The organism is Phaeovulum sp., assembly GCF_047638075.1.
In the GTDB taxonomy this organism is placed as follows: domain Bacteria; phylum Pseudomonadota; class Alphaproteobacteria; order Rhodobacterales; family Rhodobacteraceae; genus UBA6197.
Map to the genome: position 1 here is coordinate 1 of NZ_JBLJBV010000066.1, position 56849 is coordinate 56849.

General features: G+C 60.0%; 56 protein-coding genes (1 of these 56 running past the window's edge). 35 read left to right on the forward strand and 21 right to left on the reverse strand.

Annotated elements, in window-relative coordinates:
* Window positions 1-148: 148 nt before the first annotated feature.
* The 4 genes from ACM62R_RS10155 to ACM62R_RS10170 are packed head-to-tail and all read left to right on the forward strand — an operon-like array spanning window position 149 to window position 3823.
* Window positions 149-1261 (forward strand): DNA polymerase III subunit delta', encoded by a 1113-nt coding sequence (locus ACM62R_RS10155; RefSeq protein ID WP_415183939.1) that lies wholly within the window; start codon window positions 149-151, stop codon window positions 1259-1261.
* Window positions 1262-1287: 26 nt separating this feature from the next.
* Window positions 1288-2091 (forward strand): TatD family hydrolase, encoded by an 804-nt coding sequence (locus tag ACM62R_RS10160; protein ID WP_415183940.1) that lies wholly within the window; start codon window positions 1288-1290, stop codon window positions 2089-2091.
* The gene (locus ACM62R_RS10165) at window positions 2088-2888 is read left to right on the forward strand and encodes an MBL fold metallo-hydrolase (RefSeq protein ID WP_415183941.1); all 801 of its coding nucleotides are present in this window, start codon (window positions 2088-2090) and stop codon (window positions 2886-2888) included. Before ACM62R_RS10160 ends, ACM62R_RS10165 begins: the two co-directional genes overlap by 4 nt.
* Window positions 2885-3823, forward strand: coding sequence for an AEC family transporter (locus ACM62R_RS10170; protein ID WP_415183942.1), 939 nt, complete (start codon window positions 2885-2887; stop codon window positions 3821-3823). Before ACM62R_RS10165 ends, ACM62R_RS10170 begins: the two co-directional genes overlap by 4 nt.
* Window positions 3824-3880: 57 nt before the next feature.
* Here the strand turns inward: ACM62R_RS10170 and ACM62R_RS10175 are convergent, their stop codons facing one another.
* A complete protein-coding gene (locus tag ACM62R_RS10175; RefSeq protein WP_415183943.1) occupies window positions 3881-4336 on the reverse strand; it encodes an Lrp/AsnC family transcriptional regulator in 456 nt (151 codons plus the stop codon).
* Window positions 4333-4791, reverse strand: a complete 459-nt coding sequence (locus ACM62R_RS10180) for an Lrp/AsnC family transcriptional regulator (RefSeq protein WP_415183944.1) — start codon at window positions 4789-4791, stop codon at window positions 4333-4335. Before ACM62R_RS10180 ends, ACM62R_RS10175 begins: the two co-directional genes overlap by 4 nt.
* Window positions 4792-4884: 93 nt before the next feature.
* Here ACM62R_RS10180 and ilvC point away from each other — a divergent pair, with 93 nt between their 5' ends.
* Window positions 4885-5943: a ketol-acid reductoisomerase gene (gene ilvC, locus ACM62R_RS10185; RefSeq protein ID WP_415183945.1), complete on the forward strand. Its 1059-nt coding sequence runs from the start codon at window positions 4885-4887 to the stop codon at window positions 5941-5943.
* 140 nt (window positions 5944-6083) lie between these two features.
* Here the strand turns inward: ilvC and ACM62R_RS10190 are convergent, their stop codons facing one another.
* Window positions 6084-6719: a CatB-related O-acetyltransferase gene (locus ACM62R_RS10190; protein WP_415183946.1), complete on the reverse strand. Its 636-nt coding sequence runs from the start codon at window positions 6717-6719 to the stop codon at window positions 6084-6086.
* Between the two features lie 347 nt (window positions 6720-7066).
* On the opposite strand from ACM62R_RS10190, the gene ACM62R_RS10195 reads away from it, so the two are divergent.
* Together ACM62R_RS10195 and ACM62R_RS10200 are read left to right on the forward strand one after the other, a co-directional pair.
* Window positions 7067-8137, forward strand: a complete 1071-nt coding sequence (locus ACM62R_RS10195) for a glycosyltransferase family 2 protein (RefSeq protein WP_415183947.1) — start codon at window positions 7067-7069, stop codon at window positions 8135-8137.
* 129 nt (window positions 8138-8266) lie between these two features.
* Window positions 8267-9268, forward strand: coding sequence for a phosphoadenosine phosphosulfate reductase (locus ACM62R_RS10200; protein ID WP_415183948.1), 1002 nt, complete (start codon window positions 8267-8269; stop codon window positions 9266-9268).
* Between the two features lie 51 nt (window positions 9269-9319).
* Here the strand turns inward: ACM62R_RS10200 and ACM62R_RS10205 are convergent, their stop codons facing one another.
* Window positions 9320-9625, reverse strand: a complete 306-nt coding sequence (locus ACM62R_RS10205) for a hypothetical protein (RefSeq protein ID WP_415183949.1) — start codon at window positions 9623-9625, stop codon at window positions 9320-9322.
* A 153-nt stretch (window positions 9626-9778) separates the two neighbouring features.
* On the opposite strand from ACM62R_RS10205, the gene pyrC reads away from it, so the two are divergent.
* The 10 genes from pyrC (at window position 9779) to purF (ending at window position 20210) form a co-directional block, all read left to right on the forward strand.
* The gene (pyrC, locus tag ACM62R_RS10210) at window positions 9779-10822 is read left to right on the forward strand and encodes a dihydroorotase (protein WP_415183950.1); all 1044 of its coding nucleotides are present in this window, start codon (window positions 9779-9781) and stop codon (window positions 10820-10822) included.
* A 102-nt stretch (window positions 10823-10924) separates the two neighbouring features.
* The gene (locus tag ACM62R_RS10215) at window positions 10925-11605 is read left to right on the forward strand and encodes an orotate phosphoribosyltransferase (RefSeq protein ID WP_415183951.1); all 681 of its coding nucleotides are present in this window, start codon (window positions 10925-10927) and stop codon (window positions 11603-11605) included.
* Window positions 11606-11863: 258 nt separating this feature from the next.
* A complete protein-coding gene (locus ACM62R_RS10220) occupies window positions 11864-13360 on the forward strand; it encodes a replicative DNA helicase (RefSeq protein ID WP_415183952.1) in 1497 nt (498 codons plus the stop codon).
* A 134-nt stretch (window positions 13361-13494) separates the two neighbouring features.
* Window positions 13495-14544, forward strand: a complete 1050-nt coding sequence (alr, locus tag ACM62R_RS10225) for an alanine racemase (RefSeq protein ID WP_415183953.1) — start codon at window positions 13495-13497, stop codon at window positions 14542-14544.
* Window positions 14541-15323 carry an MlaE family ABC transporter permease gene (locus ACM62R_RS10230; RefSeq protein ID WP_415183954.1) on the forward strand — a complete coding sequence of 261 codons (783 nt, stop codon included), beginning with the start codon at window positions 14541-14543 and terminating at the stop codon, window positions 15321-15323. The genes alr and ACM62R_RS10230 overlap by 4 nt, the downstream gene beginning before the upstream one ends.
* Entirely contained in the window at window positions 15320-16066 is a 747-nt protein-coding gene (locus ACM62R_RS10235; RefSeq protein ID WP_415183955.1) for an ABC transporter ATP-binding protein, read from the forward strand. The genes ACM62R_RS10230 and ACM62R_RS10235 overlap by 4 nt, the downstream gene beginning before the upstream one ends.
* Window positions 16067-16151: 85 nt before the next feature.
* Entirely contained in the window at window positions 16152-16580 is a 429-nt protein-coding gene (locus tag ACM62R_RS10240) for a paraquat-inducible protein A (RefSeq protein ID WP_415184056.1), read from the forward strand.
* 54 nt (window positions 16581-16634) lie between these two features.
* Window positions 16635-18002 carry a DNA repair protein RadA gene (radA, locus tag ACM62R_RS10245; protein WP_415183956.1) on the forward strand — a complete coding sequence of 456 codons (1368 nt, stop codon included), beginning with the start codon at window positions 16635-16637 and terminating at the stop codon, window positions 18000-18002.
* A 24-nt stretch (window positions 18003-18026) separates the two neighbouring features.
* Window positions 18027-18614: a CvpA family protein gene (locus ACM62R_RS10250; RefSeq protein WP_415183957.1), complete on the forward strand. Its 588-nt coding sequence runs from the start codon at window positions 18027-18029 to the stop codon at window positions 18612-18614.
* 117 nt (window positions 18615-18731) lie between these two features.
* Window positions 18732-20210 (forward strand): amidophosphoribosyltransferase, encoded by a 1479-nt coding sequence (purF, locus tag ACM62R_RS10255; RefSeq protein WP_415183958.1) that lies wholly within the window; start codon window positions 18732-18734, stop codon window positions 20208-20210.
* Window positions 20211-20291: 81 nt separating this feature from the next.
* Here the strand turns inward: purF and ACM62R_RS10260 are convergent, their stop codons facing one another.
* Window positions 20292-20669, reverse strand: a complete 378-nt coding sequence (locus ACM62R_RS10260) for a cell division protein ZapA (RefSeq protein WP_415183959.1) — start codon at window positions 20667-20669, stop codon at window positions 20292-20294.
* Window positions 20662-21240, reverse strand: a complete 579-nt coding sequence (locus ACM62R_RS10265; RefSeq protein WP_415183960.1) for a hypothetical protein — start codon at window positions 21238-21240, stop codon at window positions 20662-20664. Before ACM62R_RS10265 ends, ACM62R_RS10260 begins: the two co-directional genes overlap by 8 nt.
* 198 nt (window positions 21241-21438) lie before the next feature.
* On the opposite strand from ACM62R_RS10265, the gene tkt reads away from it, so the two are divergent.
* The 3 genes from tkt to ACM62R_RS10280 are packed head-to-tail and all read left to right on the forward strand — an operon-like array spanning window position 21439 to window position 25272.
* Window positions 21439-23457: a transketolase gene (gene tkt / locus ACM62R_RS10270; RefSeq protein ID WP_415183961.1), complete on the forward strand. Its 2019-nt coding sequence runs from the start codon at window positions 21439-21441 to the stop codon at window positions 23455-23457.
* 23 nt (window positions 23458-23480) lie between these two features.
* The gene (locus ACM62R_RS10275; protein WP_415183962.1) at window positions 23481-24374 is read left to right on the forward strand and encodes a DMT family transporter; all 894 of its coding nucleotides are present in this window, start codon (window positions 23481-23483) and stop codon (window positions 24372-24374) included.
* Between the two features lie 7 nt (window positions 24375-24381).
* The gene (locus tag ACM62R_RS10280) at window positions 24382-25272 is read left to right on the forward strand and encodes a lysophospholipid acyltransferase family protein (protein ID WP_415184057.1); all 891 of its coding nucleotides are present in this window, start codon (window positions 24382-24384) and stop codon (window positions 25270-25272) included.
* Window positions 25273-25320: 48 nt separating this feature from the next.
* On the opposite strand, the gene ACM62R_RS10285 is transcribed toward ACM62R_RS10280, so the two are convergent.
* Window positions 25321-26166, reverse strand: coding sequence for a DUF1223 domain-containing protein (locus ACM62R_RS10285; RefSeq protein ID WP_415183963.1), 846 nt, complete (start codon window positions 26164-26166; stop codon window positions 25321-25323).
* Between the two features lie 210 nt (window positions 26167-26376).
* On the opposite strand from ACM62R_RS10285, the gene acnA reads away from it, so the two are divergent.
* Complete coding sequence (gene acnA / locus ACM62R_RS10290; RefSeq protein ID WP_415183964.1) at window positions 26377-29133, forward strand: aconitate hydratase AcnA; 2757 nt, start codon at window positions 26377-26379, stop codon at window positions 29131-29133.
* A 433-nt stretch (window positions 29134-29566) separates the two neighbouring features.
* Here acnA and lipA read toward each other — a convergent pair whose 3' ends face one another.
* A complete protein-coding gene (lipA, locus tag ACM62R_RS10295; protein ID WP_415183965.1) occupies window positions 29567-30517 on the reverse strand; it encodes a lipoyl synthase in 951 nt (316 codons plus the stop codon).
* Between the two features lie 263 nt (window positions 30518-30780).
* Window positions 30781-31899: a DUF6456 domain-containing protein gene (locus ACM62R_RS10300; protein ID WP_415183966.1), complete on the reverse strand. Its 1119-nt coding sequence runs from the start codon at window positions 31897-31899 to the stop codon at window positions 30781-30783.
* Window positions 31900-32119: 220 nt separating this feature from the next.
* Here ACM62R_RS10300 and ACM62R_RS10305 point away from each other — a divergent pair, with 220 nt between their 5' ends.
* Window positions 32120-32413 carry a DUF6477 family protein gene (locus ACM62R_RS10305; protein WP_415183967.1) on the forward strand — a complete coding sequence of 98 codons (294 nt, stop codon included), beginning with the start codon at window positions 32120-32122 and terminating at the stop codon, window positions 32411-32413.
* Here the strand turns inward: ACM62R_RS10305 and ACM62R_RS10310 are convergent.
* Window positions 32400-33938 carry a helicase HerA-like domain-containing protein gene (locus ACM62R_RS10310; RefSeq protein WP_415183968.1) on the reverse strand — a complete coding sequence of 513 codons (1539 nt, stop codon included), beginning with the start codon at window positions 33936-33938 and terminating at the stop codon, window positions 32400-32402. The genes ACM62R_RS10305 and ACM62R_RS10310 overlap by 14 nt on opposite strands.
* Before the next feature lie 413 nt (window positions 33939-34351).
* Between ACM62R_RS10310 and ACM62R_RS10315 the strand changes: the two genes are divergently transcribed.
* On the forward strand, window positions 34352-35020 hold the full coding sequence (locus ACM62R_RS10315; protein WP_415183969.1) for an invasion associated locus B family protein: 669 nt from the start codon (window positions 34352-34354) through the stop codon (window positions 35018-35020).
* 56 nt (window positions 35021-35076) lie between these two features.
* Here ACM62R_RS10315 and ACM62R_RS10320 read toward each other — a convergent pair whose 3' ends face one another.
* Genes ACM62R_RS10320 through ACM62R_RS10340 form a run of 5 tightly spaced genes read right to left on the reverse strand, consistent with a single transcriptional unit; the run spans window position 35077 to window position 39543 of the window.
* Window positions 35077-36285, reverse strand: coding sequence for a beta-ketoacyl-[acyl-carrier-protein] synthase family protein (locus ACM62R_RS10320; RefSeq protein ID WP_415183970.1), 1209 nt, complete (start codon window positions 36283-36285; stop codon window positions 35077-35079).
* A gap of 9 nt (window positions 36286-36294) precedes the next feature.
* A complete protein-coding gene (locus ACM62R_RS10325) occupies window positions 36295-36558 on the reverse strand; it encodes an acyl carrier protein (RefSeq protein WP_415183971.1) in 264 nt (87 codons plus the stop codon).
* Window positions 36559-36570: 12 nt separating this feature from the next.
* Entirely contained in the window at window positions 36571-37662 is a 1092-nt protein-coding gene (locus ACM62R_RS10330; RefSeq protein ID WP_415183972.1) for a UDP-3-O-(3-hydroxymyristoyl)glucosamine N-acyltransferase, read from the reverse strand.
* 44 nt (window positions 37663-37706) lie between these two features.
* Complete coding sequence (locus ACM62R_RS10335; protein WP_415183973.1) at window positions 37707-39308, reverse strand: L,D-transpeptidase family protein; 1602 nt, start codon at window positions 39306-39308, stop codon at window positions 37707-37709.
* Between the two features lie 25 nt (window positions 39309-39333).
* Window positions 39334-39543, reverse strand: coding sequence for a hypothetical protein (locus tag ACM62R_RS10340; RefSeq protein WP_415183974.1), 210 nt, complete (start codon window positions 39541-39543; stop codon window positions 39334-39336).
* A gap of 70 nt (window positions 39544-39613) precedes the next feature.
* Here ACM62R_RS10340 and ACM62R_RS10345 point away from each other — a divergent pair, with 70 nt between their 5' ends.
* The gene (locus ACM62R_RS10345) at window positions 39614-40174 is read left to right on the forward strand and encodes a YcbK family protein (RefSeq protein ID WP_415183975.1); all 561 of its coding nucleotides are present in this window, start codon (window positions 39614-39616) and stop codon (window positions 40172-40174) included.
* A 47-nt stretch (window positions 40175-40221) separates the two neighbouring features.
* On the opposite strand, the gene ACM62R_RS10350 is transcribed toward ACM62R_RS10345, so the two are convergent.
* Entirely contained in the window at window positions 40222-41481 is a 1260-nt protein-coding gene (locus ACM62R_RS10350; RefSeq protein WP_415183976.1) for an Hsp70 family protein, read from the reverse strand.
* Between the two features lie 196 nt (window positions 41482-41677).
* Between ACM62R_RS10350 and modA the strand changes: the two genes are divergently transcribed.
* The 4 genes from modA (at window position 41678) to ACM62R_RS10370 (ending at window position 46149) form a co-directional block, all read left to right on the forward strand.
* Window positions 41678-42469 (forward strand): molybdate ABC transporter substrate-binding protein, encoded by a 792-nt coding sequence (gene modA / locus ACM62R_RS10355; RefSeq protein ID WP_415183977.1) that lies wholly within the window; start codon window positions 41678-41680, stop codon window positions 42467-42469.
* On the forward strand, window positions 42470-43171 hold the full coding sequence (gene modB, locus ACM62R_RS10360) for a molybdate ABC transporter permease subunit (protein ID WP_415183978.1): 702 nt from the start codon (window positions 42470-42472) through the stop codon (window positions 43169-43171).
* Between the two features lie 2 nt (window positions 43172-43173).
* On the forward strand, window positions 43174-44265 hold the full coding sequence (modC, locus tag ACM62R_RS10365) for a molybdenum ABC transporter ATP-binding protein (protein ID WP_415183979.1): 1092 nt from the start codon (window positions 43174-43176) through the stop codon (window positions 44263-44265).
* A 333-nt stretch (window positions 44266-44598) separates the two neighbouring features.
* On the forward strand, window positions 44599-46149 hold the full coding sequence (locus tag ACM62R_RS10370) for a lipopolysaccharide biosynthesis protein (protein WP_415183980.1): 1551 nt from the start codon (window positions 44599-44601) through the stop codon (window positions 46147-46149).
* Between the two features lie 113 nt (window positions 46150-46262).
* Here the strand turns inward: ACM62R_RS10370 and ACM62R_RS10375 are convergent, their stop codons facing one another.
* The 4 genes from ACM62R_RS10375 to ACM62R_RS10390 form a co-directional block, all read right to left on the reverse strand.
* Complete coding sequence (locus ACM62R_RS10375; RefSeq protein WP_415183981.1) at window positions 46263-46934, reverse strand: HAD family hydrolase; 672 nt, start codon at window positions 46932-46934, stop codon at window positions 46263-46265.
* A gap of 294 nt (window positions 46935-47228) precedes the next feature.
* Window positions 47229-47747, reverse strand: a complete 519-nt coding sequence (locus ACM62R_RS10380) for a gamma carbonic anhydrase family protein (RefSeq protein ID WP_415183982.1) — start codon at window positions 47745-47747, stop codon at window positions 47229-47231.
* A complete protein-coding gene (gene gmk / locus ACM62R_RS10385) occupies window positions 47744-48379 on the reverse strand; it encodes a guanylate kinase (RefSeq protein WP_415183983.1) in 636 nt (211 codons plus the stop codon). The genes ACM62R_RS10380 and gmk overlap by 4 nt, the downstream gene beginning before the upstream one ends.
* Before the next feature lie 3 nt (window positions 48380-48382).
* Window positions 48383-49300, reverse strand: coding sequence for a YicC/YloC family endoribonuclease (locus ACM62R_RS10390; RefSeq protein WP_415183984.1), 918 nt, complete (start codon window positions 49298-49300; stop codon window positions 48383-48385).
* Between the two features lie 200 nt (window positions 49301-49500).
* Between ACM62R_RS10390 and ACM62R_RS10395 the strand changes: the two genes are divergently transcribed.
* The gene (locus ACM62R_RS10395; RefSeq protein WP_415183985.1) at window positions 49501-50169 is read left to right on the forward strand and encodes a PAS domain-containing protein; all 669 of its coding nucleotides are present in this window, start codon (window positions 49501-49503) and stop codon (window positions 50167-50169) included.
* Window positions 50170-50235: 66 nt separating this feature from the next.
* Here ACM62R_RS10395 and ACM62R_RS10400 read toward each other — a convergent pair whose 3' ends face one another.
* Window positions 50236-51606: a class II 3-deoxy-7-phosphoheptulonate synthase gene (locus tag ACM62R_RS10400; protein ID WP_415183986.1), complete on the reverse strand. Its 1371-nt coding sequence runs from the start codon at window positions 51604-51606 to the stop codon at window positions 50236-50238.
* Window positions 51607-51888: 282 nt separating this feature from the next.
* On the opposite strand from ACM62R_RS10400, the gene ACM62R_RS10405 reads away from it, so the two are divergent.
* The 6 genes from ACM62R_RS10405 to ACM62R_RS10430 all read left to right on the forward strand — a co-directional run.
* Window positions 51889-52806, forward strand: coding sequence for a GlxA family transcriptional regulator (locus tag ACM62R_RS10405; protein WP_415184058.1), 918 nt, complete (start codon window positions 51889-51891; stop codon window positions 52804-52806).
* 187 nt (window positions 52807-52993) lie between these two features.
* On the forward strand, window positions 52994-54178 hold the full coding sequence (locus ACM62R_RS10410) for an ABC transporter substrate-binding protein (RefSeq protein WP_415183987.1): 1185 nt from the start codon (window positions 52994-52996) through the stop codon (window positions 54176-54178).
* 105 nt (window positions 54179-54283) lie between these two features.
* Entirely contained in the window at window positions 54284-55099 is an 816-nt protein-coding gene (locus tag ACM62R_RS10415; RefSeq protein ID WP_415183988.1) for an ABC transporter ATP-binding protein, read from the forward strand.
* Window positions 55096-55800: an ABC transporter ATP-binding protein gene (locus tag ACM62R_RS10420; RefSeq protein ID WP_415183989.1), complete on the forward strand. Its 705-nt coding sequence runs from the start codon at window positions 55096-55098 to the stop codon at window positions 55798-55800. The genes ACM62R_RS10415 and ACM62R_RS10420 overlap by 4 nt, the downstream gene beginning before the upstream one ends.
* A gap of 3 nt (window positions 55801-55803) precedes the next feature.
* Window positions 55804-56814 carry a branched-chain amino acid ABC transporter permease gene (locus ACM62R_RS10425; protein ID WP_415183990.1) on the forward strand — a complete coding sequence of 337 codons (1011 nt, stop codon included), beginning with the start codon at window positions 55804-55806 and terminating at the stop codon, window positions 56812-56814.
* Window positions 56811-56849, forward strand: partial view of a branched-chain amino acid ABC transporter permease gene (locus ACM62R_RS10430; protein WP_415183991.1) — the beginning only. It continues 1296 nt past the right edge of the window; the window shows 39 of its 1335 coding nt (coding positions 1-39); the start codon lies at window positions 56811-56813; the stop codon falls past the right edge of the window. Before ACM62R_RS10425 ends, ACM62R_RS10430 begins: the two co-directional genes overlap by 4 nt.

Below are 56849 nucleotides of genomic sequence, written 5' to 3' on the forward strand. Positions count from 1 at the left end.
TGCAGGTCAGGATGCGCGCCGGTTTTCTGGCGCTGGCAGATGAATTTCCCGCCCGCTTTCAGGTGATTGACGGTGCCCGCCCCCCCGAGGCAGTGGCTGCCGATGTGGCCGCAATTACCCAAGCCACCCTTTCCAGGCGGCCCCGCACATGAGCGCGGCCGACCTGCCAGACCCCAATCAGGTCGACGGCGCGCCGCACCCGCGCGACACCCCCCGACTGATCGGCCAAAGCCGCGCCGAGGTGGTATTTCTAGAGGCATTCACCACCGGGCGGTTGCATCACGGCTGGCTTTTGACCGGCCCTCGCGGCATTGGCAAAGCGACGCTGGCCTGGCGCATCGCGCGGTTTTTGCTGGCCACGCCGCAAGATGACGGCGGGATGTTCGGCGCCCCGCCCGCTCCTGATACGCTGGACATCGCACCCGATCACCCCATTGCACGGCGCATCACGGCGCAATCCGAACCGGGGGTGTTTTTGCTCAAACGCGGCCCGAATGACCGCGAATCCGCGCTATCCGCCGATATCCGTGTGGGTGAAGTGCGCAAACTGAAAAGCTTTTTGCACCTCTCTGCGGCTGAGGGTGGGCGGCGGGTGGTCATCGTTGATGCCGCCGATGACATGAACCCCAACGCGGCCAACGCCTTGTTGAAATTGTTGGAAGAACCACCCAGCGGCGTCACCTTTCTTTTGATCGCGCATCAACCGGCGGGGCTATTACCCACCATCCGGTCGCGTTGCCGCGAACTGCGGCTGAACACGCTTGGGGCTGACGATATGGCCGCGGCACTGGCGCAGGCCGGGGCCGAAACCGACAATCCCGCCGCGCTGGCGGCTCTTGCCGGCGGCTCTGTCGGAGAGGCAATTCGGCTGACCAACCTTGACGGGTTGGCGCAATACGCGCGGCTTGTAACACTTATGGACAGCCTGCCCCGGCTGGACCGGCCGCGTGCATTGGCGCTGGCCGATCAAACCACCGGCAAGGGCAATGAGGCGAAGTTTGATCTGACATTGGGCCTGATCGAGCTGTTTTTGGCCCGGCTTGCCCGCGCCGGGGCCGCCGGCCCGACCCTGCCCGAGGCTGCCCCCGGCGAGGCCGCGTTGCTGGCGCGGCTTGCCCCCGGCCCCGGCCACGCCCGGCACTGGGCCAATCTGCACCAACGTCTCGGCGCGCGCGCACGCCATGGCCGGGCCGTCAACCTTGACCCTGCCGCGCTGGTCATGGATATGGTGCTGGAGATAAACGAGGCGGCCAGCGCATAGTGCTACCCCCAAGGAAAGCCCGGCAGATGACACATCCCCCCGAAATCGTAGACAGCCACTGCCACCTCGACTTTCCCGATTTTGCCGATGATCTGCCCGGTGTGATTGCGCGCGCGCGTGCCGCCGGGGTCAGCCGGATGGTGACCATCTGCACCAAACTACACCAAGAGCCGCAGGTACGCGCCATTGCCGAGGCCTATGACGGCGTCTTCTATGCCGCCGGCACCCATCCGATGAGCGCCGCCGACGAACCATTGGCAACACCTGACCAGTTGATTGCACTGGCCGGCCACCCGAAATTCGTCGGCATCGGTGAAACCGGGCTTGATTACCACTACACCGCCGAAAGCGCCGCGCGCCAGCAAACCAGCCTGCGCACCCATATCGCCGCCGCCCAGACCACCGGCCTGCCGCTGATCATCCACGCGCGCGCCGCAGATGATGACATGGCCCGTATTCTGGCCGAAGAATACCGCAACGGCGCCTATGGTTGTGTGATGCACTGTTTTTCATCCTCGCCTGCGCTGGCGCGCGCGGCGCTGGATCTGGGGTTCTATCTGTCGATGTCGGGCATTGCCGCCTTTCCCAAAAGTCAGGAAATCCGCGATATCTTTGCCGCCGCCCCGCTGGACCGGGTGCTGGTTGAAACCGATGCGCCCTACCTTGCGCCGCCGCCGCATCGCGGCAAACGCAATGAGCCGGCCTATAGCGCCCATACCGCCCGCGTCGGGGCCACGCTTTACGGGCTTGATTATGCCGAATTCGCTGCGGCCACCTCGGCCAATTTTGACCGCCTGTTCAGCAAGGCAGCACAGAGGGCACCTGCATGACCCGGCTGCGGTTTACCATTCTGGGCTGCGGATCGTCTGGCGGCGTACCGCGGATTGGCGGCGATTGGGGGGATTGCGACCCGACCAACCCGAAAAATCGCCGCTCGCGCTGCTCGATGCTGATTGAGCGCACGTCCCCCGGCGGCACCACACGGGTGCTGATCGATACCTCGCCTGACATGCGCGAACAATTGCTGCGCACCGAGGTCAGCACGCTGGATGCGGTGGCTTACACCCATAGCCACGCAGATCACGTCCACGGGCTGGATGATCTGCGTCAGGTCACCTTCAACATGCGCGCCCGCCTGCCGGTCTGGGCCGATGGCGAGACGCAAAATGCGCTTGTGTCGCGCTTTGGCTATGCGTTCGTGCAGCCCGAAGGCAGCAGCTACCCCCCGATCTGCGATCTTAAAACCATCACCGGCCCCTTTACGATTACCGGCGCAGGCGGGCCGATCACGCTCGACCCGATCAAGGTTGTGCATGGCAATATCGATGCGCTGGGGTTTCGGATTGGCGGGCTGGCCTATCTTCCTGACGTTTCAGAAATCCCTGAACGGGCCTGGGGGCAGCTGCAAGGGCTGGATGTCTGGGTGCTAGATGCCTTGCGCCGCAAACCACACCCGACGCATGCACATCTGGCCAAAGCGCTTGAATGGATCGTGCGGGCCGGGCCGGTTTCGGGCGTTTTGACCAATATGCACAACGACCTAGATCATGATACGGTGCTGGGCGAAACCCCCACCAATGTTCGCCCCGCCTATGACGGCATGGTGATCGAACTGGATGGGGAATGAACGGGCTGATTGACGTCGTTTTACCGGTGTTTCTGGTAATCGGCTTTGGCTATGCTGCGGCATGGCGCGGGCTGATGCCTGAAAGCGCGGTCGAGGGCGTGATGCGTTTTGCCCAGAATTTCGCGGTGCCGGTGCTGTTGTTTCGATCAATCGCAAAGATGGATCTGGGCGTCAACTACGATCCGGGGCTGATGATTTCTTTCTATGCGGGGGCGTTTGCGGCCTTTGCGCTGGGGCTTTTGGGGGCGAAATACATCTTTCACCGCCCCGGTCCCGACTGTGTGGCGATCGGGTTTTGCTGCCTCTTTTCCAACTCGCTTCTGTTGGGTGTGCCGATCACGCAGCGCGCCTATGGCACAGAGGCGTTGGCGGGAAATTTCGCCATTATTTCAATTCATTCACCGCTGCTTTACACCTTTGGCATCACCCTGATGGAGGGGGTGCGCAGTCACGGCACCGGTGCCACATTGGGCCGCGTGGCACTGAACGCGCTGTCGGGTATTTTGCGCACGCCGCTGGTGATTGGGATTTTACTGGGCTTTGTCGTCAACCTGTCGGGTTTGTCGCTTCATGCCTCAATCTGGGCCGCAACCGATATGATTGCCACCGCCGCCCTGCCCTCGGCGCTTTTTGGGCTTGGTGGCGTTCTGGTGCGCTACCGTCCCGAGGGGGATATGAAGGCGATTGCGATGGTCAGTGGCCTGTCATTACTGCTTCATCCTGCGATGGCCTATGGTTTGGGGCGCTATGTCTTTGCGCTTGAGACCCCGGCGCTGCGGTCTGCGGTTCTGACTGCCGCGATGGCACCGGGGGTCAACGCCTATATCTTTGCCAATATCTACGGCACAGCGCGCCGCGTTGCGGCCTCTTCGGTGCTGATTGCCACCGCAGGTTCGATCCTGACGATATGGTTTTGGCTGGCGGTATTGCCGTGAAGGTCAGCTAGCTCCGGGCTGGTGGGGGCAGGTTTTTATCTGCACGACCCTGCGGCATCATAACGGGCCGGGGCGACGTTCTTCTGATAAAAGCACATTAGCCTCGACCTGCCCCACGCCAGGCAAGGTCATGACACGACGGCGCAATATCCGCTCAAAATCGGCAATATCACGGGCAGTGATGCGCAAACGATAATCAAACATGCCCAGAACATGCTGCACCGTCTGAACCTCGGGGATGGCCGTTGCGGCACGTTCAAAATCTTCTAGCGAAACCAGGCCCTTGGTTGCCAGCTTGATGCCCAGAAACACGGTGACACCAAAACCCAGTGCCGCTGCATCCAGAACCAGACGCCGCCCACGGATGACGCCGGTATCCTCCAGCCGGCGAATGCGGCGCCAGCAGGCCGGTTGGCTAAGCCCCAGATCGCGCGCCAGTGCGCCCGCACTTTGTGTGGCATCGCGGCCGAGGGCGGCTAAAATTGCGCGGTCGGTTTCATCAAGGTCGATCACAACGCGACCCCTGCCGTATCTTTGATGGTTGCGATCAGCATCAGCGCATCTGTGTCCGCAATATGGGGCAATGTCAGGATGCGGCTACGGTAAATATCCTGATAATGCGGCATATCACGGGCGACAACGTTCAAACGCACATCGGTTCGCCCCAGAAATGTCTGAATTTCCAGCACTTCCGGGACCGCCCGGGCCGCTTCCAGAAATTCATCAAAGGCACGCGGGTTTGTTTTATCCAGCGTGAAGCGCAAAGATACCTCCACCTCCCAGCCCAGTTTGCGCCAGTCGATTACGGCCTCTTCGCCCCGTATGACCCCATCCTCGCGCAACGCAGCGATCCGGCGCCAACAGGTCGCGGCAGTCACGCCCGCGCGTTCAGCCAGGGTTGCGGTTGGCAAACCCGGCTCGGCCAACATCTGGCGCAGTATTCTGCGGTCGGTATCATCAATAAGCATGATTATTTCACAAAACTGTAGAATCTGGAATGATGTTTTGACGATATTTGATATTTTGTCAAACTTTGAACGCAAATTTGCGGATCGCGCCGTATGATCTGCGCATCAACTTCTGCAAAGGAACGCCCCATGCGCGTCTATTATGATCGTGACTGCGACATCAACCTGATCAAGGATAAAAAGGTCGCCATCCTTGGCTACGGCTCTCAGGGCCACGCCCATGCCTTGAACCTGCGCGATTCGGGCGCAAAAAATCTGGTCGTTGCGCTGCGCGAAGGTAGCCCGTCTGCGAAAAAGGCCGAGGGCGAAGGGCTCAAGGTCATGGGCATTGCCGAAGCGGCCGCCTGGTGCGATCTGATCATGTTCACCATGCCTGATGAGCTTCAGGCAGAGACCTACAAGAAATATGTGCATGACAACCTGAAAGAAGGTGCCGCCATTGCCTTTGCGCATGGCCTGAACGTGCATTTCGGCCTGATCGAGCCAAAACCCGGCGTTGACGTCATCATGATGGCCCCCAAAGGCCCGGGCCACACCGTGCGCGGCGAATATTCCAAAGGCGGCGGCGTGCCCTGCCTTGTGGCGGTGCATCAGGACGCGACCGGCAAGGCGATGGAAATTGGCCTGTCCTATTGTTCGGGCATCGGCGGTGGGCGTTCGGGCATCATTGAAACCAACTTCCGTCAGGAATGCGAAACCGACCTGTTTGGTGAACAAGCCGTTTTGTGCGGTGGCCTGGTTGAGCTGATCCGCATGGGCTTTGAGACCCTGGTCGAGGCCGGTTACGAGCCGGAAATGGCCTATTTCGAATGCCTGCATGAGGTCAAACTGATTGTCGATCTGATCTATGAGGGCGGCATCGCCAACATGAACTACTCCATCTCGAACACTGCCGAGTATGGCGAGTATGTTTCAGGCCCGCGCATCCTGCCCTACGCAGAAACAAAAGCCCGGATGAAAGAGGTTCTGACCGACATCCAGACCGGCAAGTTCGTGCGTGATTTCATGCAGGAAAACGCTGTGGGGCAGCCCTTCTTCAAGGCGACCCGGCGGATCAATGACGAACACCAGATCGAGCAGGTCGGTGAAAAGCTTCGTGCGATGATGCCCTGGATCTCCAAGGGGAAAATGGTTGACCGTTCACGGAACTGATCGACAAGATGCAAGGGGCGCGCCTGGCCGGGCCCCCTGCCAGATCAGTTGACATAGGGGCGGCGCGTCTATCGTGCCGCCCTTTTTGGCGCCCGCGCGGGTATTCCCGGGCCGCGCTTTGTGAAATTGACAAGATTGTTCTACAACGCTTCGGCTGGTGTGCTTTCAAGAATCTCGAGTGTCATTTGCACATCATCCAAAGGAAGGGTGGCTACAAGTTCAGGATTTCTGTCCCACCACTTCGTTTTCAAGAGCCTGTCTATCGTATTTTCATCAAAACGCCGGCGAACTATTCTTGCAGGATTTCCTGCAACTACTGCGTATGCGGGAACATCTTTTGTGACGACCGCTCCGGCCGCGATCACAGCACCATCACCAATCTTGACACCTGCCAACATAATGGAAGCCGCACCAAACCATACATCATTACCAATCACAGTTTTATTTCCACGACTCCTATTCGGGTTCCTAGAATTTTTAATGAACTCAGACGATTGTGCTAGCGGATCATCGGGAAACCAATTCTTGGAAATTCTAAAAAAACTTGTTGTAACATGATGTATAGGGTGCTCCACACCGCCAATTTGACAGTTTCTAGCAAAGGTTACAAAGCGACCAATTTTTGCATTAAATATGCAGGTATTTTGATTGATAAAGCAATAGCGCCCAATCGATTCAGCCATGACAACACAACCTGGGCCAATATGTACGGGGTCTTCAATCTCAATATCTTTTCTGATGCCAGCTGTTTTGGCGATTGTTGATGTCGACATCATTCATCATCCTTGAAAATACCTCAGGTTGTATGCAATTCTACGACGACATTTCTTGACCTTGCATATTGATCAAGTGTTTGGCCAAGCCGCCCCAAAGATGTATATAGGAAGAGTTGAAGACGTAAAGACGGGGCGCTCAGCCCCCCTTATGATCGGCAAACGTAGGACTGCCAACCAAGACCCGTGAATTCAGCCTGCGGCATTTGTTCCTCAGGATAGTCAGCACCTGCGAATAGGCGCACACACCCGCGACATTGGCCCGGATTTCTTTTTCACCGTAGAACACAGCGGCGAGGCTGAACATTGAGCCACCCGCCCCCCACTTGACGGCCATGAGGGACTGAACCATGCGGTATCTAGCCATTTTAACGGTCAAGAACGAAGGCGCCTTCCTGTTGGAATGGCTGGCCCATCATCAGGCGGTGGGGTTCACTGATTTTCTGGTGTTTTCCAACGATTGCAGTGATGGGACTGACCTGATGCTGGACCGGCTTGAGGCGTTGGGGGTGTTGACCCATCAGGGCAACCCCGGTCCTTGGCCGCAAGGCGCGCAGTGGGCGGCGCTGAAACAGGCAGACCGGCATCCGCTGTGCGCCGCTGCCGACTGGATACTGGTGTGCGACATCGACGAATTCGTCAATATCCACACGGGCGCGCGCACCCTGCCCGCCCTGCTGGCCGCCCTGCCCGAGGCAACTGCAATCCCGCTGACCTGGCGGTTGTTTGGCAATGACGGGGTGATCGCGTTCGACGACCGCCCGATCACGGCGCAATTCCAACGCGCGGCCCCGGCGGTGATGGGCTGGCCCTGGCGTGCGGCCCAGTTCAAGACGCTGTTTCGCAATGACGGAACCTACCGCAAACTGGGGGTTCACCGCCCCCGCAACCCCGCCCCCGATGGGCTGACGCGGCAGCGCTGGTTTGATGGTTCTGGCCGCGAGCTTTCAGCAAGCTACCATGAAGGCGGGATTTTTTCGGCCTATGGACAGGACAATTATGGCCTTGTGCAGATGAACCACTACGCCTTGGGGGCGATGGAAAGCTATGTGCTGAAATGTGACCGGGGGCGGGCCAACCGCGATGCTGCGGTGTTTGACATGTCTTACTGGGTCGAGCGGAATTTTTGCACTGACGAAGACCGCTCAATCCTTACACTGGCACCAGAACGGCATAAGAAGCACGCAGCCCTGATGAATGACACGGCTTTGGCGCGCCTTCATGCTGCATCCGTGCGGTGGCGCCATGAACGATTCGCCACCCTGATGCTGGAGGAGCCCTTTCGCGCGCTGTTGGGGCGTCTGTTACTGGCCCCGCCCAGTCAACCCCTTTCAGCCAAGCGGGCGCAGCGCATGGCCGCGCTGGGGCGGCAGGCCGCAAAGGCAAGGTTGGAAACAATGGCCCGCAATGCGCCGGATTGACCCGCAACCAGAAATCGGGCGCTACATTTCCGCACAATCCCCTCATTTTGACCCCAAACAGGTGCTGCTATATTCGCGTTGACCGTGACCCGTCAAAGGGGCCGGGCACAGAATTCTGGTAGAAGGTATATGGAATTGGATGGTGCGATCCGGGTTGATTTGACGACGGTGAGTAATGCAGAGTGGTATGCTCATATCGGCGTCATCGGGGAAGAAGCGGGTTATTTTGAACCCTTGGGCCCCAAACATTCGGTATTTTTTGCCGAAGAGGGGCCAGTTCTACTGGTCACTTTTGAAACCCGTACCGCAATTCGGGCGCGACCTGGTGATCAGCTTCCGCTGGGCCATGCGATCGCCAAAGGCAACCTTTGGTCCAACCTGACAATCATCGCGGATGAAGAAAGCTGGTATCGTGACCCGGCGATCTACGCCTATTTCGACCGGCTGGTTGACGACGCCTTTTTTGAGGACTTCGACCGCGTGGTATTCTACGGCGCCGGTCCGGGGGGCTATGCCGCCGCCGCATTTTCGGCTGTTGCGCCGGGGGCCACGGTGATTTCCCTGCAACCGCAGGCAACGCTGGACCCTCGGGTCAGCGGGTGGGACACCCGGTATGAAAAAATGCGCCGGACCTCCTTTACCGACCGTTATGGGTTTGCGCCGGACATGCTGGAAGGTGCGGGTGAAGGCTTTGTCATTTATGACCCGAACGAAATGCTGGACGCGATGCATGCCGCGTTATTCACCCGTGATTATGTGACACGGCTGCCCTGCCCCAATATCGGCGGCACTATCGAGGCGATATTGGCCGAAATGAATATTCTGGAACCGATGCTGGTGCTGGCTTGCGAAGGCCGGTTTACCGCCTCGGCGTTTTGGCAGCTTTACCGTGCGCGGCGCGACGTCAGGCACTATCTGCGCAACGTTCTTGCACGGTTGGAGAGCAAGAACCGCACCGTGCTTGGCGCAATTTTGTGCCGCAATGTCGTGCGCCGATTGAATGCGCCGCGCTGGGTCGTGCGTCTTAATCGCCTTGAGGCAGAGCTGATGGCAAAAGGGATCACTTTGCCGCCCGAACGCCCTGCGCCAATTCCCGACGTTGCGGCGCTGGACAAGGACACGACAGGCTGATCCGCCTTAATTGCACGGGCAAAGCCGTGAAATGCGCCTGGGCCCGCGCCCTTAGGGGCAGCGCCACGCGGTGGCACGCAACAGATAAACGGTCGCGCCGGGTTCGGTTTTTTCAAACACCACACGGTTGGCGCCGTCGCCACGGGCTGTCTCAAGAACTTTGTTGCGGGCATATTGCTGCCCTTGTGTTGCAAGGATCGGGCCGTAAACCGCTGGCGTCATTGATATATTTGAAACATGGGTGCAACCTGCCACCTCAACTTGCGACACCGCGACAACATCGGGCACCCCCACAAATCCGGGGTCGGCACATCCGGCAAGAATGACGGGTAGGGCAATAATCAGCGCCAGTTTCATCAAGACCCCCTTTTGGCAAATTCAGATGATGCTGAAGCAGGCCGCGCCAAGGGGCAAGTGTCTGGATGAAAACATCTGCAATATCGGCGTTTCTTCGCGCGGATCGTGCACGCCGCCTCTGGAAATGGCATCCGGACCGGTGTAGGCAATGGCATGATGAAAAAACTGACCCTTCGCCGCCCCGATGACTGGCACCTGCACCTGCGTGATGACGCGATGTTGCAAGGTATCTTGCCTGAAACCACGCGCCATTTCGCGCGCGCGATCATCATGCCCAACCTTGTGCCGCCCGTCGTGACCGGCGCTGATGCCGCCGCCTACCGCAACCGTATTCTGGCCGCCCTGCCCGATGATGCCGCGTTCGAGCCGTTGATGACGCTTTATCTGACCGAGGATACGGACCCCGCCGACGTCGCCGCTGCCCACGCCTCGGGTCTGGTCAAGGCGGTCAAGCTTTATCCGGCGGGGGCGACGACCAACTCCAATTCTGGTGTGCGCGACTTTGACCGGGTGCGCGCCGTCTTTGAGACAATGGCCGAGATTGGCCTGCCGCTTTGTGTGCATGGCGAAGTGACCACCGCGTCGGTTGATATTTTTGACCGCGAGGCCGTGTTTATCGACACGGTGCTGGACCCGATCCGCCGCGCAACGCCCGGGCTGCGCGTGGTGATGGAACATATCACCACCCGGCAAGGCGTTGATTATGTGCGCGCAGGCGGTGAGGATCTGGCCGCGACGATCACGACCCACCACCTGATCATCAACCGCAACCACATCCTCGTGGGCGGGATCAAGCCGCATTACTACTGCCTGCCTGTCGCCAAGCGCGAAGAGCACCGCCTAGCGCTGCGTGCTGCCGCCACCTCGGGCGAGGCGCGCTTTTTTCTGGGCACCGACAGCGCACCACATATCGACAGCCTCAAGGAACAGGCCTGCGGCTGCGCGGGCTGCTTTACCGCGACCAATACGATGGCGATCCTGGCGCATGTGTTTGACGAAGAAGGCGCGCTGGACCAGCTTGAGCGTTTCACATCACTGAACGGCCCCGCCTTCTACCGTATGCCGGCAAATGATAGCACGCTGACACTGGAAAAAACCACCGAACCTGCCGACTGGCCCGCCAAGATCCTGACTGGCGCAGGCCCGGTCACGGTTTTCGACCCCGGGTTTCCGGTCCATTGGCAGGTGCATGACTAAGCGTGCCTTCTGGCTGAAACGTCCCCCACAGCGCGCACCCCTTTCTGTTGGCCGGGCAAATGCCGCCGGAAAAAACGCGATACCGAAAAAAGGACCTAGACGATGATCCCCAGCTCTTACCCCCCGAAAGAGGAAATCGCCCGGCTGACGGCGCGGATGCTTTTGGAAATCAAGGCGGTGCATTTCAACGCGACAGAGCCTTTTATCCTGGCCAGCGGCCTGCCTAGCCCGACCTATATTGATTGCCGCAAGCTGATCTCTTACCCGCGGATCCGTTCGACGCTGATGGATTTTCTGGCGGTAACGGTGATGCGGGATGCAGGGTTTGAGGCCTTCGACAATATTGCCGGCGGCGAGACGGCAGGAATTCCCTTTGCCGCGATGATGGCCGAACGGCTGGCCTTGCCGATGACCTATGTGCGCAAAAAACCCAAGGGCTACGGCCGCAATGCGCGCATCGAGGGCGTCATGACCGAGGGCGAACGGGTATTGCTGGTTGAAGATCTGACAACCGATGGCGGCTCAAAGCTGAGCTTTGTTGATGCGATCCGCGAAACCGGGGCAAGCTGCGCCCATACGGCAGTGATCTTTTATTACGGCATCTTTCCCGAAACGACCGAAAAACTGGCCGCGCATGGCGTGGCGCTGCACCATCTTTGCACTTGGTGGGATGTGCTGACCGAAGCGCGGGCACAAAAGGCGTTTGACGCTGAAACACTGCGCGAGGTCGAGGCATTTCTGACCAACCCGCGCCCGTGGCAGGATGCGCGCAAAAAGGTGTGACGCGGCAAATTTCTGTGGAACGATCTGTGGATCGAATGGGATAACTTTACCCGTTCGGTAACAAGAATCGCCCCAATCCGCCAAATTAGACAAGCTGCCACCAGATGTGGTATGTCTTGATCACTGCGCTACACGATAACCGGCTAAGTTGCGGCGACGAGCCTGACTTATCCACAGAACTATCAAACGATACCCCGCTGTCGGATTGCGCTAAACCCCGACACGCTAGGGTCGAACGCAGTATGGGAAGGTGATGTGATGAACGAAGTCAGGGCATTGCGTGACACGCCGACCGAGCCGGTTGCCACAGAGGTGCAGCCACATAACATCGAGGCCGAGCAGCAATTGCTGGGCGCGATCCTGACCAATAACGACATCTACGACCGGATTGCCGCGATTGTGCGCGCAGAACACTTTTTTGAGCCGGTCCATCAGCGCATCTTCGAGGTTTCCATTGCCCGGATCCAAAAGAATGCGCTGGCCAGTCCGGTCACGCTAAAGGCCTATCTGGAAGACGACGACGGGCTGAAGGAACTGGGCGGGCCGGCCTACCTCGCGCGGCTGGCGGGGGCGGCAATCTCGGCCTATGCGGCGCGCGACTATGCGCAGATGATCTATGATCTGGCGATCCGGCGCGAACTGATCCGGCTGGGCCAGGATATCGCCGCCCGCGCAACCCAGGTGGTTGTGCAAGACGAGCCGCGCGAGCAGATCGTGGCGGCCGAACAGGCGCTATACAAACTGGGCGAGCAGGGCCATGCGGAAAAGGGTTTTGTATCTTTTCTCAAGGCGGTAACAGACGCTGTTAATGTGGCCAACGCCGCCTATCAGCGCGACGGCGGGCTTGCCGGAATCTCAACCGGGCTGACCGATCTTGATAAGAAGCTGGGCGGTCTGCATCCGTCGGATTTGTTGATCCTGGCGGGGCGCCCGTCGATGGGGAAAACCTCGCTTGCGACCAATATCGCCTTCAATATCGCCAAGGTTTACAAGAAGGGCCGGATGCCTGATGGCACCGAGGGCGCGGTTGAGGGGGGGGTCGTCGGGTTCTACAGTCTTGAGATGAGCGCCGAACAGTTGGCCGCCCGTATCCTGTCTGAAGCCGCCGAGGTGCCCTCGGAGCAGATCCGCCGTGGTGACATGACCGAAACCGAATTTCGCCGTTTTGTCGAAGCTGCGAAAGCGCTGGAAACCTGCCCGCTCTATATCGACGACACGCCCGCGCTGCCGATCAGCCAGTTGGCCGCCCGCGCCCGCCGGCTAAAGCGGACGCATGGGCTGGATGTGTTGATGGTGGACTATTTGCAGCTGGTCAAGGGCACCGGCAAAGGCGAAAACCGCGTGAACGAAGTGTCGGAGATCACCCAAGGGCTGAAGGCGATTGCAAAAGAGCTGAACATCCCGGTGATCGCGCTCAGCCAGTTGTCGCGTCAGGTAGAAAGCCGCGAAGACAAGCGCCCGCAACTGTCAGACCTGCGCGAATCCGGCTCGATCGAGCAGGACGCCGACGTGGTGATGTTTGTTTACCGCGACGAATACTACAAGGAACGCGAAAAGCCCGGCGATCACGAGATGGAAAAGATGGCCGCCTGGCAGCAGGTGATGGAACAGGTTCATGGCAAGGCCGAAGTGATCATCGGCAAGCAGCGCCACGGGCCGATCGGCTCGGTCGAGCTGTCGTTCGAGGGCCAGTTCACGCGGTTTGGCAACCTGGTCAAGCCCTGGCAACAAGGCAGCGGCGACGACCGTTTCTGATTTTCGCAGGAAAATGTCTCTTTTTCAGGGCTTAGCGCGTCTGCAAGCGCCATTTTCGGGATTTTTTCCCGGCAATGACAGGGTGCCAGGCCTTTGCACTTGACCTTGCGCGCGTGCCTGTCAAAACAGGCGGCATGGCTACTGCAACGTTGACGATTGATTTGGATGGTGTTCTCGCCAATTGGCGGGCACTGGGGGTATTCGCAGGCAGGGGGTGCCAGACCGGTGCCGTGGTCAAGGCCAACGCCTATGGGCTGGGGGCGGATCGTGTAGCCCGCGCGCTGATGCGGGCGGGGGCACAGAAATTCTTTGTCGCCGCCGCCGAGGAGGGCGCCGCCCTACGCCTAGCCGTGGGGGATGGCCCTGAAATCTACGTCTTTTCCGGCCATATGGCTGGCGATACCGAAATGATCGGGGATCTTGGCCTTATTCCTCTGCTCAATTCACTTGATCAGGTCACCCGGCATTTTGAGGCGCTTCCGGGCGCGGCTTTCGGGGTGCAGCTTGACAGCGGCATGAACCGGTTGGGCATGGAAGCGGCCGAATGGGAGGCTGTGGCAGACATCCTTATTGGTGCCGGTCCACGCCTGTTGATGAGCCACCTTGCCTGCGCGGACGAGCCTGACCACCCTGCCAATGCCGCACAACTGGCCGAGTTTCGGCGCCTGACCGATGGCGTCCCTGCCCCGCGCTCGCTTGCGGCAACGGGCGGCATCCTGCTGGGCCCTGATTATCATTTTGACGTGATCCGCCCCGGTATCGGGCTTTATGGCGGTCTTCCCTTCGACACTGCGACCCCCGTGGTGCGTCTGTCGCTGCCGGTCGTTCAAAGCCGCACCGTCGTGGCAGGCGAAACCGTAGGCTATGCCGGTGCCTGGCGCGCCGAGGCTGACAGCCAGATTGCCACCGTCGCCGCAGGCTACGCCGACGGTTTGATGCGCAACCTGTCGGGCCGCGCGACCCTTTGGGCCGACGGCCTGCCCTGCCCCGTGGTTGGCCGCATCTCGATGGACCTGATCACCGTCGATGTCAGCCATCTGAGCGAAGTGCCGAAATCGTTGGATATACTTTGCCCCGAACAGGGCGTCGACGATCTGGCGGATATTGCCGGAACCATCGGATATGAGATCCTGACCTCGCTTGGCACCCGCTATCAGCGCAACTATACCGGAGGCTCGGTGTGATTGTCAGCGCGCTGCTGGCCCGTCTGGGCCGGTCAGTTCTGGGGGCTATGGCGGCAACGGGGCGCTTGGGCCAGTTTGCGAGCGGCGCGGTCAGCCACCTGCTGCGCCCCCCGTTCTACTTTCGGGAATTTCTGCATTCGGCCTTGCAGATCGGCTGGTTGTCGCTGCCGGTCGTGGGCCTGACGGCCGTGTTCACCGGCGCGGCGCTGGCCTTGCAGATCTATGCTGGAAGCGCGCGTTTTTCGGCGGAATCGGTGGTGCCCAACATCGTCGCCATTGGCATGACGCGCGAATTGGGGCCAGTTCTGGGTGGGTTGATGGTTGCAGCGCGCGTTGCCAGCAGCATTGCCGCCGAAATCGGCACAATGAAAGTGACCGAGCAGATCGACGCGCTGGTCACTCTTTCAACGCATCCGATGAAATACCTGACCGTGCCGCGGGTACTGGCCGCTACGCTGACAATGCCGCTGTTGGTTGCGGTGGGTGATACGATCGGGATCATGGGCGGCTGGATGGTGGGTGTGCATCGGCTTGATTTCAACTCGGCCACCTATATCAAGACGACTTGGGATTTTCTTCAGTTCTGGGATGTGGGGTCTGGACTGGTCAAGGGCGCTGTCTTTGGGTTTATCGTGGCGGTCATGGGCTGCTACTATGGGATGAATTCCGGGCGCGGCGCGCAGGGTGTGGGCCGGGCGACGAAATCCGCGGTGGTTGCGGCCTCGGTGCTGATTTTGGCGGCGAACTACCTGCTGACGGAGGCGTTTTTCAAGGCATGATAACGCTTTCAGGGGTGCATAAGGCCTTTGGCGCCAATCAGGTTTTGCGGGGAATTGATCTGACAATTCCCAAGGGCGAAAGCATGGTGATCATCGGCGGCTCTGGCACCGGAAAATCCGTTCTTCTCAAATGCATACTGGGCCTTGTTCATCATGATCGCGGGCAAATCATGGTCGCGGGCGGGGATGTGGACAAGGCCTCGCGCGATGCATTTCTGGCCCGTTTTGGGATGCTGTTTCAGGGCGGTGCGCTGTTTGACTCGCTTCCTGTCTGGCAAAATGTGGCGTTTCGGCTGCTGCGCGGCGCGGGCAAGCGCCCCAAGGCCGAGGCGCGGGCGATTGCCATTGAAAAGCTGCGCCGCGTCGGGCTGAAACCCGAGGTGGCAGACCTTTTCCCGGCCGAACTATCGGGCGGGATGCAAAAACGCGTCGGCCTGGCCCGCGCCATCGCCGCCGAGCCGGAAATCATCTTCTTTGATGAACCAACGGCGGGGTTGGACCCTATAATGTCCGGCGTTATCAATGCGTTGATCCGCGAAATTGTGGTGGAAATGGGCGTTACCGCCATGACCATCACGCATGACATGACCTCGGTCCGTAGCATCGCTGACAGGGTGGCGATGATTTATGACGGTAAAATCTGCTGGACTGGTCCTGTCAAGGAAATGGACGCAACACCAGACCCTTACATCCAACAGTTCATTCACGGCCGCGCCGAGGGGCCTATCGAATCTGTCCGATAGAACGGCATCAAGCCGCCTCATAACCAGCTGTGAAATATAAGAAATAACGCTAACGCCGCTGTAACCTCAAGGCCCCTTCATGCCCTTGCTGAAATACGCCAACCTCGCACTTTTGGTCCTTTTTCCGGTCGCGTGGTTTGCGCCGTTGTTGCGCGCGGGGTTTTTGCCGTTTTTCGATTTGGACGCAATCTCGGTAATCACGGGGTTACAATCGCTTTGGGAAAAGGATGTGTTTTTGGCGCTGCTGGTCACGTTCTTTGCCCTTTTTGCGCCCTATATCAAGACATTGGGGCTGGCGTTGGTGCAATTCAACCTTGCCTCGCCACGGCTTTTGCCGGCGCTGCATGTGCTGGGAAAACTGGCGATGGCCGATATTTTCCTGGTCGCGCTTTATATCGTTCTGGCCAAGGGAATTGGCGTGGGGCGGGTGGAAACCGGCTGGGGGCTTTATCTGTTTACCGGCTGTATTCTGGCAAGCCTTGTAATTTCGCTGCTGAGTGCGCGGCGGACCTGACGGCAGCCCGCGCGGATGGCTTGATCACCCGCGCCCTTTCGGGCAGGAAGAGCCATGGCTAAAACCCCGAACTCATTCACCTGCTCTGCCTGCGGCGCCGCCCATAAGAAATGGGGCGGCAAATGCGATGCCTGCGGCGCATGGAACACCATCCTCGAAGAGGCGCCGCTATCCACGGGGCCGGGATCAAAATCGCTGGGCGCGGCAAAGGGGCGCCGGATTGCGCTGACCACGCTTTCGACCCAAGAGCCGCCGCCGCCACGCACCTGTTCGGGCATGGATGAGCTGGACCGGGTTCTGGGCGGCGGCCTTGTGCCAGCCTCAGCGATACTGGTGGGGGGGGATCCGGGGATCGGGAAATCCACACTGCTGCTACAGGCCGCGGCAGCTTTCGCCCGCACAGGCTTGAAATGCCTCTATATTTCAGGCGAGGAAGCAAGTGCGCAGGTGCGGATGCGGGCGCAAAGGCTGGGGCTGGCGGATGCGCCTGTGCAGTTGGGTGCCGAAACCAACCTGCGCGATATTCTGACCACACTGGATGCCGAACGCCCGGATCTGGTGATCATCGATTCGATTCAGACGATGTGGGCCGATATGGTGGATTCCGCCCCCGGTTCCGTCAGTCAGGTGCGCGCCGCCTGCCACGAGCTGGTCAGTTTCGCCAAGAAACGCGGCACCTCGGTCGTGTTGGTCGGCCATGTCACGAAAGAAGGCCAGATCGCGGGCCCGCGCGTGGTTGAGCATATGGTCGATACGGTGCTTTATTTTGAGGGCGAGCGCGGGCATCAGTTTCGCATTCTGCGCGCGGTGAAAAACCGCTTCGGCCCCGCCGATGAGATTGGCGTATTCGAGATGACCGGCGGCGGTCTGGCCGAGGTGTCAAACCCGTCGGCGTTGTTTTTATCTGAACGCGGTCAGGCCCAGCCCGGCTCGGCGGTGTTTGCCGGGATCGAGGGCACGCGCCCGGTTCTGACTGAAATTCAGGCACTTGTCGCGCCCTCGCCCCTGGCTTCGCCCCGGCGCACGGTCGTGGGGCTTGATAGTGGCCGGGTTTCGACCATTCTGGCGGTGCTGGAATCGCGCTGCGGGATCCCGTTTACCGGGCTTGATGTGTTTTTGAACGTCGCCGGGGGCATGCGCGTGCTGGAACCTGCGGCAGACCTTGCGCTGGCCGCTGCCCTTTTGTCGGCGCGCGAAGATGTGGCATTACCGCCAGATATGGTAATTTTCGGTGAAATCAGCCTCTCGGGGGCGCTTCGCCCGGTCGGTCAGGCCGAAAACAGGTTGAAAGAGGCGCAGAAACTTGGTTTTTCAAGGGCTATTGCCCCAGAGCGAACCAAGGCCGAAGGGGGCAACGGGATGGAGCTGCGCAAGTTGCCCGATCTTGTGACTTTTGTTGGGGACATGTTTGGCGCGGGCTGAAGCCGCGTCCGGAGAAGGAAAACCATGGACGGCTTCACCATCGTCGACGCCATTGTGGCGGTCATCATCGTGCTGTCTGCAATACTTGCCTACAGCCGCGGTTTCGTGCGCGAAGCCCTGTCGATAGCGGGCTGGATTGCCGCCGCCGTGCTGGCGTTCCTGTTTGCCGATGCGGCCCGCCCGCTGATTGCGCAGGTGCCGGTGCTGGACAAGTTTTTGGCCGATAGCTGCGAGTTGGCCATGATCGGCGGCTTTGCGGCAGTGTTTGCGCTAGCGCTGGTGGTTTTTTCGATCCTCACGCCGCTGTTTGCCAGTGTTGTGCAACGCTCGGCGCTTGGCGGGATAGATCAGGGGTTGGGATTCTTGTTCGGCGTTCTGCGCGGCGTCATTCTGGTGGCGGTGGCTTTCGTCGTTTATGATCGGGTCGTGGTGAACCAGACCTTGCCGGCGGTAGATAATTCACGTTCTGCCAAGGTGTTTGAACGCATGACCGGCAGCGTGGATGAATCAATGCCCAGCGATGCCCCCGGCTGGATTGTGGCGCGTTATGAACAGCTTGTCAGCAAATGCGCGACCCCTACCGCAGAATTCCAGCCCGCGCCGAAAAACTGAAGCGCGACATCGTGACCGCCCGAACGGCCAATTAGACCCTTGAGGGCGTGACAGCCCCGGCGTTTGGTATTAAACGGGCCTCAACTCAACACCCCCCCCGTATCCGGAGCCAAGTCCATGAAACCTGAGGCCCGCCCGTTCTTGTCTCATCCGTTTGACGACGACAAACTGAAGGAAGAATGTGGTGTCTTCGGCGTTATCGGCGTAGCCGATGCCGCAAATTTCGTAGCGCTAGGGATGCACGCCTTGCAGCATCGCGGCCAAGAGGCGGGCGGGATCGTCGCCTATGACGCTGATCAAGGGTTCAATTCGGCCCATCGGTTTGGCTATGTGCGCGATAATTTCACCAAGGCCAGTCTGATGGAAACGCTGCCGGGCAGTCTTGGGATCGGCCATGTGCGGTATTCGACGGCGGGATCCAAAGGCGCCGTCATCCGCGACGTGCAACCCTTTTTCGGTGAATTCGCCATGGGCGGTTGCGCCATTGCGCATAATGGCAATCTGACCAACGCCAATGCGCTGCGCCGTGAATTGATCGAGCGTGGCTCGATCTTTCAGTCTTCGTCGGACAGCGAATGTATCATCCACCTGATGGCCCGTTCGATCCAGAAAAGCCTGTCCGAGCGGATCAAGGACGCGCTGCGCCGGGTCGAGGGGGCCTTTTCGATCGTGGCGATGACGCGCACCAAACTGATCGGTGTGCGCGATGCGCTGGGGGTGCGGCCTTTGGTGTTGGGCAAAATCGGTGATCACGGCTATTGCCTTTCGTCAGAAACCTGCGGGCTGGATATCATCGGTGCTGAGCTGGTTCGCGAAATCGAGCCGGGTGAAATGGTGGTGATCGCAAACGGCAAGATCGAAAGCAGCCACCCCTTTGGCGCCCCGAACAGCCGGTTTTGCATTTTTGAGCATGTCTATTTCTCGCGGCCTGACAGTATCATCGGCGGCCGTTCGGTCTATGAAACCCGGCGCCAGATCGGGGTTGAACTGGCCCGGGAGGCGCCCGTTGAGGCGGATATGGTTTGCCCCGTGCCAGATAGTGGCACCCCGGCCGCCATCGGCTACAGTCAGGAAAGCGGCATCCCCTACGCGATGGGAATTATCCGCAACCAGTATATGGGCCGCACCTTTATCGAACCGACGGAACAGATCCGCAACATGGGGGTGCGCCTGAAGCTGAACGTGAACCGTGCGCTGGTAAAGGGTAAGCGGGTCGTGTTGGTGGACGATTCCGTTGTGCGCGGCACCACGTCACGCAAGATCAAGGATATGATCATTGATGCGGGCGCAGCCTCGGTGCATTTTCGCATCGCTTCGCCCCCTACCGCATGGCCCTGTTTTTACGGTGTGGACACACCCGACAGGGGCAAACTTCTGGCCGCGAACATGACCGAAGAACAGATGCGCGAATGGATCGGTGTCGATAGTCTGAAGTTCATTTCGCTGGACGGGCTTTATCGTGCCGTGGGCGAGGCTGAGGGCCGCAACAATGCCCGGCCGCAATATTGCGACGCCTGTTTTTCCGGCGAATACCCGGTGGCGCCCTCGGACCAGATCGAGAGCGGCTTTGTAATGAAGTTGAAGGCGGCGGAATAGGCGTTTGCCCCGCGTGGGCGCCTGACCTGAAAGGCCGTCTGACTAGCCTCGGCGGCGGGGCGTTTGGGTTATGAAAATAACCTAGAGGCTTTCTTCCACCCGATCCGCCAACGCTTCGGCACGGGCGGCAATTTCGGCCAGGGTATCGGTGACTTCAACGGGGATCACCGGCACTTCTACGCGCGTCGGGTTTGCCTGGGCTTCGCTTAGCGCGGCTTCGGCGGTTTTGGCGCGGGCAAGGGCGCTGCGCAGCTGATCTTCCAGCCCGGCGGTTTTATCGGCCAGCATCAGGCCAGACATCAGCAACATCCGGGTTTCAGGGATCCTGCCAATCTGTCCAAGCAGTACTGACGCCTCTGTATCCAGCATCGCCGCAGCCGAGCGCAGAAAATGTTCTTCGCCCTCCTGACAGGCCACATCGAATTCGCGTCCACCAACAGAGATTTTCAGCTCAGGCATGATCGCCCTCCGATGGTTGCGGGCCAGATTGTGGCAAGGTTGACAATAGCGGCTCCAACGCGCCCAAAAGCCCATCCAATTCTGCAATTTCCGCATCGCGCCCGGCACGCAGGCTTTCCAGTTCGACCTGCATCGCGCGGTTGATCAGTTCCGGGTCCGCCAAGCCATCGCGGGCGGCGTCTGTCAGATCACGGTTCACGGCGGCAAGTTCGGTGTTGGCGTGTTTGATCCGCACCAGTTCGTGGTTGGCCTCGTCCAGCCCCTTTGTTGCAGCCGCCAGTTTGCGTTCCAGCGAGGCGAGCGTGGTTTCCTGCTTTTCGCGGATCGCACGGACCCGTTCGGAAAGCTGTGCATTGGCATCGCGTTCAGCCTCGAGCGCATCGCGCAATTCGGTCAGCGCGCCTTCATCGGGGGGTATGTCCGGGCCCGTTTCAGGGGCGAGGTTCTCTACAACGGGCTCTGCCGGCCGGGCCACGCCAGCGGCGACACGGGCGTTGATTGCCTCGACCCCTTTACCAATCCGCGCCAGCGCATAGCTGATGCGGCGTTCATATTCAGCCAAATCGCTCATTCTGCCTGCCTCCGGCTCTTCCGGTTGCCGTTTCAGGGGATGCGAATCAGCACCCCCGCCTTGTTCCTGATCTTACCCAATGCTGTAGGGCTTTGCGCCCCCCCTTTTGCATCAATGGCTTGGGGCGCGCGCTTGATCTTCGGCGCGGGCCTGTTATCAGGGGGGAAACCCAATTCTGACAACCGAAAGGTCCACCCCTTGGATATCGCCACGCTTCGCGCCAAACACGCCAATCACTGGTCGCTGGCCACCGCCATTCGGGCGTTGGCGATGGATTCGGTTCAGGCCGCCAAATCCGGCCATCCCGGCATGCCGATGGGTATGGCCGATGTCGCGACAGTGCTGTTTCAAAAGCATCTGAAATTTGATGTCTCTGCGCCCCGATGGGCCGACCGCGACCGCTTTATCTTGTCTGCGGGCCACGGCTCCATGCTGATCTATGCGCTGCTTTACCTGATGGGTGACAAGCAGGTTACGCTGGACCAGATCAAGAATTTCCGCCAGTGGGGCGCGCTGACCGCGGGCCATCCCGAAAACTTCTTGATTGACGCGGTAGAGACCACCACGGGGCCCTTGGGTCAGGGCATCGCCAATGCCGTTGGTTTTGCAATGGCCGAACAGTCGCTTCAGGCACGCTTTGGCGCCAAGGTGCAAGACCACCGTACTTGGGTCATCGCGGGTGACGGCTGCCTGATGGAGGGGATCAGCCACGAGGCGATCGGCCTTGCCGGCATGCAAAAGCTGTCAAAGTTGATCGTTCTTTGGGACAATAACAACATCACCATCGACGGGCGTGTCACCATGTCCGACATCACCGACCAACGCGCACGCTTTGCCGCGGCCGGTTGGACTGTGCTGCACTGCGATGGGCACGACCCCGACGATATCGACCGTGCCATGACGCTGGCAAAAGGCTCGGACCGTCCGGTGTTCATTGATTGCAAGACCATCATCGGTTTTGGCAGCCCGCAAAAGGCGGATACCAATTCGGCCCACGGCTCGCCCTTGGGAGACGATGAAATCACCGCGACCAAGGCCGCTTATGGCTGGCCGCATGCGTCTTTCGTAATTCCGGCCGACATCAAGGCGGCGTGGGAAAAGATCGGCGCGCGCGGTGCCGCGTCCCGTGCCGAATGGGAGGCCCGTCAAGCCGCCCTGCCCGCCAACAAACGCGCCGAGTTTGAGCGTCAGATGGCCGGCGACGCGCCAAAGAAACTGGCCACCGCGATCCGCGCTTTCAAAAAAGACGTAACCGAAAAGGCGCCCAAGGTGGCCACCCGCAAGGCAAGCGAGATGGTGCTGGCGGCAGTAAACCCGGTGATGCCGGAAACGCTGGGCGGCTCTGCTGACTTGACCGGCTCCAACCTGACCCAAACCGCCGGTATGGGCCTGTTCAACGCGGAAAACCGCGCCGGGCGCTATATCCATTACGGGATTCGCGAACATGGCATGGCGGCAGCGATGAACGGGATCTGGCTGCACGGCGGTTCGCGTCCCTATGGCGGCACGTTCTTTTGCTTTACCGACTATGCGCGTGGCGCGATGCGTCTATCTGCACTGATGGGGGTGCCTGCGGTCTATGTCATGACGCATGACAGCATCGGGCTGGGCGAAGACGGCCCGACCCACCAGCCGGTCGAGCATCTGGCGATCTGCCGCGCCACGCCCAACACCTGGACCTTCCGCCCCGCCGATGTGGTGGAAACCGCCGAGGCGTGGGAACTGGCGCTGACCACCAAGACCACGCCGTCGGTTCTGGCCCTGTCGCGCCAGAACCTGCCCCTGCTGCGCAAGACCCACACCAACCAGAACCTGACAGCCAAGGGGGGCTATGTGCTGGAAGAGGCTGCGGGCAAGCGTCAGGTGATCTTGATGGCGACCGGTTCCGAGGTGGAAATCGCGCTGAAAGCCCGTGATCTGCTTCAGGCCGAAGCGATCGGGACGCGGGTTGTGTCAATGCCCTGTATGGAGCTGTTTGCGGCGCAGGAAGAAACCTACCGCCGCCGCGTTCTGCCCGCAGGCACCGTGCGCGTCGCCGTTGAGGCCGCCGTGCGCCAGCCTTGGGATCGCTACCTTCTGGGCGAGCGGGGCCGTGAGGCCAAGGCAGGTTTCGTCGGGATGGAGGGTTTTGGCGCCTCGGCCCCGGCAGATCAGCTTTACGCAGAATTCGGCATCACCCCAGAGGCTGTGGTCGCCAAGGTCAAATCGCTGCTGTGAGCGCAGAGCCCGACCCGATAAACATGAAGGGGCCGGATCCGGCCCCTTCTGCGATTATAGCCCCAAGCGGGCGCGGTGTGCTGATCCTGTTGGCGGCGCTTTTGGCATTTGCGCTGATGGATGCGACGGCCAAGCATCTGGGGACGCGCTATCATCCGGCGCAAGTGGTCTGGGCGCGGTTTGTGGTCAACGCGTTGATCCTCGCGTTGATCTTTCGCACGCGGCTACCGCGTCTGCTGATCACGCGGCAACCACGGGTGCAACTGCTGCGCGCACTGACCCAAGTTGCCACGGTGGTGCTATTTTTCATATCGATCCGTTCTATCGGGTTGGCCGAGGCTGCGGCGCTGTTAGACCTGAACCCGGTGCTCATCACGCTTGGCGCGGCGCTTTTTTTGGGTGAGCGGCTGGGGCCACGGCGCCTGATCGGCATTGCGGTGGCGTTTTGCGGCGCGATGATCATTTTGCGCCCCGGTGCTGGCGTGATGGACCCGGCCGCCCTTTTGGCGCTGGCGGGGGCGTTTACCTATGCTGCGGGGGCGCTGCTGACGCGGGTGCTGCGCACCGAAAGCATTGCGACCTCGATGCTGTGGTCGGCACTGGTGGGCACCGTTCTCAGCACGCTGGCGGTGCCGCTGTTTTGGCAGCCGGTAGCACTGGGCGATCTGTGGCTGTTCGTGGCGCTGGGGCTTTGCGGGGCGCTTGGGCAGGCGCTGTTGATCCGCGCCTTCACCCTGACCGAGGCGGGCACGCTGGCGCCTTTCGGCTATGCGGGGCTGATCTTTTCCAGCTTCTGGGGGTGGATGTTCTTTAATCAGTTGCCTGACCGCTGGACGGTCGTCGGCGCGCTTGTGATCGTCGGCGCAGGGCTTTATGTCTGGGCAAGGGAAAAAGCTGCGGCAAGATCTGCGCATTGACACGGACCTGATGAGCAAAACCACCACCCCCCCGACGCTGGCCGACCGGCTGAGCAATGGCGCGTTTCGCGCGCTGATAGGGCTGATGCTGGCGCTACCTTACCGCTTTCGCGTGCCGATAACCGGCTGGATCGTGTCACGGCTGCTATCGCCGCTGCTGGGCTACACCCGGCGGGTGCGTGACAATCTGGCCCTTGCGCGGCCGGATCTGCCATCTGCCGAAGTGGCCCGTCTGGCCCGCGCGGTGCCCGACAATCTGGGCCGCACCCTGGCCGAGATTTATTCGGGTCAGGAATTCATCGACCGGGTGAAGAACATCCCGTTGGACGGCCCCGGTGCCGCGGCACTGCAAGCCGCTCGTGAGGCGGGTCGCCCCGTCATTCTGGCAACCGGGCATTTTGGCAATTACGACGTCGCCCGCGCCGCCCTTATCGCGCGCGGCTATCCTGTGGGTGGGCTTTACAAGCCGATGAAGAACCGCCTGTTTGACGCCCATTACATTCAGGCGATCGAGCGGTTGGGTAAACCCTTGTTTCCACGCGGCAAACGGGGTCTGACGGAAATGGTCCGGTTCCTGAAATCGGGCGGAATGCTGGGCATCGTCTCTGATCAGCATGTGGGTCATGGCGCGGCGTTGACGTTTTTCGGCCTGTCGGCACAAACCGCGTTATCGGCGGCAGAGTTGGCGCTGAAATATGATGCGCTGCTGATTCCGATCTATGGTATCCGCCAACCGAACGGACTTGATTTTCAGATCCGGGTCGAGGCACCGGTGCCCATAGCCAGCACCGAAGCAATGACGCAAACGCTGAATGACAGCCTGGAGGCCCTGGTGCGCGGCCATATGGACCAATGGTTCTGGGTGCATCGGCGCTGGAAGGGCCGCAAACGCAGCTAATTGAACGGAAATTGCAGGGCTGGCAGGCTACGGTCAGGTCAGGTCAGGTCAGTTCAACCGCGCGGCGGCAAGGATGGCGCCGGGAAGCGGGGCAGATTTGCCCGGTCGCGCAGTTTGCACGATCAGCACCGCCGGATCCGCGCCATCAAGCGTGACAGTCAATGTCAGCGGCCCGCGCCCGTCCCAATCTGCAACGGCATGCCACGCCTTGACGACATTGGCATAATCCAGTTCACGCCCCGCATTTTCACCGCGCACGATCTCGACCCGCGTCGAGGGGGTATACCGCACGATCTGAATCACGGCCGGGGTGGTCAGCGGCGGATCGGCGCTAAGATCAACGACGATCTTGCCACCCTCGGGGCGAAGGCGCACCGCGACCGGGTCAGGCCCGGCTGCATGGGCCGCGATCAGCGCCGACAAATCAGCCGCGCGCGGTGCCACCAACGTATCGGCGCCGTCCACGATCATCTGCGGGGTATAGATCGTGCGTTCCCCTGCCGCACGGGCATAGGCCTTTTGCCGGGCTGTAAAAGCGGGTTGCGCAAACGGGTCTTCCCACCCCAGATAGTCCCAGTAATCAACATGCAGCGCCAGCGCGATCACATCTTTTCGCGTCGACATATCGGCCAGCAATGCATCCGCCGGCGGGCAGGATGAACATCCTTGCGATGTGAAAAGCTCAACCACAACCGGGCTGGGTTCGGGTGCAGGTAGTTTTGGCGCAATCAGTGCCGCGGCCGCGCGCGCGATGCTGACAGCTTCGGCGCTGGCAGCATCCTGCTCGGCCGTTTGGATATTTTGATCCGCCTCAATCGGCGCTACCTGCGCCTCGGCCAAACCGGCCGTCGCAAGCCACCCGCCGATGGCTGCGCATAAGATTGCGCGTTTCATGTCGCTTCTTTCCCTCAAAGTGACCTCTTTGGTAAGCCGCAATGCTTGCCTTTGCCAATCAAGGTTTTGCGATTGCCAGGCGGCATCGGGTTTCGGTATCATTTTCTGTGTGCAATGGTATACAAATTGCCGTGCCCCCCTTGATTGGTGCCTCACGATGCGGCATTACCATATGCAGCGACACCCCTATCATCTGCAAGGGAGGCCATCATGCCCATCGTCACCGGAAAAGATACCGCCAAAACCCGCCGTTCGCTAACGGCTGGCGGCAAGAACATTGCCTATTACTCAATTCCCGCCGCACAGGCTGCGGGCTTGGGGGATTTTTCGAAGCTGCCCGCTTCGCTCAAGGTCATTTTGGAAAACATGCTGCGGTTTGAAGACGGCGGCTTTACGGTGTCGGTTGACGACATCAAGGCGTTTGGCGAATGGGCCACCAATGGCGGCAAGAACCCGCGTGAGATTGCCTATCGCCCGGCGCGGGTGCTGATGCAGGACTTTACCGGCGTGCCGGCCGTGGTTGACCTTGCCGCGATGCGTGACGGGATCAAGGCGTTGGGCGGCGACGCCAAAAAGATCAACCCGCAGGTTCCTGTGGATCTGGTCATCGACCATTCGGTGATGATCGACGAATTTGGCACCCCGCGCGCCTTCCAGCGCAACGTGGAGCTGGAATACGAGCGGAACATGGAACGCTACCAGTTCCTGAAATGGGGCCAACACGCCTTTAACAACTTCCGCGTGGTGCCGCCCGGTACCGGTATCTGCCATCAGGTGAACCTTGAATACCTGTCCAAAACCATCTGGTCAGATACCGATCAAAGCGGCGAAGAGGTGGCCTACCCCGATACGCTGGTTGGGACTGACAGCCACACCACCATGGTCAACGGCCTTGCCGTTCTGGGCTGGGGCGTGGGCGGCATCGAGGCCGAGGCCGCGATGCTGGGCCAGCCGATTTCCATGCTGATCCCCGAGGTTGTGGGCTTCAAACTGACCGGCAAGATGGTCGAGGGCACCACCGCCACCGACCTCGTGCTGAAGGTCGTGCAAATGCTTCGCAAACATGGCGTTGTCGGTAAATTTGTCGAGTTCTACGGCGAAGGGCTGGACCATCTGCCGTTGGCAGACCGCGCAACAATCGGCAACATGTCGCCTGAATACGGCGCCACCTGCGGCTTCTTCCCGATCGACAACGAAACGCTGCGTTACCTGCGCAACACCGGCCGTGATGAGGACCGGATCGCCCTGGTCGAAGCCTATGCCAAAGAAAACGGCATGTGGCGCGACGCGGATTACAACCCGATCTACACCTCGACGCTGTCGCTAGACATGGGAGAGATCGTTCCCGCCATCTCGGGGCCCAAGCGCCCGCAGGACTATGTGACGCTTACCGAATCTGCGCGTGGCTTTTACAAGGTCGTGGCCGATTACCGCGGGATAGACATCTCTAACGGTGCCTCGCACATGGGCGCTGAAGGTGGTGGTGTGTTGGAAGCGCCGACTGATGTTCGCAAGACCGCCGAGGTCAAGGGCGCCGATTACACGATCCGCGATGGCTCGGTGGTGATCGCCGCGATTACCTCATGTACCAACACCTCCAACCCCTATGTGATGATCGGGGCCGGTCTGGTGGCCCGCAAGGCGCGCGCCCTTGGCCTGACCCGCAAGCCTTGGGTCAAGACCTCGCTCGCGCCCGGCTCTCAGGTCGTGGCGCAGTATCTGGAGGCCGCCGGTCTGCAAGAGGATCTGGACGCGATCGGGTTCAACCTTGTCGGCTTTGGCTGCACCACCTGTATCGGTAACTCGGGCCCGTTAAGCGACCCCGAAATTACCAAGGCCATCCATGAAAATGACCTGGTTGCCGCCGCCGTCCTGTCGGGAAACCGCAACTTTGAGGGCCGGATCAGCCCGGATGTGCGCGCCAACTACCTTGCGTCGCCGCCTTTGGTGGTGGCTTATGCGATTGCGGGCGATCTGAACATCAACCTCACGAAAGATCCGATCGGAATTTCGAAAGACGGCAAAGAGGTGTTTTTGAAAGACATCTGGCCAACTACGAAAGAGATCGCGGATCTGGTCGACGCAACCGTAACGCGCGAAGCCTTCCAGACGAAATACGCCGATGTCTTCAAGGGCGATGCGCTATGGCAGGCGGTTGATGTCGTGGACAGTGAAACCTATGACTGGCCAGCCAACTCGACCTACATCCAAAACCCGCCTTATTTCCAGGGGATGACGCTTGACGCCGGGACGATCACTAACGTCAAAGATGCGCGTATCCTTGCACTTTTGGGCGATATGATTACCACCGACCACATCAGCCCGGCTGGATCGTTCAAGCCAACGACACCCGCAGGCCGCTATCTGACCGAACGTCAGGTGGCCCCCAAGGACTTCAACAGCTACGGCTCACGTCGGGGTAACCATGAGGTCATGATGCGCGGCACCTTTGCCAATATCCGCATCAAGAACGAGATGCTGGACGGGGTTGAAGGCGGCTACACCAAAGGGCCGGACGGGGCGCAAACCTCGATCTTTGACGCCGCGATGGAGTATCAGGACGCGGGCATCCCGTTGGTCATCTTTGGCGGTATCGAATACGGCGCGGGTTCCAGCCGTGACTGGGCGGCCAAGGGCACCAACCTGCTGGGCGTCAAGGCGGTGATTGCCGAGTCGTTTGAACGGATCCACCGCTCGAACCTGATCGGGATGGGTGTCATCCCGTTTGAGTTTACAGACGGCGAGACCCGCAAATCTCTGAACCTCAAAGGGGACGAAGTTGTCAGTATTGAAGGGCTGGAAGGGGATATCGAACCGCTAAGCGTGGTTCCCTGCACGATCCAATATGCGGACGGCACAACGAAAACGATCCAAGTAAAAAGCCGGATCGATACCGAAGTCGAGATCGAATACCTTGAGAATGGCGGCGTGCTCCACTACGTGCTGCGCAACCTCGCCAAGGCGTGATTGGCTGAATCCTGAACGAAAAGCCCCGGACCGGTCCGGGGCTTTTTGATTTGGGGCGCGGGGAATTCCTGCCTGTAGCGCCTTTAGTTTACCAAAGGTTGATCCCTTCGGCACCCGCGAACCACATCGCCCGTGTAGAGTTCGCATGGAATGTGCCCTCTGCTTTTAGAGGCGATGTATCTGGTAAGGCCAAGGTTGCGGTGGGCAGGCAAAGGCGCCTGTGGGCCGGAGGATCAGGAATGGCTTTGGCGGGGTGCGCCAGAACGCCACTTCCATTAAAGGATCATGGCAACCTGTTATATTTTGCGCCGCAGATCACCTTCCCCCGGCGCCCGCGATATTTTCTTGCAAAAAACAGTCTTTTGCGACGGGGGGGCGCTCTGCTTTGGGCCGCCTCTGGCAGAGGTGGCCCAAAGTTCGGCCAAAGCCAGCGTCAGTTATGGCCCAGCTTTTCCAGCCGTGCCGCACGCAGGCGCGCAAAATCGCTTCCTGCGTGATAAGACGACCGTGTCAGCGGGGTCGCTGAAACCATCAAGAATCCCTTTCCATAGGCAGATGCCTCATAGGTTTTGAATTCATCCGGCGTCACGAAGCGGTCCACCTTATGATGTTTTGGGGTAGGTTGCAGATATTGCCCGATGGTCAGAAAATCGACATCGGCCGCGCGCATATCGTCCATCACCTGTTTCACGCCCTGCATATCTTCGCCAAGCCCTACCATTATGCCCGATTTGGTGAACATTCTCGGGTCCAGTTCCTTTACCCGCTGCAACAGCCGCAAGCTGTGGAAATAGCGCGCGCCGGGCCGGACCGAGGGGTAAAGACCCGGTACGGTCTCAAGGTTGTGGTTGAACACGTCGGGTTGCGCCTCGACCACCTTTTCCAGCGCCTCGGCCGGGCATTTCAGAAAATCAGGGGTCAGGATTTCAATCGTTGTTCCGGGTGCGCGGTGGCGGATGGCGCGGATCGTCTGGCAGAAATGTTCGGCCCCGCCGTCTTCCAGATCGTCGCGGTCAACACTGGTAATGACCACATGTTTCAGCCCCAGCGTCGCCACCGCATGGGCGACACGCCCGGGTTCGAATACATCAAGCGATTTGGGCTTGCCGGTTGCAATATTGCAAAAGCTGCACCCGCGGGTGCAGATGTCACCCATGATCATCATTGTGGCGTGGCCCGCGCTCCAGCACTCACCAACGTTGGGGCAGCCCGCCTCTTCGCAGACGGTAACCAATTTATTGGTTTTGAGGATATCGCGCGTTTCCTTATACCCTTGCGAGGTCGGCGCCTTGACGCGAATCCAATCGGGTTTTTTCGGCTGCGCCTGATCCGGCTTATGTGCCTTTTCGGGGTGACGTTGGCCGGGTATCTTGAGGTCTCGCACGGGAATGTCCCCCCCTGACGTGGCGTTATTTACCCAGATAATCGCAAACCGGGGCCAAGGCAACCTTACGCAAACACGATATCAGACGTGTTCGAACCGGGTGAGACAATCTTTGCTGCGAGGTAGGGCCGCTTGGCCAGGTGTCCCTGTCATCGGATGTAGTAGGCTGGTAGCAATTGCACCCCGTGGAATGGCCAAAGGCATCGCGGGGGGCCACCCCCGCGTGCTGATTTCTCGCGAAATAAGGGGGGCTTACCCCTGCCCTAGCCGATCAAGGGGGCGGCACCGCCATAGGTTTCGTCATAATGGCGTTTAAGCCGGATCAGCGCGATACGCAGAACGATCTTGCCCGAACGCGCAGACCAACCCAAGCGCTTTTCAGCGGCCTCCAACCCTTCGAGAAAACAACAGCAACGCAGCACCATATCCCCCAGCCCCGGCCCCAGATCACGCAGGGCCAAGGCAACGCGGTCTCGCGCGCGGCCTGATCCGCCGCCCGGCCCCGCGTTTTCACGGTATTGGCCGCGACCACCGCCGGTCATGAAACGTTCCCAATTCTGGGCTACGCGTGGCCCCATCTGCGCCAGTTCAAAATCTTCGCGCAAGCGCTCGCCTGCGGCAACCAGGTCGGCGGGCAGAAAGGGCGCGCCATCCTTGTCACGGCGCCGCGCCAACAGGCCCAACGGGCTTTCGGCAAGGTTGGCACGCAGCCGTTTATTACCGCCCTCGGGGTCAAGACGTGTGGCCCAGTGCCGGTGTTGATCTGCATAAGGGTTTTCATGCTCGCGCGGCGCCTCGGTCAACCCGCCTGCACGGGTGGCATTGTCCTCGTCCAGCATGCGGCGCAACGCAGCACGGCCGGTGGTGCTGATCGCATAGCTGATGATCCGCCCGGAATGTGCAACCTCGATCCAGTCATTCAGGGCGAAAGCCTGCGCCACGGTGCGCGCGACCACAGCGGTACGCACCGTGCCCTTCAACACCACCGCCTTGTCAAGATCGCCCGCGACAACCAACAGCGCCCCCGGTTCCGTCAGGCGGCGCAGTATGCGGCGGGCCTCGTACTGGATTTCGGAATCGTCGGCTTGCATTTCGGCTTTGCGGATCGGTGCGGACATGGGCGGATTTTCCTTTTCAGCAATGGGCGTAGCGGGTCGCAGGGTGGTGGGTTTTGCCAGATCTGAGAGCAACTCATCAATCAGCGGGTCATCGCGGCGCGACTCTACCCGGCGGACACGGCGCAACACGGTCGAGGCGTGGCAGCCCTCGGTGCGCGCCAGTTGGCGGATCGGTATGCCCTCTTCAACATGGCGCAGGTATAGGCGTGCGCAATCAGGCAGCCACGCGGGCAAGGCCGCGGATGCCGTAAATGGTATCGTCATTCATTCCCCCAGAGATCCACGGCGCAGGGTGCGCCGCGTCTTCGACAGCGCGCAACCGTCGGTTGCTTTCGTTACCTGTTCGTTAATAAATAGAACGATCCCGATAATTGTTTAAAAATGATAAATATCATCAAACGCGGCGGACGGTATTTATCTAAAATGCGCAACGCCCTCATAGGTTGAGTAAATTGCATGGCGAAACCCTGTGAAAGGATACGCCATGACTGATCTGATAAGCCTGATTTCCGACCTGCGCCGCCCGCGCCTTTTGATCAGTGCCGCGCGCTTTGGCCTGACGGATTACAACCGAAACCGCGACCTGCGCCGTCTTTTGCGCCTGCCGACACCACCACGGCCAGAACGGGCATTGGTCGAGTTGATCACCGAAGAGGCGCGCCTTGATGGGTGCCGCCGTGAGGGCGGGGCAGGTTACAGCCTGACGCGCCATATCGAGATTCTGATAGCCCTGATGGGTGAGGCGCGGCTGTTGCCGCCGCCGCTCAACGTGACTTGAACAAGGATCCCAACACGCCACGCACCAGTGCCTGCCCGGATTTCGTGCCCAACTGCCGCATGAAGCTTTTGCCAAACGCCTCGGCCATCGTATCTGACCGCGACCGGGGGCTGCGGGCCTGTGGTTTTACGGTGCTGCTGGCGGGGGCAAAGCGGCGCGCATTGTTGAATTCACCAAGGTCACTTTGGTTTTCGGTAACTTCGGCTGCGGCGGCTTTTGCCCGCGCTGCCAATTTCTCATAGGCCGACTCGCGGTCCAGCGCCTGCCCATATTTCACCCCGAACGGCGAAGATTGCATGATCACGTCCCGCTCTTGGGCGGTAATCACACCAAGACGGCTGGCGGGGGGGCGTACCAAGGTGCGCTCTACTATTCCCGGCACGCCCTTTGCTTGCAAAAACGATGTCACGGCCTCGCCCGTGCCAACCTCTTTGATCGCTGTTTCCGTATCAAAGCGCGGGTTGGCGCGGTAGTTCTGCGCAGCGCGAGAAAGATCCTTTTGATCCCTGGCCGTAAATGCGCGAAGGGCATGTTGCACCCGGTTGCCCAATTGCGACAAGATCCGATCGGGCACATCGCCGGGGTTTTGAGTGATGAAATAAACCCCCACCCCCTTTGAGCGGATCAGCCGCGCCACCTGTTCCACCTTGTCGACCAGCGCCTTGGGGGCATCGTCAAACAGCAGGTGCGCCTCGTCAAAGAAGAAAACGAACTTTGGTATATCAGGGTCGCCAACTTCGGGCAGCTCTTCAAACAGCTCAGACAAGAGCCAGAGCAAGAATGTCGCATAAAGCCGGGGCGACGACATCAACTGGTCGGCCGCCAGAATATTGACCCGCCCCCGGCCATCCTCGGACACGCTCATCATATCAGCCAGTTCCAGCGCTGGCTCGCCAAAAAATTGGGTGCCGCCCTGGTTTTCCAACACCAGAAGATGGCGTTGAATGGCCCCCACGGTTGCAGATGCGACATTACCATAACGCAGGGTTATCTCATCGGCATTCTGACCGATGAACACCAGCATCGCCCGCAGATCCTTCATATCAAGAATCGGTAACTCTTCTTCGTCAGCGATCCGAAAGGCGATGTTCAAGACCCCCTCTTGCGCCTCGGACAGCCCCATAAGCCGCGCCAAAAGCAGTGGCCCCATCTCTGAAACAGTGGTGCGCACCGGATGCCCTTTTTGCGCAAACAAGTCCCAGAACGTCACCGGAAACCCGCGATATTGCAGGTTGTATCCAATTGTATCGGCCCGCTTCTGGAACGCGTCGTGCAGCTTTGCGCTGGCAGATCCAGGCAGTGCCAACCCCGCCAGATCGCCCTTTACGTCAGACAGAAACACCGGCACCCCGGCGCTGGAAAACGCTTCGGCCAAAATCTGAAGGGTGACGGTCTTTCCAGTTCCGGTTGCGCCCGCAATCAGCCCGTGTCGGTTGCCGTATTTCATCAACAACTCTTGCGGAGTGGCATAATTTTCGCCGCCACCGCCTACAAATATCCCGCCTTCGGTCAGCATGTCACTCATTCCCAACTCCACTTTGCGCAACACAACAATACTATTTTAGTCAAATGGCGCCAGTATCCATTCTGCCGGGGTTCGCTTTCTTTGGCCCGAACCGGGCTTTTGCGGCAGGCAACCCGCCGCCTCTCTTTGGCGCGGCTTTTTTCTTAGTATTCAATATTTTAAACGCTTGTAAAAAGCCTGTTGACGGAATGAATATTGACGGGTAGCGTCCCCTCAATGACGAAGTCGGCCAGTCCGACAGGGAAAAAAGGGAAAGGGTCCTTTCGGGGGCCCTTTTTCCATAAACGCCGTCATATCACGCCTTCGTGGCCAAAATCCGCCGCATTATAGAGGCTTTGCACTTTATTGGGCGCTGACACTCGCGCTGCGCCGTGCTAATCGGGGGTCCGTAACCCGTTCAGGATGGATGAGAAATGATTGTAGACCTCACGAAGCCCTTGGTGATTGCCCTTGCACTGGGGTTGGCAACGTCGGCCTTCGCGCAAGAGGCGACAACGCCCCCCGCCACCGATACAACCACGACAGAGACCCCGGCAACTGACGCGACGGCCGCTGACACGACGGCTACGGATGCCCCGGCTGACCTGTCGCTGGGTACGACCGCGGATGCCCCCGATGGCGTTGGCACGACCTATACCGCCGAAACCTTTGGCGACTGGAAATTGCAGTGCATTCGCACCCAAGACGGCAACGACCCCTGCCAGATCTATCAGATCCTGAAGGATGCCCAAGGCGGTAGCGTAGCCGATATCAGCATTTTCGCCCTGCCCGCCGGTCAAAAAGCCGCCGCAGGTGCCACCATCGTGACGCCGCTGGAAACGCTGCTTACCCAGCAGGTCACACTGCAAATTGATACCGCGCCAGCCAAGGTCTATCCCTTTACCTTCTGCAACACGACCGGCTGTTTTTCCCGTATCGGTTTTACCCAGGCCGATGTCGACGGCTTCAAGAAGGGCAAAAAGGCGATGCTGACCGTGGTGCCCGCAGTTGCCCCCGATCAAAAGGTTGAAATGACCTTGTCGCTTTCGGGGTTCACCGCCGCCTATGACGCGGTGACGAAGGCAAACGCCGACAATAAATAACGGCCTACACCGGGCCTGCCAAGGAACGCCGCCCAAGGCCGGGCGGCGTTTGCTGTTTAGACCTTTTTCAGCGCCAAAACCGCATTCAGCCCGCCAAAGGCAAAGGCATTTGACAAGACCGCATCTACCCGCACCTCGCGCGCGGTGTTTGGCACCACGTCAAGGTCACACTCGGGGTCAAATTCCTGATGGTTCAGCGTGGGCGCTATCACCCCCTCATTCAGCGCCAGCAAACAGGCCAGCACCTCAACCGCGCCGGTTCCGCCGATGCAGTGCCCGTGGGCGGCCTTTGTGGATGAAACATGAACCTGCCTTGCCGCAGGGCCAAAAACCCGGTGAATTGCGGCGCTTTCGGTTTTATCGTTCGCCGCTGTACCGGTGCCGTGGGCATTGATATAACCCACCGCCTCGGGCGCCAGCCCCGCATCCTTCAGCGCGCCAGCAATTGCCCGCGCCGCCCCATCGACCGAGGGCATGACGATATCCCCCGCGTCCGAGCACATGTGAAACCCCGCGACCTCGGCCAAAATAGCAGCCCCGCGGGCGCGGGCATGGTCGTAGTCTTCAAAGACAAAGACGCCCGCCCCCTCGCCCTGCACCATGCCATTGCGGTTGGCGCTAAACGGACGGCAAGCGTCGCTTGACATGACGCGCAACCCCTCCCACGCCTTGACCCCGCCAAAGCACAGCATCGCCTCGGCGCCGCCGACCAGCATCACGGGTGCAGCACCTGAGCGCACCATCTGAAAGCCAAGCCCCATCGCGTGGTTTGAACTGGCGCATGCGGTGGCCACCGAAAACGCCGGGCCGCGCAGGCCAAACTCTATACTGACATGGCTGACGGCGGCGTTGTTCATCAGCTTTGGCACCACAAACGGATGCACCCGGTTCTTGCCCTCGGCGTAAACCGCGCGGTAGCTGTCATCCCAAGTGCCGACACCGCCCCCCGCCGTGCCCAGAACCACACCCGCGCGGTCGCCCAGATCGCCGGTCAGATCCAGCCCCGACTGCGCCACTGCCTGCCGCGCCGCCACCAGCGCAAATTGCGCAAAACGGTCCAGAAACCCAAGTTTCTGCCGCTCAAAATGTGCCTCGGGCTGCCAGCCTTTGACCTGCGCGCCAATCTGGATCGACAGCCGCTCTACATCGCGAAACTCCAGCGGCCCGATACCGCTGCGCCCCTCGCGCAGCGCCACCAAGGTTTGCGGCACGTCTTGCGCCAGCGCATTCACCGTGCCCGCCCCGGTTATGACAACCCGTTTCATCGGCGGGTCTTAAACGCGGGCGCGCACAAGCGCCTCGACCGCCGACACGATGGCCGCCACGGACGAGATATCAAATTCGTTCTGTGCCGGTTCATTCGCATTGAAAGGCACTGAGATATCAAAGGCTTCTTCGATCTTGAAGATGGATTCGACCAACCCCAGACTGTCGATCCCCAGATCCTCCAACGTCATGTCCGGGCGCACCTGACCTGGCTCCAGAACGGCCTCTTCGGCAATGATCGCAATGATTTTTTCTTTAATGCTCTCGCTCATGTCTTTCTCCGCTCAGCCTTTCTGGCCTAGTTTGGCAACAACTTCCCGCAGTTCTGCAACCTGCGCAAACAATCTTCCCAGTCGGCGGATGTTTTTCCACGCCTCGACATGGCTTTCCATCTTCAACGCCGGATAGCCCAGCAACACGCGCCCGGCGGGTGCGTTGGTGAAAATCTTGGTCGCACCGCCGGCGATGACATCATCACCGACAAAAATATTATCCGAAACGCCGCACTGCCCGGCCAGTACCACGCGGTCGCCAATCCGGCTTGACCCGGCAATTCCGACCTGGCCGCACAGCAGACAATCGCACCCGATCTGCACGTTGTGGCCGATGTGCACAAGGTTATCCATCTTTGTTCCCGACCCGACCGAGGTGGCCCTGACCGTGCCACGGTCGATCGTTGCATTGGCCCCCAGTTCCACATCGTCACCAATCACGACGGTGCCGAGGCTGTGAATTCGGGTCCAGCTTTGTTGCTGGATCTGGTCACGCTCGCCCAGGGTTTCGCGGATCTCTTCGACCCCGGATTTCTCCGGCGTCACAAAGGAAAAGCCGTCCGCGCCGATCACCGCGCCCGGCTGGCAAATGAAACGGTCACCGATCTGCACCCCTGCGCCAATTTTCGCGCCTTGCAGGATCAGCGCATCGGCACCGATCCGCGCGCCTTCGGCAATGCTGACGTGGCTTGCGATCCGCGCACCCGCACCAATAGCCGCACCGCGCCCGATCACCACAAACGGGCCAATCGCCGCCCCTGCCCCGATCCGCGCCGAGCCGTCTATCACCGCCGTCGGATGCACGCCCGCGGAAATGTCGGGGCCCGGATCAAACGCGCGGCTAAGTCCGGCCATCGCCAGACGCGGCCGCGCCACAAAGATCGCCGCCCTAAGCCCCAGTGCACGCCAATCGGCACCATCCCAAAGCACCGCAGCCTGCGCCGCCCCCAGTGCCAGACCCGCAGCATATTTCGGGTCCATCGCCAGTGCCAGTTGCCGCGGCCCGGCAGACGCGGGTTCAGCGGCACCATCAACTAAAATCGTCAAATCGCCCTCGGCGCGGGCGCCAAGCGATTTGGCAATTTCCTCAATCGTATAGGACATGACAGGCCTCGGGTGCGTTGGGGCAAAATTCCCCGGTCTTTGATCTAATCCCCCAAGGCGGGCATTGCTACCCCAGCGTGTGACAGCGCCGCAAAAATCCGGCCATCACGGCCATAAACGTCGCGTCGATATTCAATTTGCCCTCTGGGTGTGGGCCAGGCGGTAAAATAGACCAGATGCACGGGCACCGGTTTTTCAAGCATGATCGTGGTTTCCCGGCCGGTGTTCAGATGCCGCCTGAACTCGCCCTCGGGGTCGTCGGTTTGCGCAGACAACAACACATAGGCCAGATCAAACGGGTCCCCCACGCGGATGCAACCATGTGAAAATGCTCGTGTTTCCTTGTTGAACAAGGACTTGGAGGGAGTGTCGTGCAAATAGATGTTGTACTTATTCGGAAACAGGAATTTCACCAACCCCAGCGCATTGCCATCAGAGGGTGGCTGTTTCATCGCAAAAGGAAAGTTGCGCGCCGTATAAGACGCAAAATCAATGGCCGAACGGGGCACGACCCGGCCACGGCCGTCGATCACCTTGATATGTCCCGCGGCATTGGCGTTGCGCTGCATCATCGGTAGATATTCCTTGACAGTGATCGAGCGTGGAACATTCCAGCTTGGGTTGACCACCATCATTTCCATCTCATCCGAAAATTCGGGACTGCGGCGGTCAGGAATGTTCTGGCCAACCACGGTTACCGATTCAAACGTCACCTTGCCATTATCAACAACCCTGACGCTGAAGTCGGGCAGATTGACCCAGATATGACGTTTGCCCAGATCCACCCCGTTCATCCAGCGCATCCGTTCCATGGCCACAATAACCGATTGCAGCCGCTCTTGCGGGGTCCGGTTAACCTCAAGCAACGTTCCCTCGCCGGCTACACCGTCGGCAGTCAGGCCATTGTCCATCTGGAATTTCTGCACTGCCTTTTGCAGGTTGCCGTCAAAAGACGCAGCGGCGGACCTGGAAAGGTATCCCATTGCAAACAATCGGTTACGAAGCGCAATTACAGCGCCGCCAGTATCACCGGGGCGCAGGGCCTTGGCCGAAACCGGCGCGCCCCAACCACCCTGCCCGATGGCCCGTTCCAAATCCAGCTTGGCGCGCATCAGTTGCGCGTATTGCGGCGCCTTGGGTGGCAGCCCCCGCAGGAACTCGGCCGCGTCCGAGGCAGCAAAAGCCGTCAGGATGCTTTCCCGGTCGCGGCGCGGAATTTCACGCACAATCCCCGGATCGACCCGCACCGGGTCAAGCGCACCGGTCTGAATATCTTGTGCGTAGCTTAGAAAGGCGGCCGACATCGCCACCTCCAGCAGGCCGCGCTGACGTTCGGACTGAAGCGCCCCAAAACGCGCCTTCAACCCCGCCGCGTCATAGCGTTTAGCGGGAAGCCCATGGTTATCGGCACCCGCAAGGGCCGCAAAAAACGCGCCCCGCCGCACCGCATCGGATTCTGTCGTCCAGATCGGCTGGTAGTCACGCCCGGCGTAAAACTGCGCCAAAGCCGGGTCCAAAGCCGCGCTTTCCGCGATTGCCTGGTTGAAGCCAGACACCTGCGCGCGCGCATCTGCCGGTGCCAACACCAGCACAATCGCGACCGCGCACGCCGCAGCCCAAGCCTTAAACCGCAAAATTCCCGCCATGATCTCTCCGGATCGCCGTTTTTCCCTATGTTCCAAGGTCTGGCAAAACCTGCTGACTGTCCATAGCGCGCGCCTGATTACCTTGTTCATCATCAAGAACGGCAATACAGGCGATGCGCCCCGGCAACAGCACCGCACCGATTTGAGCAAGTTTTTGCCGATTTTCAGGATGCGGGACCATCTGTTGCAACTGTGGTGTTGGCGCGAGAATCGTTTCGTGTAATAACGTTGCCAAGTTTACGGTGAATTTGCAGTCAAGCCGCCAGGTTAAGGCGGCAAAGAAGAAGCAGGACAGGCGATCTCACATGACCATCACGACGCTCTCACGGCGCGGCCTTTTGGGTGCCTTCGCGGCAACACTGATCACAGCGGCCCCCAGCACCTCCAACGCATTCGGAATCCTCAGAGGCGCTGGCGATATTCGACGCATTCGCATGTACTCTGGGCGCACCGGTGAAAGCCTTGATACGGTCTATTGGATCGAGGGCAAATACATCAAGGAAGCCCTGAACGAAATCAACCACTTCATGCGCGATTGGCGGACCAACCAGGTGATCGCAATCGACCCGCGCACGATTGACATTGCTGCGGCCTCGCATCGGCTGATGGACGTGAATGAACCTTACATGATGTTGTCGGGGTATCGCTCACCCAAGACAAACGCGGCGCTGCGTGCGCATTCGCGTGGTGTGGCAAAAAATTCCTTGCACATGCGCGGTCAGGCGGCCGATCTGCGGCTGAAATCGCGCTCTGTCGGGCAGATTTATCAGGCCGCCACAGCCTGCCACGCGGGTGGCGTTGGCCGATATGCACGATCAAACTTTGTCCATATGGATTGCGGCCAAGTCCGCACCTGGAAAGGCTGAGATCAAAGAAAATACTTGAAAACAGCGCCGCTTTTGCGGCGTTTTTCTTATCCCCCGAACTTTCGCGCGCCGTCCAGCGCCAGCCCCGTACCGACACTGCCCAACAGATCCCCCGTCGCAATGGGAACCCCGGGCAGCACCGCCTGAACCGAGGCCCGCAACACCGGCAGGCTGCTGGAGCCGCCGGTCATGAACACGGTCCCGATGTCGCCGGCGTTCAATCCTGCCTGGGTCAACACCTCTGACAGTTTTTCCTGGATCCGCGCTATGGCGGGCGCAATTACCCGCTCGAACGCGGCGCGGCGCACCCTTACATTTGGCCCGCCGGTAAAGGGCGCAATCTGCAATACCCCATGTTCATCCTCTGCCAGGGCAATCTTGGCCGCCTCGGCAGCCATGGCAAGCGAATGACCGTGCCGTTTTTCAACAACGCTAATCATTCTGCCCAATAGTTTCGGTTGCTCGGCAATCTTGCGCAAAGCCTTCAGATCTGCCAATGCCCGGTCCGTATAAAGCAGGTTGATGCGGTGCCAGGTGGCAAGGTCAATGAAATAGTGGCGCGGCATCGGCCCCTTGCCGTTGATTTTTTCTGACCCGAGCCCCAATTGCGGCATCGTTGCGCGAAGGCTCAACAACCTGTCAAAGTCGGTGCCGCCGATGTGCGTTCCGTCATTGGCCAGAATATCGCTCTGGCGGTCGGTTTTTCGGGCGCGCTCAGGGGCGACCCGCACGATCGAAAAATCAGAGGTTCCGCCCCCGATATCGACGATCAACACCAGTTCTTCGCGCGACACACCCTGTTCGTAGTGCAATGCCGCCGCGATAGGTTCATACTGAAAGGCAATCTGGGTGAACCCCTGGGCCCGGGCAATCGTGCGCAACACGTCTTGCGCCGCGGCATCTGCTTTTGGGTCGCCATCCACAAAATGCACGGGTCGCCCCAACACCACGGGCAACATCCTTCCATCGGTCTCTGCCATCAGGCGCGCCTGCATATGCTGAAAGAAACGCCCGATAATTTCCTGAAACGTCAAGACACGGTTCCCGATACGCGTTTTTTCATGGATGAGCGGCGTCCCGAGCGTGCTTTTCAGGCCGCGCATCAGGCGGCCGTCTTCGCCGCTGGTATAAGCGGCAATCGCCGCGCGGCCAAATAGCGGCGCTGCGCCCTCGGCATCCCAAAAAACGGCACTTGGAATTGTCGGGTGGCCCGCCTCTAGCGCGATCAGCCGCGCCTTTCCGGCGCTTGTTACTGCAAGGGTCGAGTTCGATGTGCCGAAATCCAACCCGCAAGACGTCAACTGCATGAAACCTGCCTGCCCCAAATCTGAAAAGCGTTAGCTAACGGGATGCACCACTGGTGTAAAGCCGGTGCTGCCGGGTAAGGGCTGCGGCATGGGCTGGGAATATGGCGGGTTCGATATTTCTGCAAGAAAATATCGCTTGCTACCTGGCTGCGCCACTTGATATGTACAATGAAACATATCGGAGACAGAGCTAGCCATGACCCTTCCCTTTCTGCCCCGCCGTGCCATGCTGATTTGCGCATTCGCACTAACCCCTCTGGCTGCCCCGGCGCTGGCGGATGATATTACCGTTTTTGCTGCGGCAAGTCTCAAGAACGCCTTGGATGCGATTGCCGCCGACTGGCAGGCACAAACCGGCGACACATTGGCCATTTCCTATGCCGGCAGCTCTGGTCTGGCCAAGCAGATCCAGCAAGGTGCGCCCGCCGATATCTTTATCTCGGCGGCGGTCAATTGGATGGATGTGCTAGAGGCGGACGGCCTGCTTAAACCCGATAGCCGGACGGATCTGCTGGGTAACACGCTTGTCCTGCTGGCCCATGGCGCGGATGTCGCCCCCGTTGTGATCGACGCGAACCTTGATCTTTTGGGGCTGCTGGGTGGCGATAAACTGGCGATGGCGATGGTGGATTCGGTTCCCGCCGGGCAATACGGCAAAGAGGCGCTGACCCATCTGGGCCTATGGGAAAGCGTAGCACCACAGGTGGCACAAGCTGAAAACGTGCGCGCCGCCCTTGCGCTGGTGTCAACCGGTGAGGCGCCTTTTGGTATCGTTTACGCGACTGACGCGGTGGCAGACGCGAACGCAGGCAACACTTCAACGATAATCGGAACCTTTCCCGCCGACAGCCACAGGCCAATCATCTACCCCGCCGCCCTGATCGCGGGCAAAGACAAGCCCGCCGCGGCCGCTTTTTTTGCGGCGCTGACCACCCCGAACGCAAAATCAACCTTTGAAAAGCAGGGGTTTTCTGTTCTGGTTCCGTGAATGTTGATTGATTGGCTTTCCCCTGACGAATGGCGCGCGGTGGCATTGTCGCTGCGCGTTTCCTTGTGGGCGACGCTGCTTAGCCTGCCATTCGGGGTGCTGATAGCCTGGATACTGGCGCGCAAACGGTTCTGGGGGCATGGGGTGTTGAACGGGATCGTACATCTGCCGTTAATTCTGCCGCCAGTGGTCACCGGGTATTTTCTGCTGCTGACCTTTGGGCGGCGCGGGCCGGTTGGCGCCTTTCTGGACCAGACCTTCGGCATCGTGTTCGCATTTCGCTGGACCGGGGCGGCGCTGGCTGCGGCGGTGATGGCCTTTCCGCTGATGGTGCGCGCCATCCGGCTGGCGCTTGAGGCTGTGGACCCAAAGCTGGAACAGGCCGCAGGCACGCTTGGTGCGAACCGAGCATGGGTTTTCGCCACCGTGACTCTGCCGCTGATTGCGCCGGGCATCATTACCGGGGCGATTTTGGCCTTTGCCAAGGCGATGGGCGAATTTGGCGCGACAATCACCTTTGTTTCCAACATTCCGGGTCAAACCCAGACCCTGCCCTCAGCGATCTACGCCTATTTGCAGGTGCCGGGGGGCGAGGCATCCGCCGCACGGTTGGTTGTGGTTTCACTGATCATCGCCATGACCGCGTTGATGCTGTCGGAACTGGTATCGCGCCGGGTGGCGCGGCGGATCGCGGGGGGATGAGGATGGTTCCTTCGCTTTCGGTTGATCTGACGCATGATTTCGGCAGCTTTTCGGTTGATCTGTCGTTTAGCGCACCTGCGGGGCTGACGGCGCTGTTTGGCCATTCCGGTTCCGGCAAAACGACAGTTATCAATGCTGTCGCGGGGTTACTGCGCCCCGACCGGGGCCGCATCACGGTGGCCAACCGGGTGCTGCTGGACACGGCCACCCGCACCAGCATTGCGCCGCACCGACGCAAAATAGGCTATGTCTTTCAAGAAGCGCGGCTTTTTCCGCATCTGACGGTACGGCAGAATCTGTTTTACGGCCATTGGTTTGCGGCGCGCACCCCCCCTGGTGTTGCCCCCGAAAGGGTGATCGAGATGTTGGGCATTGGCGCGCTGTTGACCCGCCGCCCCGGTGCCCTTTCAGGGGGCGAGCGGCAGCGTGTGGCCATCGGGCGCGCGCTTTTGTCCAAACCCCAGATCCTGTTGATGGATGAGCCCCTTGCCGCGCTGGATGAGGCGCGCAAGACCGAAATCCTGCCCTATCTGGAACGGCTGCGCGACGAGACGCAAATCCCCATTCTCTACGTCAGCCATTCCGCAGCCGAGGTGGCAAGGCTGGCGACCACCATTATCGTGCTGGATCAGGGGCGGGTTCGCCATGCCGGCCCCAGCGCCCGGATTCTGGCCGACCCAGAGGCCGCGCTCAGCTTTGGCACGAACGAGGCCGGCGCGCTGATCACTGCGCGCATCGCTGCACATGAGGACGACGGCTTGACCCGGCTTGAAACGTCGGCCGGGCCGATCTGGCTGGCGCGGGTCGAAGGTGCGCCGGGCACCGAGGTGCGCGTACGGCTGCATGCCTCGGATGTGATCGTTTCGCGCAGCCGGCCGGACGGGCTTTCCGCGCTCAATATTCTGCCAGCCACCGTTACGGCGCTGGATAGTCGCGGCGATACGCGCGCCTTTGTGCAACTGCGGGCCGGGAATGAGCTGATCCTTGCAAGGCTGACCGCCCGTTCTGCCAACGCATTGGCGCTTACCCCGGGAACGGGGTGCTATGCCATCTTAAAATCCGTGGCGGTGGTCAAGGGGGATATCGGCCGCTAAAAACTCGGTTTATTCAGGGCGGCGCCAAACCCAGTAAAGGGACCCAGATGGCGCCAAGGCGCGCAAAACGGTAGCGCCCGGCCTACGCACGGCAAACCGCCCGCCGCGACAAGCCGATGCCAGCACCTCTTTGGGCCGCTTTATCAGGCCCCCTCCCGGCCGGTGGCTGGCAAATGATTGTGCGGCATTGATTTGACCCGGACCCGGTTTCAATCAAAAGAGGTGGAACTTGCCTCTGGTGCGCGCATCTTATGCCCTCTATCAACAAAAGGCGGTTGCAACGACCTGCCTTGGGGCCGCTATAACCGGATCCTATTGATAATAAGGCAAAACATGAGTTCTGTTACGATTTCAAAACGCCTTGTCGCGATCAATTCTGCCAGCTCACTGGTCGCAAAGGTCGCCAATATGACCGTGGTGCTGTGGATGTATCAGTACCTGCTGAAATATGTCTCGGCCGATGAATTCGCGGTCCTGCCGGTGGTGATGTCGCTCATGGTGTTTGCACCGCTGTTTTTTTCGTTCTTCACCGGCGGCATTGCGCGTCATCTGGTTGATGCCTACGCCAAGGGCGACAGGCTGCGGGCAACTACTATCGTCTCGTCGATCTTTCCGTTGGTGGCGGCGATGGCTTTGGTATTCTTGGTCGCCGGTATCGTGCTGGCGTTCTTCATCGGGGATGTGCTGAACATCGTTCCGGGGATGGAGCGCTCTGCGGGTTGGATGATGGCGATGCTGTTGGGCAGCTTTGCCCTGCAAATGCTGGGCCTGCCGTTTGCGGCGGGCTTTCATATCCGTCAGCGGTTTTTGGAATTGAATCTTTGGGGGTTGGCGCGCGATTTGTTGCGCATCACGCTGCTGTTGGTTTTCCTCTTGGGCATCGGGCCGCATGTGATCTGGGTGTCGTTTGCCACGGCTATATCAGAGATAACCTACACCGGGGTAACGGTGTGGCGATCGCGCCAGATGGTGCCAGAGCTGCGGATGCGGCGCGACCTGTTTGAACCAAAGCTGGCCCGTCAACTGATGAGCTTTGGCCTTTGGACAACCGTTGGCCGGCTTGGCGGGCTGATGTATATCAACGCGGCAACCATTCTGTTGAACCTTCACGGCACCGCCATGGATGTCACCAGCTATTATATCGGATCGACGTTCTACCGGCAGATCGACAGCACAATCAGCCTTGCCGCACTACCCCTTCTTCCTGTGCTGACGGCGATGAACGCCTTGGAGGAACGGGAACGCCTTGCACGGACGGTGTTTCGCGGCGGGCGTTATGCGCTATGGGTGGCGCTGAGTATTGCAGTGCCGCTGACGATCTATTCGCGTGAATTCGTCGCGCTTTATCTGGGCCCGGACTATCCGCAGACGGCAATGGTGATCACGCTGTTCATGGTCATGTTTCCGTTCACCAACCCGACGATGTTGCTCGGGATGACGGCGATGTCCACGGCACGGGTGAAGGAATTCTTCCTGCCGGCATTCCTGTTTCAATTTGCGGGTTTGGTGCTGATGGGGGTGATGCTGCGCTTTACGGATCTGGGGGCCGTGGGGGTTGCCGTGGCGCTGAGTTTTATCACCATAGCGTCGCAGCTGACATATTTTTGGCCCCTGTGCCTGAACTTTACCGACGCCCGGTTCAAGGATTTTTCGGCTCTCGTTCTCAAACCGGGGTTGATGCCTGCTCTTGCCGGCATGTTTGCCTGGTGGGGTCTGGTCCAGATCAGGCCCATTGAAGGTTGGCGCGATCTGATCATTTATGGGTTAAGCGGTGAGGTGGTTTATTTTGTCGTTTTACTGCTGTTTTGCCTGAACGAGCGCGAAAAGACCGATCTGAAACAAGTGATCCTGCGGCTGCGTGGTCTTGTCCGCAAAAGGGTTTGAGGCGCAGATACTACCGCTGATTTTCCGCCCGGGATCAATCATTTGCATCGCAGGCGCTACGCCGCGTTCGTATTCGCGTCGTCGTTATTGAGGGGGCAGCGCTGCGGCCTTCCTTATGAAAAAAGGGCCCCGGTTTTCGTAAAGCGGTTGATTGGCACGAAAGGATCACCGTCTGGCGCCAGAAAGCCTGCCCCTTCAGGCGGGGTAGTGCCACCGGGTGTGCTGGCCTGTGGATGAAACAGAACCGTCATCCCCGCAGCAAGCCCCGCCGCCACGCCCAGCTTGCTGTCTTCGACCACGAGGCAATCTTTTGGCGCGCAGCCCAGCCGCTTTGCGGCCAACAAATACCCCTCTGGGTCTGGCTTGCCACGGTGCAGATCCGTGCGGCTGACCGTCACCGGCAAGATCAGATCAAGGCCCGTAGCGCGCAGGCACAACGCCACCTCATCGGCGGTAGAGTTCGACACGACCGCCATCGGAACACCCCGCGCCGCCAACGCTTCGGCCACACGCGAGACGCTTTCGCGTCGCGGAATGTTGGTTGAATGGGCTTTGTAGTGCCGCCATTTCAGGGTCAGCCAGTCTGCAAGGCTGATTTCGGTCCCGGTCTGCGCGACCATGGCGCGATGGACCTGTTCGGCGCTGGACCCGATCAGACCTTCGGTAAAGCCCTCTGGCAGGGTCAGGCCAAGCTCTTTTACCGCGCCGGCAAAGGCGCGCGCGTGGACCGGCTCGCTGTCGACCAGGGTGCCGTCCATATCCCATAAAACAGCCCGTTGCGTCACAACAGCCCCTCCTGAACAGCGTGCCCCACCTTGGCGTTGCAATAAAGTTGCGGATAGTTCTCTATCATTTCGTCACAATCCCTGGTCCAGAATCGGTTTAGCGCAGCGCGTCCCAAAGGCGGACCGTGGGTCGCGCTCTGGTGCCCCGAAACCTTTGAAATTGCCGCCCCGATTGCGACCCTATATCAACTTTTCCGGGGCAAGACAGGGCATAGCAGTTGTGATCCCGCCGTAGCCCGCAACGGCAAGCGTTTTCACGCCCGCCGCCGCGTTCCCGGTGTGCCTTGTGTCTGCTCAGGCGGGTTTCAGCCCGGCGCGATAGCGTTTTGCATTGGCGCGGTAATGCTCGGCCGAGTCCAGCAGTCGTTGGCGCGCCTCGTCATCCAGTTCGCGCACTACTTTTCCGGGGGCACCCATCACCAGACTGAAATCAGGGATGATCTTACCCTCGGTGATCAATGCGCCCGCGCCAATCAGGCAACCCCGCCCGATCTGCGCGCCGTTCAGCACTGTGGCACCCATGCCGATCAGCGACCCCGCACCGATGGTGCAGCCATGCAGCATTGCCTTGTGCCCAATGGTACAATTTGCGCCAATCACCAGCGGATAGCCCATATCCGTATGCAACACGCTGCTTTCTTGAATGTTCGATCCGGCCCCGACCCGGATTTCTTCGTTGTCCCCCCGCAGGGTGGCGCAAAACCAGACACTGGCGCCGGGCTCCAAAACAACCTTGCCGATCAGGTTGGCGTCAGGGGCAACCCAGGCGTCGGGCGCGATTTGCGGGACGATACCGTCAAGTGCATAGATCATCGGGCGTCGAATTCCTTGTTCAGGTTGCGGATAAAATCGGTCAGGCCGGGTTGGCGGTCGCGGCGCATCCGTTCGGCCCGCAGGATGGTTTTCAACTCGTCCTCGGCGGTGTCCAGATCCTCGTTCACCAGAACGTAATCATATTCCGCCCAATGGCTGATTTCTGATTGGGACTTGGCCATTCGCCCGGCGATGATCTCTTCTGTGTCCTGCCCGCGCCCGCGCAGGCGCGACTCAAGATCTGCGATCGACGGCGGCAGGATGAAGATCGACACCACATCCTTACCAAGGGACGAATTGCGGATCTGTTGCCCGCCCTGCCAATCAATATCGAAAAGCGTATCGCGGCCCTCGTGCATCGCCGCCTCGACCGGGGATTTGGGGGTACCGTAGAGGTTGCCGAACACCTCGGCATGTTCCAGCATGTCGCCCGCCGCAACCATCGCCTCAAATGCGGCGCGGTCGCGAAAGAAATAGTCGTGACCGTCTTGCTCGCCGGCGCGCGGCGCCCGCGTCGTTGCCGAAACCGAGAATTTCAGCGTCGGATCCCACGCCATCAGCCGTTTGGCCAAGGTCGATTTGCCCGCCCCCGACGGCGATGACAGAATGATCAAAAGCCCTTTGCGGGTCATGGCTTACTCCACGTTCTGGATCTGCTCGCGCATCTGGTCGATGGTGTGTTTGAGGTCAAGCCCGATCGCAGTCAAGATGGTAGAGCCGGATTTTGAGCATAGGGTATTTGCCTCACGGGTAAATTCCTGGCTCAGGAATTCAAATTTGCGTCCCACGGGCGCGGGGTCGGCCAAAAGCGCGCGGGCCGCGGCGATATGGGCGGTAAGGCGGTCTATTTCTTCGGTGACATCCGCCTTGATCGCCAGCAGGGCCAGTTCTTGCGCAACGCGGTTCGGGTCTGCGGCCGGGGCGCTGTCTATCACGCGTTGAAGGGCGGCTTTGAGGGCGGCGGCAACCTCGGGGCGGCGCGCATTGGCGGCCGCAAGCGCGGCGGCGGTCAGCGCCTCTATACGGTCCACCTGGGCGGCAATCACGGCGCCAAGTGCGGCGCCTTCTGTCGCCCGCGTGCTGTTGAAATCCGTCAAAACGCGGGTTAGATCCGCCAGCAACACCGTGCGCAAGGCGGTGGTATCGGGCAGATCGGGGCTGTGCTGCTCTGTGACACCGCGCAGCGCCATGATGTCGCTTGCACGGGTCGGGGCCAGCGTCAGGCCGCGTTCGCCGGCCTCATACTGGATATGGGCCACAGCGATCAAGGCAGCCGTCAGCCCATTGGGGCTGACGCGTGGCAAATCCGCGCCCTCATTATGGGTCAGCTTCAGGTTCACCGTGACATTGCCCCGCGCCACCACCTGCCCCACAGCGGCGCGCACCATCGGCTCGAGCCCGCCAATACCGTCTGGCAGGCGCAGGCGCAGATCCATCCCCTTGCCGTTGACGGCGCGCACCTCCCACATCCATTCGTGGTTATGGGCGGCCCCCCGCAGGCTGGCAAAACCGGTCATCGAGATTGTGCGGTGTATTGGATCAGGCTTAACCATATATTACTTTTGTTCCCCCTCGGGTCGAGAAATGGCGTATCTTAACACTTGAGTAATCATGATGGATTTCAGGCCAACACTAGCGCGATCAAGGCGCGACGTGACAGCCCGAAAGCAAAGGCGGCGTGAAATGTCGCAGCGCAGCAACAGGCGGGTTTGATGTGAGACTAGGTCAAGGGTCTTCGGGCAAGGTGGTCGCAATGGGTGAACTGGACAGGGGTAAGGGCAATCGGATCGCAGCCGAGGTGCGTGCCTATTGGGAGGGGTTGCGCAACGGTCGTCTGGTTCCGACCCGTTCTGACGTGGACCCGCGCGGAATCGAGCGCGCATTGGAACACGCCTTCCTTTTGGAACGGATTGCGCCCGGTGCTGCACGGTTCCGGGTGGCAGGCATGCATCTGAATGACCTGATGGGCATGGAGGTGCGCGGTATGCCGCTGACCGCGTTCTTTACCCCGACGGCCCGCAAACGGATAAGCGACATCCTTGAAAGCGCGTTCAACAGCCCCGAAGTGGCCGATCTGACGCTGAATGCTGAAACTGGTTTTGGCAAACCCGCCCTGCAAGCGCGGTTGTTGATCCTGCCGATGACGTCGGATTTAGGGGACGTCAATCGCGCCTTGGGCTGTCTGATCGCAGAAGGCGCGATCGGGCGAAGCCCGCGCCGGTTTGAACTGGCCAAGGCGCAGATTAGCCCGATAATCGCCGGTAGCGTGATCGGACGCCGCCAATCGCCGGCGGCAACACTGCGCCAGACCGGCCTTGCCGAGGCGCCTGCCCATTTTGCCCCCGCCTTACCGACGGCCACGCCACAGATGACACCAGAAGCGCGGCGGGCCATGTTGCGGCTAGTTCGGTCTGACGATTAGGCCCTGCCCTTTTGAAAAACCAGAACGGCGGCCGCGCATCGGGCCGCCGTCTTGGTTTTCAGCCGATCAAAGGCCAGAGGCTTGCCTCATCATCCGCCGGTCTTTCAGCTCTTCCGCAACGAGGAACGCCAACTCCAGCGATTGGCTTGCGTTCAGGCGCGGGTCGCAGGCGGTGTGGTAGCGCGATTGCAGATCTTCGTCGGTAACGGCGCGCACCCCACCGGTGCATTCGGTCACGTCCTTGCCGGTCATCTCGAAATGCACACCACCAGGGATCGTGCCCTCGGCCTTGTGGACAGCAAAGAATTCGCGCACCTCGCGCAGGACCGAATCAAAGGGCCGCGTCTTGTAGCCCGAGGGCGATTTGATCGTGTTGCCGTGCATCGGATCGCAGGTCCAGACCACCTTGGCGCCTTCGGATTGCACCGTGTTGATCAGGCGCGGCAGGTGGTCGCCCACCGACCCCGCCCCAAAGCGCGCAATCAGCGTCAGCCGCCCGGCCTCATTTTCGGGGTTCAGCTTGGCCAACAGCACCTTCAGATCCTCGGCCGTCATCGAGGGGCCGCATTTCAACCCGATCGGGTTTTGCACGCCCCGGCAGAATTCCACATGCGCCCCGGCAGGTTGGCGGGTGCGGTCACCGATCCACAGCATATGGCCGGACCCGGCCACAGGCAGGCCCGTGGTGCTGTCGACCCGGCACAAGGCCTCTTCGTATTCCAGCAACAACGCTTCGTGCGAGGTGTAGAATTCGACCGTGCCCAGTTCATGCGCGGTGTCCGAGGTGACGCCCGCCGCTGCCATGAAGTCCATCGCATCGGAAATCTGCCGCGCCACTTCACGGTAGCGCTGCGCCTCATCCTCTTCGGTAAAGCCGGAAATCCAGCTTTGGACGCGGTGAATATCGGCGTAACCCCCGCTTGAAAAGGCGCGCAGCAGGTTCAGACTGGCGGCGGCCTGGGTATAGGCCTGCAACATGCGGGCAGGGTCAGGGATCCGCGCGGCGGCGGTAAAGTCAAACCCGTTGATGATGTCACCGCGGTAGCTGGGCAGCTCGACACCGTCCACGACTTCGGTCGCGGCGGAACGCGGTTTGGCAAATTGCCCCGCCATCCGGCCGATCTTGATCACCGGAACCTTTGCGCCCCAGGTCAGCACGATGGCCATTTGCAGCATCACCTTGAAGGTATCGCGGATGTTGTCGGCCGAAAACTCGGCAAAGCTTTCGGCGCAGTCGCCGCCTTGCAGCATGAAGGCACGGCCCTCGGCCACTTCGCCCAGATAGGATTTCAGCCGCCGCGCTTCGCCCGCAAAAACCAGGGGCGGCATCTTGGCCAGATTTGCCTCGACCGATTGAACAGCGGCGATATCGGGATATTCCGGCATCTGCACGCGCGGCAACGCACGCCAGTCAGATTTCGTCCAGCCCTTGGTCATGTCCATCTCCTTCGCCTCGTTCGCGGTAACGGGCGCCTTATACGCGGCCCGCGCACCTGACGCAAACCCTACTGCGGGCCTTGGACGCTAATATAACTCTGCCTCTTGCGGGCGTCTGGTTTCCCTGATCTGGTGGGTCAAACGACGTCTTACGGGTCGCAAATGCACAATTCTCGTTCTACACGGCCCTTGTCTGGCCAATCACCCAATCGCCCCTTGCACACATACGCAGCGATCAAGCCACGCTGCTTTGTGTTTTTGCTGCTTGACCGCTTTACGCTGATGTCCTTTGCCGGCGCGATCGAGCCTTTGCGGCTGGCCAATCGCGTCTCGGGGCTGGACCTCTACGACTGGAAACTGGCGGGCGAAAACGGCACCGAAGCAATCTGCTCAAACGGCGCAAGACTGCGGCTGGACCAGGGGCTGACAGAAATTTCACGCGATGACACAGTGATGGTCTGCGGTGGTGTCGATGTTGCCGAGGCCACGACAAAGCCGGTGTTGAACTGGCTGCGCCGCGAGGCCCGCCGGGGGGTCGCTATTGGCGGGCTTTGCACGGGCGCATGGGCGCTGGCGCGGGCCGGTCTTTTGGATGGCAAGCGCGCCACGATCCATTGGGAAAATCAGGACAGTTTCATCGAGGAATTCGACGAGGTCCGATTGACGAAGTCGGTTTTTGTCGTTGATGGCAACCGGATGAGCACCGCCGGTGGCACCGCCTCGATTGACCTGATGCTGAAGATCATCGCCCAGGATCACGGCGAGGGGCTGGCCAATACCGTGGCGGATCAGCTGATCTACAACTCCATCCGCACCGATCAGGACAGCCAGCGCCTGTCGATCCCCACGCGGATCGGCGTGCGGCACCCGAAACTGGCGCAGGTGATTGGCCGGATGGAGGCGAATATCGAAGAGCCGATCAGCCCGGCAAAGCTGGCCGAAGAGGTGGGAATGTCCACCCGCCAGCTAGAGCGCCTGTTTCGCCGCTACCTGAACCGCAGCCCAAAACGCTATTACATGGAAATCCGCCTGCAAAAGGCGCGCAACCTGCTGATGCAAACGGAAATGAGCGTGATCAACGTGGCATTGGCGTGTGGTTTTGCCAGTCCCTCGCATTTTTCCAAGTGCTACCGCGCACAATATTCAACCACCCCCTACCGCGAGCGCGGCACCTCTGGCGGGTTCGACGAAAATGACTGAAGGCGCCCGTGGTGACGGCAGGACCGGGCACCGTTCGATCCACCCCCATACGACGTAGCGTAAGCCCGATCGTTTAGGGCACTTTCACCCTTTTCAACGCCCAATATACATCGGATGGGGATTTTCTTTTGATCTGACGCACACTAACCTCTGGCCCCAGAACAATGTTCCAACCGGGAGTGAGATAATGAAGAAACTGCTTTTGGCAACTGCCGCCATGGCCTTGATCGCTGGGGCCGCATCAGCCGAAGAAATCAAGATGGGAATTTCGCTGGGCTTTACCGGCCCGCTTGAATCGCTGGCCGGGCCGATGGCACTGGGCGCCGAAATGGCCATGAAAGAGGTCAGCGACTCGGGCAAACTACTGGGCGGGGCGACTGTGACGCCGGTCCGCACAGACAGCACCTGCATTGACTCGGCTGCGGCAACCGCGGGCGTTGAACGCCTGATCACCAGTGACCGGGTGTCGGGCATTGTCGGGGGGATGTGTTCGGGCGAAGCGACGGCCAGCCTGGTCAACGTTGCCGTGCCGAATGGCATGGTCATGATTTCGCCTTCGGCCACCTCGCCTGCGCTGTCGACGGTCGAAGATAATGGCCTGTTCTTTCGCACTTCGCCGTCGGATGCCCGCCAGGGCGACGTGATGACCCAGATCGTGATGGAACATGGCATCAAAGAAGTTGCTGTGACCTACACCAACAACGACTACGGCAAGGGCTTGGCCGATGCTTTCGCCGCCGCATTCGAGGCTGCGGGTGGCAAGGTCACGATCAACACCGCCCATGAAGACGGCAAGGCCGACTACTCGGCCGAAGTCGGCGCACTGGCGGCGGCTGGTGGGCAGGCGCTCGCGGTGGTCGGCTATGTCGATCAGGGGGGTGCAGGGATCGTGCGGGGCGCGATTGATTCCGGCGCTTTTGAAACCTTTGTGTTCCCCGATGGGATGGTGGGCCAAGGGTTGGTTGACAGATTCGGCAGCGAAATTGACGGCTCTTTCGGCCAAAACCCAGCGTCCGAAGGTGAAGGCCGTGAAACTTTCCTGAAATTGGCGGCTGAGGCCGGCTTTGATGGCACATCGGCCTATTCGGCAGAATCCTATGACGCCGCCGCGCTGATGCTGCTTGCCATGCAGGCGGCCGGCACGGCTGATCCGTCGGTCTACAAGGACAAGATCATGGAGGTGGCCAACGCACCGGGCGAAAAGATCCAGCCGGGCGAATTGGGCAAGGCGCTGGAAATTCTTGCAGCAGGCGGTGACGTGGATTATGTCGGCGGTTCCGCTGTTGAGATGATCGGCGCAGGTGAAAGTGCGGGGACATACCGCGAAGTCACCTTCAAAGATGGCAAAATGGAAGTGGTCGGCTATCGCTAAGCCCGGCCTGACAAACACCGCAGCCCGGAGGTTTCCGGGCTGTTTCAAAACGAAAACAAGTCGATAACGGCTGAACTTCATGTGAAACATGAAGATGGGGATTCAATGATCCGGGTCGAGAACCTGCATAAACACTTTGGCGGCTTTCGTGCCGTAGACGGCGCATCGCTGGAAATAGCCAAAGGCTCCATCACCGGGCTGATTGGCCCGAATGGCGCGGGAAAGTCAACACTTTTCAACGTCATAGCCGGGGTTTACCAACCAACATCGGGACGTGTCACGATGGCGGGCGAAGACATTACCGGGCTGGCCCCTCATCAGCTGTTTCACAAGGGGCTGCTGCGCACCTTTCAGATCGCGCATGAATTCTCAAGCATGACAGTGCGCGAAAATCTGATGATGGTGCCAGGCGGCCAATCTGGCGAAACACTGTGGAAAACCTGGTTTGCGCGCAAAAGGATCGCCGCGCAAGAGGTTGATCTACTGCGGAAAGTGGATGATGTCCTTGATTTTCTGACGATTTCCCATTTGCGCGACGAAAAGGCGGGAAACCTGTCAGGCGGGCAGAAAAAGCTGTTGGAACTGGGCCGCACCATGATGGTCGAGGCTAAAATCGTGTTTCTGGATGAGGTCGGGGCCGGTGTGAACCGCACCCTTCTTAATACCATTGGCGATGCAATCGTGCGCCTGAACAAGGAACGCGGCTATACGTTTTGCGTGATCGAACATGATATGGATTTCATCGGTCGCCTGTGCGATCCGGTGATCGTTATGGCAGAGGGCAAAGTTTTGGCACAAGGATCAGCCGCGAACATCATGCAAAATGAGGCGGTGATCGAGGCTTATCTGGGCACCGGATTGAAAAACAAGGTCGCGGCCGAACATCAGGCCCACCGATCAGGCGCAGGAGCCAGCGCATGAGCTTTCTTTTGGCCGAGAACATGACCGGCGGCTACGGCGCGACGGATATTTTACACGGCTGCACGCTGAAGGTCGAAAAGGGCCAGATCGCCGTTATTGTCGGCCCGAACGGCGCAGGAAAATCAACCGCCATGAAAGCGGTGTTTGGCATGCTAAAACTGCGCCAGGGTCATGTGATGCTGGACGGCGAGGACATCACCGCGCTAAGCCCACAGGCGCGGGTCGCCAAGGGCATGGGGTTCGTGCCCCAGACCAACAACGTCTTCCCCTCGATGAGCGTCGAGGAAAATCTGGAAATGGGCGCGTTTTTGCGCGCGGATGATTTCAGCGATACGATGGAACAGGTCTACCATCTGTTCCCGATCCTGAAGGAAAAGCGCAATCAGCCAGCGGGCGAATTATCGGGTGGTCAGCGTCAGCAGGTGGCCGTAGGCCGTGCGCTGATGACCCAGCCCAAGCTTTTGATGCTGGACGAACCTACCGCCGGTGTGTCGCCCATTGTCATGGATGAATTGTTTGACCGCATCATCGAGGTGGCCCGCAGCGGAATCAGCATTCTGATGGTTGAACAGAACGCCCGCCAAGCCCTTGAAATTGCAGACATGGGGTATGTTCTGGTGCAGGGCGCCAACCGATACACAGACACCGGGGCCGCATTGATGGCCGACCCCGAGGTCCGTCGCACCTTTCTGGGGGGCTGAGCCATGGATTTTCTCAACGCGCTGGTCGCCCTTTCGAATTACGTCCTGATCCCGGCGTCTGCTTATGGCGCACAGCTGGCGCTGGGGGCGCTGGGGGTGACGCTGATCTACGGCATCTTGCGGTTTTCCAACTTTGCGCATGGCGACACCATGGCCTTCGGGGCGGGCATCACCATTCTTTTGACCTGGGGGTTACAGGCGCTGGGGATCACGCTGGGGCCGTTGCCCACCGCGCTTTTGGCACTGCCTTTCGGCATTGCACTGACGGCCGCCTTTGTGCTGGCAACAGACCGAGCCGTTTATAAATTCTACCGGACGAAAAAATCCGCGCCTGTCATTTTGGTGATGGCCTCGGTCGGGGTGATGTTCGTCATGAACGGGTTGACCCGATTTTTGATCGGTGTCGATGAGATCCGGTTCGATGACGGGTTGCGCTTTATCATCACCGCGAGAGAGTTCAAGGCCGCTACCGGTCTGAATGAGGCGCTGGCACTGCGGTCAACCCAGGTCATTACCGTTGTAACCGCGGTTTTGGTCGTCTGGGCCTTGTTCTGGTTTCTCAATCGCACGCGGACGGGCAAATCCATGCGGGCCTTTTCCGATAACGAGGATCTGGCGTTGCTGTCGGGCATTAACCCTGAAAAGGTGGTTGCGGTCACCTGGATCATCGCGGCGGCCTTGGCCACTATCGCCGGAACGCTTTATGGGTTGGATAAATCCTTCAAGGCTTTCAACTACTTTCAGCTTCTTCTTCCCATTTTTGCCGCCGCGATCGTTGGCGGGCTTGGCAATCCTTTGGGCGCCATTGCCGGGGGTTTTGTCATCGCCTTTTCAGAGGTGGCGGTGACCTACGATTTTCGCAAGGTGGTGGGGTATCTTGCGCCCGGCGACTGGTCACCCGATGGCCCGATCCAACTGTTGTCCACCGAGTATAAGTTTGCCGTCAGCTTTGCGATCCTGATCATCGTGCTGCTGTTCAAGCCCACAGGTCTGTTCAAGGGGAAATCGGTATGAGCCAGCATCAGCCACAGGCCGCCTCGGGCGGGCGC

Coding starts and splice junctions, on each gene's coding strand:
- ACM62R_RS10275 (WP_415183962.1), top strand. CDS start 23,481: ATGAAGGGGCCGGATCCGGCCCCTTCTGCGATTATAGCCCCAAGCGGG.
- ACM62R_RS10300 (WP_415183966.1), bottom strand. CDS start 31,899: ATGACGATACCATTTACGGCATCCGCGGCCTTGCCCGCGTGGCTGCCT.
- modB (WP_415183978.1), top strand. CDS start 42,470: ATGTTGATTGATTGGCTTTCCCCTGACGAATGGCGCGCGGTGGCATTG.
- ACM62R_RS10165 (WP_415183941.1), top strand. CDS start 2,088: ATGACCCGGCTGCGGTTTACCATTCTGGGCTGCGGATCGTCTGGCGGC.
- ACM62R_RS10195 (WP_415183947.1), top strand. CDS start 7,067: ATGCGGTATCTAGCCATTTTAACGGTCAAGAACGAAGGCGCCTTCCTG.
- ACM62R_RS10395 (WP_415183985.1), top strand. CDS start 49,501: ATGGGTGAACTGGACAGGGGTAAGGGCAATCGGATCGCAGCCGAGGTG.
- ACM62R_RS10420 (WP_415183989.1), top strand. CDS start 55,096: ATGAGCTTTCTTTTGGCCGAGAACATGACCGGCGGCTACGGCGCGACG.
- ACM62R_RS10215 (WP_415183951.1), top strand. CDS start 10,925: ATGATCCCCAGCTCTTACCCCCCGAAAGAGGAAATCGCCCGGCTGACG.
- alr (WP_415183953.1), top strand. CDS start 13,495: ATGGCTACTGCAACGTTGACGATTGATTTGGATGGTGTTCTCGCCAAT.
- ACM62R_RS10410 (WP_415183987.1), top strand. CDS start 52,994: ATGAAGAAACTGCTTTTGGCAACTGCCGCCATGGCCTTGATCGCTGGG.
- ACM62R_RS10305 (WP_415183967.1), top strand. CDS start 32,120: ATGACTGATCTGATAAGCCTGATTTCCGACCTGCGCCGCCCGCGCCTT.
- ACM62R_RS10250 (WP_415183957.1), top strand. CDS start 18,027: ATGGACGGCTTCACCATCGTCGACGCCATTGTGGCGGTCATCATCGTG.
- ACM62R_RS10370 (WP_415183980.1), top strand. CDS start 44,599: ATGAGTTCTGTTACGATTTCAAAACGCCTTGTCGCGATCAATTCTGCC.
- modA (WP_415183977.1), top strand. CDS start 41,678: ATGACCCTTCCCTTTCTGCCCCGCCGTGCCATGCTGATTTGCGCATTC.
- ACM62R_RS10310 (WP_415183968.1), bottom strand. CDS start 33,938: ATGAGTGACATGCTGACCGAAGGCGGGATATTTGTAGGCGGTGGCGGC.
- modC (WP_415183979.1), top strand. CDS start 43,174: ATGGTTCCTTCGCTTTCGGTTGATCTGACGCATGATTTCGGCAGCTTT.
- ilvC (WP_415183945.1), top strand. CDS start 4,885: ATGATCTGCGCATCAACTTCTGCAAAGGAACGCCCCATGCGCGTCTAT.
- ACM62R_RS10330 (WP_415183972.1), bottom strand. CDS start 37,662: ATGTCCTATACGATTGAGGAAATTGCCAAATCGCTTGGCGCCCGCGCC.
- ACM62R_RS10235 (WP_415183955.1), top strand. CDS start 15,320: ATGATAACGCTTTCAGGGGTGCATAAGGCCTTTGGCGCCAATCAGGTT.
- ACM62R_RS10335 (WP_415183973.1), bottom strand. CDS start 39,308: ATGGCGGGAATTTTGCGGTTTAAGGCTTGGGCTGCGGCGTGCGCGGTC.
- ACM62R_RS10390 (WP_415183984.1), bottom strand. CDS start 49,300: ATGGTTAAGCCTGATCCAATACACCGCACAATCTCGATGACCGGTTTT.
- ACM62R_RS10400 (WP_415183986.1), bottom strand. CDS start 51,606: ATGACCAAGGGCTGGACGAAATCTGACTGGCGTGCGTTGCCGCGCGTG.
- ACM62R_RS10160 (WP_415183940.1), top strand. CDS start 1,288: ATGACACATCCCCCCGAAATCGTAGACAGCCACTGCCACCTCGACTTT.
- ACM62R_RS10200 (WP_415183948.1), top strand. CDS start 8,267: ATGGAATTGGATGGTGCGATCCGGGTTGATTTGACGACGGTGAGTAAT.
- ACM62R_RS10170 (WP_415183942.1), top strand. CDS start 2,885: ATGAACGGGCTGATTGACGTCGTTTTACCGGTGTTTCTGGTAATCGGC.
- purF (WP_415183958.1), top strand. CDS start 18,732: ATGAAACCTGAGGCCCGCCCGTTCTTGTCTCATCCGTTTGACGACGAC.
- ACM62R_RS10320 (WP_415183970.1), bottom strand. CDS start 36,285: ATGAAACGGGTTGTCATAACCGGGGCGGGCACGGTGAATGCGCTGGCG.
- ACM62R_RS10190 (WP_415183946.1), bottom strand. CDS start 6,719: ATGATGTCGACATCAACAATCGCCAAAACAGCTGGCATCAGAAAAGAT.
- ACM62R_RS10315 (WP_415183969.1), top strand. CDS start 34,352: ATGATTGTAGACCTCACGAAGCCCTTGGTGATTGCCCTTGCACTGGGG.
- acnA (WP_415183964.1), top strand. CDS start 26,377: ATGCCCATCGTCACCGGAAAAGATACCGCCAAAACCCGCCGTTCGCTA.
- ACM62R_RS10220 (WP_415183952.1), top strand. CDS start 11,864: ATGAACGAAGTCAGGGCATTGCGTGACACGCCGACCGAGCCGGTTGCC.
- ACM62R_RS10180 (WP_415183944.1), bottom strand. CDS start 4,791: ATGCTTATTGATGATACCGACCGCAGAATACTGCGCCAGATGTTGGCC.
- ACM62R_RS10425 (WP_415183990.1), top strand. CDS start 55,804: ATGGATTTTCTCAACGCGCTGGTCGCCCTTTCGAATTACGTCCTGATC.
- ACM62R_RS10380 (WP_415183982.1), bottom strand. CDS start 47,747: ATGATCTATGCACTTGACGGTATCGTCCCGCAAATCGCGCCCGACGCC.
- ACM62R_RS10285 (WP_415183963.1), bottom strand. CDS start 26,166: ATGAAACGCGCAATCTTATGCGCAGCCATCGGCGGGTGGCTTGCGACG.
- ACM62R_RS10415 (WP_415183988.1), top strand. CDS start 54,284: ATGATCCGGGTCGAGAACCTGCATAAACACTTTGGCGGCTTTCGTGCC.
- ACM62R_RS10265 (WP_415183960.1), bottom strand. CDS start 21,240: ATGAGCGATTTGGCTGAATATGAACGCCGCATCAGCTATGCGCTGGCG.
- ACM62R_RS10325 (WP_415183971.1), bottom strand. CDS start 36,558: ATGAGCGAGAGCATTAAAGAAAAAATCATTGCGATCATTGCCGAAGAG.
- ACM62R_RS10350 (WP_415183976.1), bottom strand. CDS start 41,481: ATGCAGTTGACGTCTTGCGGGTTGGATTTCGGCACATCGAACTCGACC.
- ACM62R_RS10405 (WP_415184058.1), top strand. CDS start 51,889: ATGTCCTTTGCCGGCGCGATCGAGCCTTTGCGGCTGGCCAATCGCGTC.
- ACM62R_RS10155 (WP_415183939.1), top strand. CDS start 149: ATGAGCGCGGCCGACCTGCCAGACCCCAATCAGGTCGACGGCGCGCCG.
- radA (WP_415183956.1), top strand. CDS start 16,635: ATGGCTAAAACCCCGAACTCATTCACCTGCTCTGCCTGCGGCGCCGCC.
- ACM62R_RS10260 (WP_415183959.1), bottom strand. CDS start 20,669: ATGCCTGAGCTGAAAATCTCTGTTGGTGGACGCGAATTCGATGTGGCC.
- pyrC (WP_415183950.1), top strand. CDS start 9,779: ATGATGAAAAAACTGACCCTTCGCCGCCCCGATGACTGGCACCTGCAC.
- ACM62R_RS10205 (WP_415183949.1), bottom strand. CDS start 9,625: ATGAAACTGGCGCTGATTATTGCCCTACCCGTCATTCTTGCCGGATGT.
- ACM62R_RS10345 (WP_415183975.1), top strand. CDS start 39,614: ATGACCATCACGACGCTCTCACGGCGCGGCCTTTTGGGTGCCTTCGCG.
- gmk (WP_415183983.1), bottom strand. CDS start 48,379: ATGACCCGCAAAGGGCTTTTGATCATTCTGTCATCGCCGTCGGGGGCG.